Genomic DNA, 55,044 nt, shown 5'->3' on the forward strand with positions numbered 1-55,044 from the left:
ATGCTGAACCATCCCACACTCCCGCATCGGATGCGACGGAGAAGGAGAACGGTCATGAGCAATGACGAAACTCGGGAAGCGCTCAGAATAGCATCCCGCAACGACCTCGCCGTTTTCGGTGTGCGTGCGCTGCGTATTCTTCTGCCAGGAGATTACCAGCACTTTGAATACATTGACTTGTTGCTGCTTTGGATCGGCGCCCGAATGCTTCTCGGCCGAGCATGGCAAGGCGTGGTCAACATGCCACCTCGGCACCTCAAAACCCTTTGCGTCATATGCGCAATCGCCTGGTATCTCGGGCGGAACGCGACGAAGCGGGTGATGCTCGTCACCCACTCGTTGTCCCTTTCCAATACCATAGCGCTCAAGATCCTGAGCCTGGTTCGCAGTCCATTCTTCCAAACCATCTTTCCGGAGTTTCGCCTGAGGGATGACAAGCAGGCTGCAATGGATTTCGAAACGACTTTGGGCGGCGGCCTCATTGCCGGCAGCTTTGGCAGTCGGTTGACCGGCCACGGCGCGGATCTTCTCGTCATGGATGACCCCATCGCTGCACAAGAAGCCTTCTCGATCGTGTCAAGAGACGCAGTGGAATTGTTCTACGAGACGACGCTCAAGACGCGCCGCAACAATCCGCAAACGGGGGCACGCCTACTCATTACCCACCGGACTCACCCAGACGACCTATCGGGCAAATTGCTCAGGGAGGGATTTGATCCACTCGTCCTTGCTTTCGAAGCCCAGGAGGATGAACGTCATGAAGTCGGCAACTTCGTCTTTATCCGCAAAAAGGGCGAGGTGCTCCAGCCGACGATCTATACGCCTGAGATAGTGGCAAACCTCAAGCGCGAGACACCCGCCCACGTCTTTGCGACCCAGTATCAAAACCGCCCGGTCGCCATTGATGGGGGTTTGCTGAAGCCAGGCGACTTCCCCTTGGTGTCGAGTGTGCCCCAAGGTGGGCAAACCATCATCTCCTGGGACGTGGCCTCCTCGACCAACCCCAAGTCATCCTATTCGGTGGCCTTGGTGTTTGTTCGGCACCAGAACGTCAACTACCTCCGACATATCCTGCGCAAACGCGTGGATTATGCCGAGCTGGCGAGCACGGCCAAGACGCTGAACGACCTCTACAGGCCGACCCACCATTTGGTCGAATCCGCTTCCCTTGGCCCTGCCCTCATGGCCGAGCTGCAGGGTCTCGGAGCCAATGTGATTGCCATGAGCCCAACCGCCTCCAAGCTGGAGCGGCTCTTGGCCGTCATGAACCAGGTCAACAGCCAGCAGGTCCACCTGTGGCAGGCGATGCCGGGGCTCGAAGCCTTCCTCGACGAGGCGTTTTCGTTCCCGCATGGGTCGAACGACGACCAGATCGATGCCCTGACGCAATACCTCAAATGGATCGCCGAGACCACGCCAGCACCCGGTCACGAACTCGTTGCCCTTGGCATTGGCAGGCCTCCGCACCAGCGCGATCGCTATCACTCCATCAAGCGAATGGTTCGCAATTGACCGACAAACCACCCCTTTCAGCTTTAGGAGAAACCAATGGATATCGATACGATTACGCGCAAACCCCCAATGGTTGGCCATTGGAGCCTTGATCTCACCACCTTCAAACACTCGATCGACGGCGTTACCAGGGACATCTTCGGCTTCAGGCGCGAGGACCGAGACCTTCTTATCGACGACCTGAAGGATATGACCCGAAGGCCTGACCTTCCCAACGAGAGGACATGGGGACCGCTTTTTCCAGACTGGAAGCCGACCAAGGAGCCCTTCGTTGCTACGTTCCGGATCTGCCCTATGGGACGGTACTTCGAAGTGGTCTGGATCCGCTCCACCATCGTCTACCAACGCTCCCCCGAAATGCTCCTCGGAACCGTAGAGGTTCTCGATATCGATGACAGCCAGACCGTCGATCTGCGAGAATACCGGCTGGACAAAGCCGAACGGGAGGGAAGGCTGCGCTAAGCGAGCCTGGCCTGCCAAAAACAACGGCCGCTCGAGGCGCCTCGAGCGACCGCTGGTCAAACCAGCCCGTCGAGCTAATCGCTATGCCTTGGCCTTCCGCTTCGCCGCCGCCTTCTTCACCGGCGCCGGCGCCGTCTTCCTCCCAAGGCCCGACGATTTTGCCAGCGCAGAACGTGCTGCCGAGTAGTTGGGAGCAACCATCGGATAGTCCTTGGGCAAGCTCCATTTGTCACGATATTCCTCCGGCGACAGATCGTGAGACGTGCGCAGATGACGCTTCAGGGATTTGTATTTTTTGCCGTCCTCGAGGCTAATGATGTAGTCCGGAAACACGGAGCGCTTCGGATTAACCGCCGGCTTCTGCGGTTCCTCGTGCGCCGGCGCCGTGTTGTTCACCTGAGCCAAAGCCGAATTCACACTGGCGATAAGATCCGGCAATCCTGCAACCGGCAGGGCGTTGTTTTGCACATAAGCGGCAACGATGTCAGCAGTCAGCTCAATCAAGTTGTTTTGATTCTCATCAGTCAACGTCCGGCTCCTTCAAACTTTGGGAATTTTGATCTTCGCGATTGTCCAGCAGAAATCGATATCAGCAGGCAATAGAAGGCCCAGAAGCCGCCGTCAATGCGGACTGCAGGCTGACACGATGAAATAAGTACTCATATGGCGGCCTGATAGCTCCGCACCTCTATGAAACCGGCCTATTGGACCGCTTTCACGCGTAAATTCAGCGTCTTCCAAGAAAATGCAGCCTCTAATCTGTGTCCAGGATAGGGCAGATAAATCATTGACCCATCTGAAGCGGCGTTCTCTTTTGGATATCTGCTCGAAAATCGACTGGACTTCCCTCCGGAAGCAAGCATTGGTCTATCAGCAAGACGAGACCAGCTATGGCGAAGAGACACGGCAAGATATCTGACAAAAGCACGACCGACGCCATTCACCAACACTTGTTCGATATAGAACCGGAACTCAGAATGCTGGAAGGCGTGGTGGGGATACTCCAGTCACTTAGCACTACAGCCGATCAAGTCGAGCCCATAGCCCTTGCCCCGCTTGCCCATCTGAGCGCAGAGGCTCTGGAAAAGATTTTTTCAACGTGGCGACAGGCTGTGACCGCCTCCTCTAATGAGGCACTGGCGCAATGAACGACCGCGATCAACGACACTACCGCACAGCAAAAACGCCGATAAGCAGTACTGGTACCGGCTGCATCCGCGAGGGCGACCAAAGGGGTCAGCGTTTCTCACTCGCTGCCGGAAGAATTTTCGTCTTTGCGGAGCAAATCGGCTGGGTCTATCTCCAGCACCTTGGCGATCTTCTCGATCGCCTTCAGGCTTGCGTAGTACCGACCACGCTCGAGCAAGCTGATATAGGTCCGATGCAGCTTAGCCTCATGGGCAAGGTGCTCCTGGGAAATGTCCTTTGCCTCCCGTGCCGCTCGAAGATTGCGCGCAAAACGATGCCGTATGTCCATAGGACGTACCACAGCCGCTTGCGGCGTATACTCGCCACAGAGTATACTCTACATTTCTCACCTACGCCGCATCTCTGCGGCAAATTCCATCCCATTTTGAAACCACCTCGGGGGAAGCATGACTGACTGGTATTATGAAGAGAACGGTACGCAGCGCGGGCCGATCAAGGAGGCGGACCTGGCGACGATGTTTGCCAATCGCTTTCTGCCCCTGGAAGCGCGGGTATGGTCGGCTGCCCTCGGCTCGGAGTGGACGCCAGCCAGCCAGACGAAATTCAAGGACAGTATTTCTGTAGCCCCGCCGATTTTGCCGCCTCCGTTACCCGGCGCGCAGCCAAGCCCGGCGCCCACGGCGGCAGTGCCTCAACCTTCTGCTGCGCGCAAAAAAGCGGAGGCGCCGGGTATCAGCTCGTACTGTGCTGAGGTGATTGCCTTCTCACCGCTGGCCATGCTGCTTGTCGATGTCACCGCCAAGGCAGCCAAAGTGGATCCAAGTGCTGGCGACTTCAACAACGCCTCTCAGCTCTGGTGGACGCTGGCCGTCATCGTGGTGTGCGTCCTGGACGTCAGGCAGCTCAATCGCAAAGGGCTCAATCCAGGCAACCGATGGATTACGCCCTTCGTGCTGCTCTCGCCGGTCGGCTATTTTTGGCGAAGGGCCGCAATCGTCGGCGGCGGCTGGCGCTACCTGTGGCTCTGGCTCGGCTGCGTGGTGATTGGGTTCGCGGGAGAGCTCGCTTACGTCATTGACGGGTGAACACCCAATCAACCTCGCCTAAAAACGCATCCGGCATCACAAGGTTGATATGAACGATACGCAATCCGAATTGCTGACGCTTCTGCTGGTCGCAACGATCATCTTCCTCATTCCGACCATCATTGCCTTCCTGCGGCGCCACCCGAACCGATGGGTGATCTTCCTGCTCAACACCTTTCTCGGGGCCACGGGCATCGTTTGGTTCGGCTGCTTGATCTGGGCGTGCAAGGCCATCCACATCACTGCTGACCCAAGAGGAACCAACGGCGGCGAATCCGGCCTCAACCTGACCGCCAATGACGTCGCACGGGTGCGTTTTGAAAACGTCGCTCCGCCGTCACCGCAGGCCTCGCGATTGCCCAGCGAGGACATGCTCAATCGGCTGGAACGCCTGAAAAAGCTGCGCGACGACGGCGCCATTGACGCTGAGCAATTCGAACGTATGCGCGATGGGGTCGTCAAGGCGGGATAATGCCGAGCTCCAAAGGCTTATCAAAAACCGATCTCAACCCGCACCGTTTCCGATCACAACAGTTCGTCTGGTCAGTGCTCCTTGGAGGACTTCAATGCTAAGGGCTATCTGCGTCACCTTAGGGCCCGCCACCATCTTCGTGCTTGGCGCCACCACCGCACACCTCCAAGCAGCACCCAACATCAGCGTCATGTCTTTGCCCTATGTCGGCTGGCAAGTGGACATTCCCTTCGATAACAATGGAACCGGCAAGATCAAGATAAAGCCCGACACCAAGGAGGGCCGGCAGATTGCTGCCGCCGCGGCATTCTACAGCCTGGAATTCTGCAAGAAATGGTATTGGGAGCTGAGCGGTCCGGCGCGCGATTACATCGCCAGAGCAAAGCGGTCCGATCCACCCGAGTTCACTGCGCTGCAGCGCTCTATTCGCCGCGCTATGCACAAACTCGGTCTAAGACAGGATTTCGATACCTGCGTGATGCTCACTGACCCATACCAGGCTGGCGGAGATCTCGCCGTGCTTATGCCGTGGGGCAAAAACGGCTTTTATCCGGAGCATGATCAATAGCATCTTGGCCTGACAGCAGTCTGAAATGGGCCGCTGAACGAACCCGCTGCGCGGGATGGGCGCGTGGGGTGAGGTAGAGATCACGAGCCGAACGTCGCGCTCGCATTGAGGGTGGTTCGGCAGCGGCAGAGCATCACGGGCTTCTTCAACAAGGAGCCTGACCATGCCCTATCCTGTTCTCGAAGCTTCGATCAGCCCGTTGCGCCAGCGGCTGATCGACGACATGAACATGCGACGTTTCAGCCAGGAGACGCAGCGCAACTATCTCCGCGACATCGGACGCCTGGCGACGGTCCTCGGCCGGTCGCCGGATACAGCGACAACCGACGACCTGCGCCGGTTCCAGATTGAGCAGCAGGATGACGTTTCCAGTGCCGACGATGAACAGCATCGTGTCGGCGCTGCGCTTCTTCTTCACGCATACGGTCGATCGTCCCGATCTGGCGCGCAAGCTCGTTCGTCTGGCGCACCCGCGCAAGCTGCCGGTGGTGCTCAGCCGCGACGAGGTTGCCCGTCTCCTCAACGCCACCACCTGCCTCAAGCACCAGGCCGCGCTGTCGGTTGCCTATGGCGCGGGCTTGCGCGTCGCCGAGGTCTCGGCGCTGAAGGTCGCCGACATCGACAGCGATCGCATGCTGATGCGGGTGGAGCGCGGCAAGGGCGGGCGGTATCGCAACGCCATGCTGTCACAAGACCTGCTCTTGTTGTTGCGTCAGTGGTGGAAGGTCGGACGCCAGCAGGGCGTGATGCATCGCGACGGCTGGCTGTTCCCGGGGCAGCATGCGATGAAGCCCATCAGCACCCGCCAACTCTATCGCGTGGTCGTCGAGGCGGCACAGGCCGCCGACATCGCCAAGCGGGTCGGGCCGCACACGCTGCGTCACAGCTTCGCCACCCACCTGCTGGAGGACGGCACCGATATCCGGATCATCCAGGTCCTGCTCGGGCACGCCAAGCTAAATAGCACCGCCTTCTACACCAAGGTTGCAACCCGCGCGGTGCGCACCGTCACGAGCCCGCTCGACAAGCTTGGCCTCTTCAAGCCGGAAGAGATCTCACCCGACGGCTGAGCGTGCGCGCCTCGATTGAGGTCGCCGACATCTTCCGCACTGCCGGGCCCGCCTACCGGGCCGCCCATGCAGGGCATCTGACACTGCAGCAGCTCAAGGTCATGTCGGCGATCGAGCACTGCCGCACCGCGGCCCTTGGCGGGCACGTCGAGGCCTGCGAGGACTGCGGCCAGTGGCGCATCGCCTACAACTCCTGCCGCAACCGGCACTGCTCCAAGTGCCAGGGCGCGGCTGCACGTACATGGCTCGCCGAGCGGGAAGCCGACCTGCTGCCGGTCGGCTACTTCCATGTCGTGTTCACGCTGCCGGCCGAAGTCGCCGACGTCGCCTTCCACAACAAGGCGATGGTCTACGACCTGCTGTTCAAGGCGGCATCGGAGACGATGCTGACCATCGCCGCCGATCCCAAGCATCTTGGCGCCAGCATCGGCATCACCGCCGTGCTCCACACCTGGGGATCGGCGATGACGCACCATCCGCACGTGCACATGATCGTGCCGGGCGGCGGTATCGCGCTAGACGAAAGCCGATGGATCTCGTCGCGCCCGGCATTCCTGCTGCCGGTGCGCGTGCTCGGCAAGCTGTTCCGCCGCCTGTTCCTCCACCGGTTGGTCGCGCTGCACGACGCCGGCCGGCTCAGCTTCTTCGGATCGATGGCGCACCTCACTGACCGGCGGGCATTCCTGCACCACCTCGCTCCCGTCAGCAGGAAGCGCTGGGTGGTCTACGCCAAGGCACCCTTCGCCGGCCCGGAGGCGGTGCTCGCCTATCTGTCGCGCTACACGCACCGGGTCGCGATCTCGAACCGCCGCCTCATCCGCCTCGACGAAAGCGGCGTCACCTTCCGCTACAAGGACTATCGTCGCGACAGCGCCGACCGGCAGCAGCTCATGACGCTCGCGACCGACGAGTTCATCCGCCGCTTCCTGCTCCACGTCTTGCCAAAGGGATTCCACCGCATCCGGCATTGCGGCCTGCTTGCCGGCTCTGCTCGCAAGGCCAGCCTCGCACTTGCTCGTGAACTCCTGAATGTCGCCGCACCGTCCGATGACGACACCACGGACGAGCCGGACAACTTCCGCCCGCCATGCCCCTGCTGTGGTGGCCGCATGATCGTGGTCGAGGTGTTCGAACGATGGAGGCAGCCGCGCGGGCCGCCACACGGTTCCCCGTCGACCGGGAGCAGCACGCCATGACCCGGCATGGAATGGTTCAGCCTTCAGCTGCAGGCACTCAGCCTCCGGCAACGGCTCGACGCACGTCTATGGTGATTATCAACGCCGACAGAGCCGCGCCGAGCCGCCCACCGTCCCGACAATACCGCGGGGAGGCCCAACGAAGCGGTCTGTCCGCATTCACCCCAGAGCTTCCCGATGGCGGTCGCGCCATCGCCGACATCTGCCGAAATCCGAAATCCCCATAGCCATCGCCTGTGGCCCGCGGGTTACTTCCTCGGGGACTTTCGTACGCCTGCCGGCGCCCGAAACTCTTCACGAAAGCGGATCGGCAGCTTCGCAATGCAGATCTTCAAGAGCGGACATTTCACTTTGGCAGAGGCATCATGCCCACTGTTCGATGCCCGTCCCGCCTTCAAACCATCGCGTAGGCGATATCGAGCGGAACGCGGTGGTCATCGACCGACCGAACGCCGGCGGTGTTCTCGGCCAGAACGAGCGATGCCTTTCGTTCCTGTTCCGACAGGTAACCGCCCCAGAAGGCGACCACCCCGTTGGTCACGATCACGTCGGCCTCTCCGATTGAGGGCCATGCTTCGGACCGCAGGGCAACAACAATTTCCTGCCTGATACTGGCAACGTCATGGAAGGAGACCGGGCGAGGCAGGCTCTTCCTGACGGAAAACAGCGCACGCACCAGGTCCGCCCCGGCGACGATCCCCACGACGCGTTCGCCCTTGACGACAAAGACCAGCCGGGTGCGATAGATTTCAAGCAGCGCTGCTATTTCGTCGATCGGGGTGCTCAACGAAACAGTGACCACCTGCCTGGTCATGAGGTCAGTCACATGGAGGGAGTGCGACTTTAAATAGTCCGCTGCGAGCGCCGTATTGCTGCCAAAGAGCCGAACCCACCAAGGTCGGCGAGGAGCGGCTGTCCCGATTTCGGCCCTATGGATCAGGTCTTCCTCGCTTACGCTCCCGAGCAGCACGCCCCGGTCGATCACGGCAACCGCGCTCAACTCGCGCGTGACAAGGAGGTCGCACACTTCGTCCAATGCGCTGTCCGGCCCGACCGCGACGACCGGTGACGTCATGACATCCATTGCGATCAGCGCCCGTGCTCTGTCGGGCGGCCGAACGCCAGGCCACGAAAGCACCTGTGGCTATCGCTTTTGGACCCATCCATGGTCTGCGCGCCTCGTCGCGCATTTCGCAAGATTTCGTGCTTTCGCCGATTTGAACCATCGGCGCCGGCCGCCAAGCCGTTGCGAAAGCTTCGCCCTTTCGTTTGTGCAGCACAAACGAAATTTATTGCGGCTTTATGACAATTTTTTTGCATCGTAATTTCGATACGAGCGAGCGGCATCGGCCCTTCCCTTTTTCGGACGCGATATCCATTTTTGACGGGTCGTACTGGTTTTCGGCAGACGGCGATGTCACTCCCGAAAGCGTCTGAAGGGGATCTTATGATGATCACTGGTGCCCAGTGCCGCGCCGCTCGCGCGCTGGTCGAATGGACCCGCGAAAAGCTCGCCAGCAATTCTGGTGTGGATGCGCTGGTCATCGAAGAATTCGAGCGTCGGATCACCCTCCCCGACCGGGACATCTGCGACACACTGCAAACCACGCTTGAAAAGGCCGGCGCTGTTTTCATTGCCGAGAACGGCGGCGGTATCGGCGTTCGCCTCAAGCTCAACCGCTCGGAGGTCAGGCGGATCGGGGTTCTGGAGAATGAGGGCGGTATCGTCGGAACGGATGCCGTTCCATAGGCTCAGGCCTCTGAGGATCGATCAATTCGCTATCCCAGTCCCCTCGATGGACAATTTCAGGATCCAGCGTTGGCTGATCAGGTGCAAGCAAGGAGAGGGTCGTGAAGGTTATGTGGGGTGATCTCACCGAGGAGGAGCAGACAGCGCTTAAGCGCATGAATCGCGGACCTTGCCCGGCTCTATCGAAAGCAATGGCCGAACGCCTCGTCTTCCTCGGGCTGGCGGAAGAGAGACCGCACGGAACCGGCATAAACAGGAATGGAAGAGAACTGGTGATAAACACCTTGCTCGGCACTCGCCTCGAATAGCTCAAGAATGGCACCGTTGAGATGGTTGCCTTGACTTCCGAGATTGCTTCCCCAATTATGCCCTTATGAACGCCGCTGCTAAAATGCTTTGCGATTTTCTTTTCCGGGTTTGCCCCATCGCGGGGTTTTAACCCCCGGCTCGGCCGCCATGTGCCCCGAGCCGAGGGGCATGACTTCCATCGACATAGGGATGATCCGCAGGGCCTGCACCGCCCCGGTATCGCCGCTTCGAGCAAAAAAATCTCTCCGAATTGGCCAGTTACCGCCACCTTGATGGCGGCCGGGCCGCTAGAAATTATGAGAATGCAAATGCAACAAAACACGAAAACCCAGCGTAAGCCCAATATCCGCATTTCGCAGTCGGATCATGCACGTTTGTCGGCCCTCGCGAGCACTCTGGCCGCACGAAACCCAGATGCGTCCGATGAACTGCTTACCGAACTCGAGCGTGCGCGCGTCGTCGCCGATGGCTGGGTCTCAGCCGGCACTGTCCGGATGGGCTCGACTGTGACGTTCAAGCCCGACACTGGCGATCGGAAAACGGTCACACTGGTTTATCCTGGCGATGCGGACATCTCTGAGGGCAAGGTTTCAATCCTGACGCCGATCGGCACGGCCCTGATCGGCCTCTCGGCTGGACAGTCGATCATGTGGACCGCCCGAGACGGGCGCAGGCACGAACTGTTGGTGCTTGGTGTGAATCATCCCGCCCCGGAAGACGATGGCGCCGACCGCCTCGCACCTGCGTCTCCGGCGATCGCGGCGAGCCTATAGACATGGGCGTCTCCGTCCGTCTCCTCAATCACGCAGGCAGTCTGATCGCGGGAGTCTGACCCCTGGGCCGGCCTGGTCCGGCGCAGGGGTATCTTTCCACATCACCCGATCAATTGCTTATTGCCGGATCGCCTTTCATTGGCCCGGCTGGAGACATTTCATGCCCACTACCGATAGCTGCCAACTGACCACCAAGGACTACACGATTCTTGAGGTGATACGGGAGCGCCATCCAATCCGCGACGAAACCTTCTCGACTATTCTTCAACGGAAGATTTCGAGCGCAGTTGTAATGTTTCGGGAAGACATCCCGGCAAACGTCGTGACGCTCAGCAGCCGCGTGCCTTATCGGGTGAACGACGGCCCTGCCGAAGCCCGCATCGTCGCCCATGACCAGATGCGCGGTCTGGTCGGCATGCTTTTGCCTATAACCAATCCGCGCGGCCTGGCGTTGCTCGGTCTGGCCGAGGGTCAGTCCATGTCCATTCCGACAGCGGACGGCAGCCTTGAAACGCTGACCGTGCATGAAGTGGTTTATCAACCAGAAGCCGCAAGGCGCGAGAGGCTGAAGTTGGCGGGAGTTGCTGCGCCGGGCTCGCACCGGCTGAGCGGACCGGGTCTGCGCGTCGTCCATCGTTCCGATGAACCGCACGACGAAGCTCAGAACAAGGTTGCGGCGGCCTTCGACACCGGTTTCGACGACCCGGATCCGTCGGCCGCTTGAGAACTCGACTATCCCGAAGGCCGTGAAGGCGGGTAGACAAGCGTTCCGTCGACCCTCGCCCTCACGCCGCCGGTGAGTTTCGCCGACTCGACCTTGTCTTGGCCCATCAGATGAAAAACGGTTTCGCCGTGGCTGATCAGATAGTCAGCCACGATTCTCCTGTGACAGCGCCACCAGAGCGTTTCCGAGCACATGACGGCACACCGCCGCTGCCTGCCGAGGGAAACAAGCCTGTTCAAGCCGCTGGCAAACTCCGCGGACAAAGCGTAGTCGGCGTAGTTGTGGAAGCTCTGGTTGATCCAGAATGCGTTGAGCGTCGGCGCAACGTCGTGTGCCTTGCCGCGCAGGCCGCCAAGCTCGGGGATGCACTCATATCCGATGCCGAATGCTGCCAGACTTTCCGGAAGCACCTCGCTGTTGAATTGCGGGTTCGCCCGCGATCGTCTGACGGTCCTTATGTCGACCACCAGGGCGACTTCTCCAACTCGCAGCAGGGCAACAAATTCGGCAATCGACCTGCTCGAGTGACCGATGGTGTAAAATGGATAAGGCATGTTCGGTCAATGCGTGGCGGTCCATCCTTCCAGCCACGTGGCTTCGCTCCTGGGAGGAATGATCATTTCACAACTTGGTTCAGGCCGCGTAGCGCCTCCTGCACGTCGGCTCGCGCCTCGCTTGCTTCCGGATAGACTGCATAGGCCGGATAGGTGAATTCCGGCGCGCCTTCCACGACCTCCAGCTGCCCCGCCTCGATATGAGGAGCTGCGGCGCCCCGGCGGAAATAGCCCATGCCGCCAGCGCGCAGAATATAGCTGAGGCCCAACGGCCCCAGGCCAACCAGCAATCCAGGCTCTCCGAACGCGGTCGAACTTGCATCGTGCTGCGCCGCGAACAGCGGTCCCCAATCCACATAGACATAGTCTTTCGCACCGGCCGGATCTTCGCTCTTGGTCCTCACGAGAACAAGTTGCTCTTCGACTAGCAACTCCACCTTGAATCCTGGCAAGAGCTTCGGCGCATAGAGCACCGCGATATCCAGGACCCCGGTCCGGAGCTGTTCGAGAAGCTGGTCGGGCACGCCGACCTGAGCATGGATCGCGATCTGGGGCTTAGCCTTCTTCATCCACACCAGCCAGTCGAGCAGCAGCGGATTCCACAGGCTGAGTTCGCCGCCCAAGGCAACGACGCTTGTCCGCCCCGACGGGATGGCGAGCTGATGTCGGGCACGCTCCCAGATTTGAACGAAAGATTGGGCGTACCGCTCGAACTCGCGCCCGGACGGCGTCAATTGCGCGCCGTTGCGGTTTCGGATGAAGAGCTGACGTCCGAGCTCCTCCTCCAGCGTGCGTATACGTGCGCTCACAGTGGTCTGCGTGACGTGAAGGCGATCCGCAGCCTTCAGAAAACTGCCCGAATGGACGATTTCAAGGAACGTGCGGGCGCGATCGATGTCCATCGTACCTTCCGTGAATGCAATAATTTTGCACTCATACAACATTTAATTCCGTTTGCCTTCCTATTTCGTGCGGAGCACGCTGCAGCAAACGTGCGGGCGCACGAATGTGGAGCTGACGATGGCAGAAGAGAAAGACCCCGACCTTGAAATCCACGAATACGCATCTCCGCCCTGCTACGCGCACGAGCTTTCATCCGAATATGGCGGACAAGCTGAGCCGGGAGATTCCTGGAGCTGCGTCCTGCGCTGGCGCAAGGCGGAACGGCAGAGGCTGATCGAGGAGCGCCCCGCCATCGACGCTGAGGAGAGGAGCGCCAGGTCAAACCGCATCGCTTCGCGCCTTGACGTCGCCGTCGGCAAAGTCAGTGGCCGCATCGTCAGCGGCTATTGGCCGTTCCGCGGCGAACCCGACCTGCGCAACTGGGCGATCACGGTCATCGAGCGCGGCGGCAGGATCGCGCTTCCGGTCGTCATGAGGAAGGGCTGGCCACTGGAATTCCGCGTCTGGAGGCCGGGCGATCCGCTTGAGCGTGGCGTTTGGAACATCCTGGTTCCCTCACGCGGCCCCTCGGTCGTGCCGGACGTCGTGATAGCGCCGGTGGTCGGCTTCGACGGAGCGAATTATCGCCTGGGATATGGCGGCGGCTTCTTCGACAGAACGCTCGCGGCGATGCACAGGCGGCCGCTGGCCATCGGAGTGGGTTATGCCGGAAGCAGGCTCCGAACGATCCATCCGCAGCCGCACGACATTCCGATGGACGTGATCGTCACGGACGACTGAAACACGAAGCAGACAGCGCCTGGTTTCCGATCGCGACGGCGGCTGAACGTCGTCCATCGCGGCAACCATCCTGCATGCCTGAATGAAAGGCAGGTTGAGCACCATGTCGAATCCAGCGGCATCCTTCGACGACCATAAGCCCCGGTTCTTCGCCAGATGGCTGTACTCGACCAACCACAAGGATATCGGGACGCTCTATCTGCTGTTCTCGATCATGGCGGGGATACTCGGCACCGCGCTTTCGGTGCTGATCAGGATGGAACTCCAGGAGCCAGGTTTGCAGATATTCGGCGATCCGAGTGTGTACAACGTCGTCGTCAGCGCCCACGGCCTTGTCATGATCTTCTTCGTCCTGATGCCGGCCTTGATCGGCGGCTTCGGCAATTGGATGGTGCCGATCATGATCGGCGCGCCCGACATGGCGTTTCCGCGCATGAACAACATCTCCTTCTGGCTGCTCGTGGCCGCGTTTATCCTCTTCGTCAGCTCGATGTTCGTGCCGGGAGCGCCAGGCACTCTCGGCCACGGCGGCGGCTGGACGCTCTACCCGCCGCTTTCGACCTCCGGCCAACCGGGCCCGGCGGTCGACCTCGTCATCCTGTCGATCCACCTTGCGGGAGCGTCGTCGATCCTGGGCGCGATCAATTTCATCACGACCATCTTCAACATGCGCGCGCCGGGAATGACGATGCACAAGATGCCTCTGTTCGCCTGGTCGATGCTGGTCACCGCTTTCATGCTTTTGATGTCGCTGCCGGTGCTTGCCGGCGCGATCACGATGCTGCTCACGGATCGCAACTTCGGCACGACCTTCTTCGTCCCCGACGGCGGCGGCGACCCGATCCTCTTCCAGCACCTGTTCTGGTTCTTCGGCCATCCCGAGGTCTACATCATGATCCTGCCCGGTTTCGGCATCATAAGCCACGTCATCTCGACCTTCGCCAAGAAGCCGATCTTCGGCTACATCGGCATGGCCTATGCGATGGTGGCGATCGGCATGATCGGCTTCGTCGTCTGGGCGCATCATATGTATACGACCGGCATCTCCCTCGACGCCCAACGCTACTTCGCCTTCGCGTCGATGGTGATCGCCGTCCCGACAGGCGTGAAAGTGTTTTCGTGGCTGGCCACGATGTGGGGCGGGTCGATCGAGTTCAAGACGCCGATGCTGTGGGCGACCGGCTTCGTCCTGCTCTTCACCATAGGCGGCGTCACCGGGATCATGGTCGCCAGCCCCGGCATCGATCGCTCGTTGCACGACACTTATTTCGTGATCGCCCATTTCCACTATGTGCTGTCTTTGGGCGCGGTCTTCGCCATCTTCGCGGGCTTCTACTACTGGTTGCCGAAGATGACAGGCTACATGTACAGCGAAGCCTTGGGAAAACTGCATTTCTGGACGATGTTCATCGGCGTCAACCTTGTCTTCTTCCCGCAGCATTTCCTCGGCATGGCGGGCATGCCGCGACGCTACGCCGACTACCCCGACGCTTTCGCCGGGTGGAATTTCGTGGCGTCGATCGGATCCTACATCTCGACCGCGGGGCTGATCATCTTCTTCGTCGCGGTCGCGGAAGCTTTCAGCCGCAAGCGCGTGGCCAGCGCCAACCCGTGGGGCGAAGGGGCGACCACGCTTGAATGGCAGCTGCCCTCGCCGCCGCCCTTCCATCAATGGGAACAGCTACCCCGCATCCGTTGAGCAACCGGACCACTGGATGCTTCGACAAGCTGTCTGGTGAATGTCATGAACGAGACCACAGACCCGACCAGCCAGATTCTGCTCGTTGCGATCTTCGCGTTTTGGTGGGCAATGCTGGGCAGTTGGAGCCCGCTTCTGTCGCGTTGGATCGAGGAGAGGGCCAAGCGGGACGATGCGTCGACGCGGCCGAACGGCAGTATGGAACCTGCGCCCTCTGTGGACACGCCCCTGAATGCGCTTCGAGAGATCGACCCGGACTTCGACCTCCCAGCATTCCTATCCGGCGCCAAGAGCGCCTATGAAGCTATCTTGCGGGCCTATGCGGACGGCGACATCCCGACGTTGAAACGCCTCGTCGAGGCTGAAGTGCTTGATGCGTTTGAGCGGGAGATCGCCGAACGTCGGAACCGGGAGGAGACGTTGCAACTCACCTTCATTGGCACGCGTGAAGCGAAGGTCGTCGACGCGCTCGAGGAGGACGGCGTCGCTGAGATCGTTGTCCGGTACGATTCCGACGTGGTCAGCGTCACACGCTCCGCCGATGATGCGGTCGTCGCCGGCGATCCCCTGCAGATCGTCGAGGTGATCGACTATTGGACGTTCGCCTGTGAAACTCGGTCAACGAAGCGGAATTGGAAGCTGATCGCCACGGAAGGCGAATAGCGCTATCATCGGGCGGCTTCAATCGGATCTGCTCGGCCAGAGCCGCGGCCATATAAGACCGCCGCCTCGCCAGCATGGCCCCTATAGCTCGGCGCGAAGTACCTCCAAACGTCAGCAGGCATCCTGCCTTGACACGTGACCTCGGCACCGCCGGAGGCCTCCCCGGCAACGCTCCAAAATCTTATGAAGAACGATCAGGGAAGGGCTCCGACTGGCAGTGATCGTAAAGGCACCACCCTACTCGAACATGATCCGGGCGGTACCTCTTTTGGCGATCAACGCTCTCCGGACTTCCTGAATCCGCTGGGCCTGTTGTTTGGTATAGGGACCCATCGGCCGGGTCTTTTCATTGCCGCGACGCACCCGGCAGTACCAACGGCCGCCATCCGCGAAGATTTCAACCGAGGTCGGCATCTCGTCGGACTCTTCCTTGGCAATTTCCTCGGCAAACTCGACGATCTTTGAACAGTGCTGAGCGGGCGCTGTTGTGGGCAAACCGGCGACTGCGTTAAGTTCCTGCTGCAGTGTGGACATAGGTCGAACTCCTTTCGGTCACGATGAAACACCCGTTCATCCTGGTTGTGCTCCCAGTTACCCGCGAGCCATTTGCCGCTCCATCGCGACCTCGGCTTCGAGGCTTTCGATGTCCCGGAAAATCGAGGCGGCAGCCAGCGTGCGTCCTTTGCTCCTGAACCGCAGCAGGCAGTCCCTGGCGGCGACGTCGCCCTCGACGACGATCTCGTCCCATCTCTCGGCATGTCCGACATAGTTGATCGGAACGTCGTAATGCTGGCTCCAGAAGAACGGGACGGCGACGAACTTCTCGCGATGGCCGAGCATGTTGAGCACGGCGGTCTGCCCCTGCCTCTCGGCAACCACCCAGTGCTCGACCCGGATGTTCTCGCCGCTGTGGGGATCGGGCCATCGCGCTATGTCGCCGGCCGCGAAGATCCCCGGCTCGCTCGTCTCCAGAAAGGCGTCGACGGCGACGCCGCGGTCAACGGCCAGCCCTGCCGCTTCGGCGAGCCCGATGCGCGGCCGCACGCCAATGCCGACGACCACGAAATCGGCCGCCAAGGTACTGCCGCCGCTGAGGTGCGCCTTCCCGCCGTCGATGCTAGTTGCGGTTTCCTCCAGATGGAATACGACGCCATGCTCTTCATGCAGGGCGCGAATGAAGTCGCCCATCTGCGGGCCCAGGACACGTTCCATGGGCCGCTTCTCCGGTGCCACGACATGGACGTCGATGTCGCGCGCACGAAGAGCCGCGGCAACCTCGAGCCCGATGAAGCTGGCGCCAAGCACGACCACGCGGCGCGCGGCGGCGGCGCGCGCGATGATCGCCTTGCTGTCCGCGAACGAGCGCAACGTATGGACGTGCGGTCGGTCGGCCCCTGGGACGGTTAGGCGGACAGGTTCCGCGCCGGTCGCAAGCAGCAGCCTGTCGTAGGGAATCCTGCTTCCGTCTGCGAGGACAACCTCCCGGGAACGAAGGTCGATGCGGTCGGCTTTCGTGTTGAGCCGCAGGTCGATGTTGTTCTTCGCATAGAACTTCTCCCCGCGGAGCGGGATCCAGTCCTCCGGGGCTTTTCCGGCGAGGTAGTCCTTGGAGAGGTTCGGCCGGTCGACTGGCGGCGCGCGATCGTCGCTGACCATGACGATGCTGCCCTGGAACTGTTCCCGCCGCAACATTTCGGCCGCTGCGAACCCCGCCGCGCCGCCGCCTATGATTACGATTTTGTCAGGCACCTGGCCGGAGCTTCTGGAGCGCGGTTTCCGAGCCGCCCGTTTCAGTTTCTCGCCGACGAATATCCGGCCATCCCGCTGCTCGACGGCCCAGCAGGCTAATGGATTGAAGGCGGGAGCGCGCAGCGCTTCGCCAGTTCGCAGATCGAAGCACGCGTGATGCCACGGACACCGGACGGTGTCCGCCACCAGGAGACCTTCCGCCAGCGGCCCGCCGTAATGCGTGCATGTCGCAGAGGTAGCGAAGACTTCGGTCCCTCGGCGCACGAGTAACACCTGTTCTCCGCTGCTATGGCCGACAAGTTTTCCGCCATCGGGAAGATCGGACAACGCGATGCCTTGGACCAGATCCGGTCCGGCTAGCTTGGTAGCGCCTTCAGCCACGTTTTTCTCCATTGGCGATCCGATGTCGTAATCGCTCGTACACGGCCGAGAAGCGGCAAATCTTCCACCTGCGCAGCCTCGGATCGCATCGTGCCTGGCTGGATTTGCCCACGTCGCACCGCTCGCGCCAGGCGCCTCGCCTGGTCACTGTCGCGAGATTGAGCAACGCTCAGGCGTAAGTTTCCTGCCATTTCCGGTGGCACGCAAACGAATTTAATCGGCAATTGCGTGCAACTTTTATGTTGGCCCAGCGATCCCAACGCTGACAGCTATAGGATCGTTTGCCCCGTCTTGCCCCAGTCGGCGAGAAAGGATTCGAGCCCCCTGTCGGTCAGTGGGTGCTTGGCGAGGTTTCTGAGCACGTTTGGTGGCACGGTGGCGATATCGGCGCCTGCGATCGCTGCCTGTTTGACATGAAGAGGGGTGCGAATTGAGGACGCGAGGATTTCCGTCCTCAAGGATTTGTCGTTGTCGTAGATCGCGCGGATTTCCCGGATCACCTCCATGCCGTCTAGGCCGAGATCGTCGAGCCTGCCGACGAACGGCGAAATGAAGGTCGCGCCAGCCTTGGCCGCGAGCAGTGCCTGGTTGGCCGAAAAGCACAGTGTCACATTGACCTTGTGTCCGAGCTGGCCGAGCGCGCGGCACGCCCTGAAACCATCCCAGGTCGACGGCACCTTGACGGCCACATTGGCGGCAATCTGGGCGAAACTTTCTCCTTCGGCAATCATGCCGTCGAAGTGCGTCGCCGTGACTTCCGCTGAAACCGGGCCCTCGATCGTCTGGCAGATTTCCTTGATCACTTCTCTGATCGGCCGCCCGGTCTTTGCGATCAGCGACGGATTTGTGGTCACCCCATCGACAATGCCGGAGGCGGAAAGATCGCGAATTTCAGAAATGTCGGCGGTATCGACAAAGAATTTCATTGTTTTTCTCCTCAACGCGAACGTGCCCATCGATGCTTTGATGAGGTCTTCTTTAGTTTGGTTCCAGAAAGGTGATTTTGGTCTCGCTGTCGTGATTGCGCGCCCAATGTCTTTGATAGCAGTGGCAGCGCGATGCGGCGTTTCTATCGATGTCTCAGCAAAACCTCTCTAAGGACGATGGCATCGTTGTGGGCCTCGTCATGAGCCGAGTAAACGAGTGTGACAGGGCCCGCCCGCATCAGGTCGCGCAGCCGGTCGAGTTCATCGCGATGCTCACGGATTTCCGCCGCATATCTCCGACGGAATTCCTCCCAGCGGGCGGGATCGTGTCCGAACCATTTCCGAAGCTCGGCGCTTGGCGCGAGTTCTTTCATCCAGCAGTCGATGCCGGCGTCGGTCTTCTTGACCCCGCGCGGCCAAAGCCGGTCAACCAGCACCCGTGTGCCATCGTCGGCAGCTGGGCTCTCATATGCCCGCTTCAGTTTTATCCTCTCGTCGATGACTTTTCCGCTCATCCGTCCGTCTCCTTTTCGTTGACGGCATCCAGAAGCCCGGAGAACTTCTGTCGAAGGATCATCTCGTCGGCTTGATCGGATACGCTGACGAAGATGCTGCCCCGATACCGCTCGATCCAGTGATGGCCGGTTCCGTGGCTGCGCAGGTAGTCACCGATCTGATGAACCGTCGAATACTCCAGGCCCTGATGCAGGAGGAATTTCATAAGGTTGTGCTTTGCAAGCCGGGACAGATCGTCCCTGGCTCAGGGGGAGGCCTTCTGCCCTTGAGCGTTGAACTGTCTTAGATAGGCGATCACATCGGCGATCTCCTGATCCTTGCTGAGACCGGCGAATGTCATCTTCGTGCCTGGCACCAGTTTGCGCGGCGCGTGCAGATATGTGGTCAGCGTCGGTTCATCCCAGGTCAGGCCCGAATTCTTGTTCGCCGCGGAATAGTTGTAACCCGGGTAAGTGCCTGCCGCACGGCCAACGACGCCATTCAATACAGGCCCTACCCCGTTCTTAGCGTCGGGGCCGACCGCATGGCAGGCCATGCACCTCTTGAAGACCGAGGCGCCGGCGTCAGCATTGCCAGGAGATTTGTCCTGCGCCTGCGCAGAGCCGACTGCGGTGAGAACCGCGGTCGTCAATCCAAGAATGGTCGATTTCATCTTCGCGTGCTTTCAATGAGGGGCGGCTTGGTTGTCGCCAAGCCACCCTGTTATGTCGGTATTCGAAACTCACAGCCTGCCGGATCCGAAGCGTGGATCCGGACCCGGCAGACTTGCCTCAGGAGGGAACCAATGGGCCGGGGTTCTTCAGATATTGGTTCTTGATCGCGTCCGCCGCCCAATAGGCAAGAGCGCCCACCGGTCCGGTCGGATTCTTCCCGGCGTTCTGCGGAAATACACAGGCGCCGGTGACGAATACGTTCGGGACATCCCAGACCTGAAGATGTCTGTTCAGGACGCTGGTGGTGGGGTCGGCGCCGAAAACGGCCCCGCCGGTATTGTGGGTGCTCTGATAGGGAACTATGGAATAGGGCACCGGCGCAATGCTCCGATCGACCCTGATCGCACCCATCTCCTTGGCGATCTTCACGCAGATGTCGGCCTGGCCGTTCATCTGCTTTACTTCGTTGCCCTGGAAATCGAACGTCATCCTCATCAGCGGACGTCCGAAGATGTCCTTATAGGTTGGATCGAGGCTGAGATAGTTCTGCCTGTAGGCCATCACCGCGCCTTGATTGCCAACGTTGGCCGCATGGTCATAGTTGTCGACCACTGCTTTCTTCCAGTCCGAGCCCCAGCGCGGCGTGCCGTGGGGTGTCGGATGTGACTGGATAGGCCGGGCGCCAGAGTTGCTGCAACTGATACCGCCACCGCCGATGTAACCGGCCTTCACGAAATCGTAGTTGTCACCGTTGAAATCATCCATGCAGGTGCCGAGCGCGCCGGCGCCCATGAAGCGGTTCAGGATGGTCTTCTTGTCGAAGAAGGCGGTAGCCCCGCCGCCGCATTGGTAGGCATAGTTTCGGCCGACCACGCCTTTCCCCGTGGCGGGATCATAAGGAACGCCGATCCCCGACTGCAGCAGCAGGTTAACGTTGCCGAGCGCGTAGGCCGACAGGATGATGAGGTCGGCAGGTTGTTCGAATTCTCGCCCACGAGCGTCCAGATAGCTGACGCTGACGGCCTTCTTGCGGGTCGAATCGAGATTGACCTTCAGCACGATCGAATTTGTGCGCAGTTCGAAATTCGGATTCTTCAGCGCCAGCGGAATGACGGTGAAATGCGGGCTGGCTTTTGCATTCGCCTCGCAGCCGAAACGCTCGCAGTAGCCGCAGTAGTGGCATTGGCCGAACGCCACGCCATCGGGATTGACGTAATCGCGAGAGGCGTTGGACGAGGGGTTTGGGAAAGGATGGTAGCCGAGGTTGCGGGCCGCCTTCTCGAACATCACCATGCTCTGCGCGGCGATCATTGGCGGGTTGGGATAATCTTCCTTACGCGAGCCCTCGAAGATATTGCCGCCGTCGATTTTCTTGCCGTTGAGATTGCCGGCCTTGCCGGAGGTGCCGCAGGTCTTTTCGAACTTGTCGTAATAGGATTCGAGATCGTCATAGGTGATCGGCCAGTCCTGCAGGTGCATGTCCGAGGGAATGATCTTCTCGCCGTACTTGTCGACGGTCCGGGTGCGCGCCTGATGATCCCATTCGAGCCAGCGCCAGGTCACGCCGTTCCAGTGCACGCCGGCACCGCCGACACCCTGCCCCGGCAAGAAGGAGCCGAGTTGACGCATCGGCAGTGCCGTTTGCGATTCACTATTGCGGAATGTGATGGTTTCCCGCCGCACATTCTGCATGAGGTCGTGACGGGCGGCGTAGCGCAATTCGTCATGGATTTCCGGGTCGATGAAGTCCGGATTGGTGTCGCGCGGGCCTCCCCGCTCAAGGGCGACGATCTTCAGCTTGGTGGACGCAAGCTCCTTAGCGATGATGCCGCCTGTCCATCCAAGGCCGACAATCAGGACATCGACAGCGTTCAGTTTGGTGGCCATGTCAAAGTCTCCTTCTTCTTCCGCCGGTCAAATGAGGTCTTGGATGCCCTTCGGCTCAGCCTTGTAGGGTTTGTTCCGGAACGGCTCGATCTTGTCCGCGTACATGGCGTCCGCGCCGGGAAAGCCGATCATCTTCCAAGCAGCCGCGCCCTTGTTCCCGCCATACATCGGGTCCGCGAAATAACCCTCGATCGTGAGCTGCAGCAGGAGCCCGAAGAAGGTCGCCGTCGGCACTGTCGGAAGCTCGACCTTCTTGCTGTCGAGGTCGGCCATCACTTCGGCACGGTCTTTTGCCGACAAGCCGTCGAAGGTGCTCTTGCGCTCCTTCTGCACATAGGCGCTGACGTCCGCGATGCCGGCCCGCATCAACTCCGACGGAGACATCGGCAGTTGATAGCCTTGCTCCGGCGTACCTTCGCCGAACGGCCCTTCCAGATACAGCCGATCGCCCTTGCCGTACCCGCCGGCCATCTGCCGGTCGATGTAGGTCGCGATGCCGAGCTCCTTTGCGCCGGGACCGGTTGAATCGCTCGGAATGAGGGTGTCGACCGCCGCCTCGACAAAGGCGGATTCGTTCACGTTGAAGAACTCATAGCCGGCTCCTCCGACATGAGGTTCGGTGGTCGCGGCCACGTGATGATGTTTCGTATCGGAGGCCGCAGCCACGATTTCGTCCGCCGACGCCGATCCGCCTAACGGCAAAGTGCTCGCTGCCGCCCCGGCCGCGCCGAACAGCTTCAGAAAGTCACGCCGTCCTACGCCGCCTTGGTCGCTCTTCTCTTTCGTCGACATGATTTCTCCTGTGACGCTGCAGGCAAAACGGTGGGTGAGGTTGGAGAGGGCTCGCGCCCGCACCAACCCGGCGCTGCGCAGCATCCAGCGCTAAGCCTCGGTGGATTTCCTGAAGCCTAATGTTCGCGCTCGTTATGTGGCAAACGAAATTCATTGACATTTAAGCGCAATTTTTATGCTATCCGCGATATGGACATTGAACTCGCCCGTACCTTTATCGAGATCGTTTCGACTGGGAGTTTCATTCGGGCCGCCGAACGCCTGAACGTGGCCCAAACGACGGTGAGCGCGCGTATCCGCAACCTTGAGCAACAGCTCGGCCGCACTCTCTTCGTCCGGCACAAGGGCGGAGCTTCGCTCACCCCTGCTGGCGAACAGTTCCTGCGTCACGCCCCGATGTTCGTCCAGCTATGGCAGCGCACCCTTCATCAGGTTGCCGTGCCGCCGGGCCGCCGAGCTGTTCTGACGGTCGGCAGCGAAGTCAGCCTTGCGCAACCTCTTCTGCTCGATTGGGTCCGATGGATGCGCCGCTCGCTTCAGGATATTGCGCTTAGAGTACACGTCGACGTGCCGCAGGATTTGATCAACCAGGTCGCGTCGGGACTGGTCGACTTGGCAATCATGTACGCGCCCCCCCACAGACCGGGTTTGAAGATCGATCTGCTTCTGGACGAAAAACTCGTCCTCGTAACTACAAATTCCGAAGCGCGCGTCCTGGACGAATCCGATTATGTTTATATGGATTGGGGGCCGGATTTTGGACTCCACCACGGGATGAATTTCCCGAGTGCTGCGCCGGACCTTTCTTTCGATTTGGGACCGCTCGCACTGAGCTATGTTCTTGCGACGGGCGGGTCCGGATATTTCAGGATGAGCGCTGTGCAGCCTCACATAGTGGCCGGCCGGCTTCATCTTGTGCCTGAAATGCCGCAATTCTCGTATCCGGTTTACGCGGTGCAATCCGCAAGTGCGGACGAGAGCGTAGTAGGTCCTGCTCTGGCGGGATTGCATGCCGTTGCAGGCGACGACGTCAAACTCTAGTCATTTCTTGACGACGCTTTGACTTCCGGTTGGATTGACGGGAACAGCAGGTCGACTGTCGTCCCGATTCCCGGTTCGCTTGCAATGCGGACATGGCCGCCAATCATCCGCATCAATGCGCGCACCTGCGACAGCCCCATGCCGGTGCCTTCCTTGCCCTTCGTCGTGAAGAAGGGATCGAACGCGTTTCGCAAGACTTCGGCGGTCATGCCGCAACCTTGGTCCTTGACGCGAACGCAGACATAGGTTCCCGGCCCCGGCGGGTCGGGTGTCGCGGTCTCCTGCACCAAGCGCTCGGTGAGGACCCTGATCTCGCCGCCATTTGGCATGGCATCCCGCGCGTTAACGACGAGATTAAGCACTGCGGTGTCGAACAATGCGGGATCGATCAGGCAGTCGGGAATTTCGGCACCGAGTTCAAGCTTGACGTGCACATCGGGTCCACCGCTGTACCTCAGGAAATGCTCGAAGGACCGGAGGAATTCATTCACGTCGCCAGCATGAGCATCGAGTTCCTGGTGCTTTGCGTAGGCGAGGAGCTGCGAGGTCAAGTCGATCCCGCGATTGATTCCTTCCCGCGCCATCGTGATGCAGGCCCTCACACGGTTGGGCTCGTCGGCTCTTGCTTCGGCAAGCCTCAGGCCGGATTCGATGACCGTCAGCAGGTTTCTGAAATCATGGGCGATGCCGCCCGTCATTTCGCCTAAGGCGGCAAGCCGATACGCCGTATGCTCCCGTCGTTCGCTTGCCGTCCGGGTGTCGAGGACGACGTCCGACGATTGAGTGCGCCCGTCTCGCTCCCCGTGAGACTGTGACCGATTCTTCAATGGATACGCCTTGCCAGTCATGAAAGCCGCCCCCAACCGCTCACTGACGGCAGGCAGGAGACCGCGCCCCAGTCTGACCGTCGTATTCAGTCCTCCTTGTTCAGCCAAACCCTTTCATGGCAGATCTAATCGCGCCGGACGATCCCCCGTGTCATGATTTCTTCGACCTTCGGAAATGCCTTGAGGGCTTCTCCCGGCAGGTCGCCGTTCGCGCCCGCCAGCTCAGTCCAACCATGTGCCTCGGGCCCACCAACAATGATGCGGCCGACCATTCCGGCGTGCTCGTGCGGTATGCAATAGTAGTCATAGACCCCCCGCGCAGTGAAGGCAGCCGAAAAGCTCTCGTTGGGCAGGAGGTAGCCTGAATCCCACGGTTCTGCGACTTTTGGCATGCGGAGGGGCCTGTCGAGGTTCGCCGGATTGTAGGCAGTGGTCGTATGCGAATTCCCGGAATTGAGGTTGGTCCAGCGGACCGTCTGCCCTGGTTTGACCAGTATGCCTATCGGGTCGAACCAGACCTGCGAGCCGTCGTCGCGCCCCTGCATCCTGATTTCCACCACCTCGTCGGCCAATAGGGCCGGAGAACGGAGGGACAGGACGGCGACAAGCCCGCCGCCCCCGCCCAGTACTTGACGACGTGTGAACATCATTTGGCGACACGTGCTTCGTCGGTGGCCGCGACATGCCACAACACGACGTGGGCATGCGGGACTTCGACGCCCGGATGGCCGGCATTGTAGTAGACGTCGACATGGTCGACATTGCCGCCCGGTGCCGCGAGGTCGTCAAAACGCTTGTCAGGATTGAGATCCTTGATCGGCAGCATGTAGATGGTGCTGACAAGCTTGCCGTCATGGTCATAGGCGAGGAATGGACCTGCCGGCAATGTCGCCGGATCGACGAAAAGTTGGCCCATGCCCGGCAGGAAGTCGGGCAGCTTCACAAGCTTGCTGACCTGTTCGTAAGGAGCCGCTGGCGGGGCTTTGGTGACCTCATCCGCCGCCATGGCGCAAAGCGAACTGCCCGTTGTCAGGGCAACTGCGAGGATGAGTTTTTTCATCACGGTATCTCCTTGTTGAACTAAAAAACGCGGTGGCCGATGATCTGGAAGAGGGTTCAAAAGACCGATTTTCATTGGTGAGACGGCCTGTTCGCTTCCGACCAGCAAGCAGGAGACTGTTCTGGTCGTCAAACGAAATTAACTGGGATTTCAGTGCATTATTTCTGCTAGATACAGGCCTGCTCTTGGCTTGATTTCGAGAAATCCTTCACTACCTCTGAATTGTCATGATTATCGTCCGTCTCGATTTCCGGTCAGAGCCGAAACGCCGCAAAACGGGCCCCTAGCCCGGGCGCGAGAAGGCCTTGGCTTCGCGTCCGGGAGAGCAGGATCTCCACTTCATTCCGCTCGACTCTACCCTGCTTTAAACAGTGCGGCTGAACACCCATTGCGAGTGCGTTTGGACCGACACGGAGACTGACCATGATGATCTCCTCCATCTTGTCGGAAGAAGACATCTGGCTTGACCTTGTGACCAAGGGAAAGCAATCTGCCTTGTCAAAAATCGCGATCAGGATTGCGCGAAGAACTGGTCTCGACGAGCAGATGGTTCTGCGTGGTCTTTTCGGCCGCGAGCGCTTCGGCTCGACGGGCATCGGTCGTGGCGTCGCGATCCCCCACGCGCTACTGGGTATGATTTCTTCGCCTGTCGCGTCTTTGACACGCTTAGCCCAGCCTATCGATTTCGACGGTCCCGACGACAACCCAGTCGATCTCATTTACACTATACTTTGGCCGCGCTCAGCCTCTTCCGCCTTCCTCCCTGCCCTTTCCCAAATATGCCGGCTGCTTCGGGCATCTCAGGTTCGAGAGCGACTCCGCCTTGCACAATCCGCCGATGAGGCGTTGGCGGTTCTTGAAACTCAGCTGCTTCCGAGAATTTCTACCAATTTGCATACTTCCCTGGAGGGCATGGAGTTGTGTCGTCTAGGTGATGCAGCACTGCCTCGCGGGGCGCGTGCGGCAGTCGATGGCCTTTTTCAGAGCACCCATGACCGCTACACATCGCGATGACGCCCGAAAACTTCCTCATAGGATCGCCGTCCCCCGGCTGCATCGGCGACGGGCGAGCCAGCGGGCCATTAGGTACGCTAGAACCGGACGTGAAATGGCTGGGCGGCAACAATTGGGTGCAGTCTGGTCTTCGACTGGACGGGTTTGACGTCACAGCACGCCGCGATCGGGAAGAGCGCTATTTTCTGGAAAGGAGACGAGAATGGTGGAGCCGAAGAAAAACGACAAACCGGTTTCAAGGCAGTTCGAGTCTAACATCAACCGCGACAGCAGCCTGCTGCCGATGCTGATCGGCGGGCTTGTCCTGATCATCATCGGGGCTATCGTCGTTATGATGTTCGTTTAGTTTCGCAGGGATACCGGCGCTAATAGCGACCCTGGCGCGGCCGGCATTGGGCCTGCTGATCAATTTGACATTGGGTCTGGCCTCGTTACGTGGATGTGTGGTGACGCGTTGTTATGGCGCAGCCCATGCACTAATCACGACTTCAGCGCGCGTTGCGCTTCCGTCGCATAGAATTTCCACTTGCAATCCGCCAGGCGCTGCCGGCCTATGGCAACGAGCTGGTACTCACGCTGAAAGGTACCAGCTTTGCATCCACGATGACCATGCTAGAAGATAACGGGTTACACCAAGCGTCTGATGAGCCAGACCTTCGCGGTGTTCGAGATATTCGCCATCGCCGGCGCATTCTACCTTGCAACCAATCTCCTGCTGATCACTCTGGTTCGCCTGCTGGAACGCCGCCTCAACCGGCACCAGTCGCGGTGAGAATGTCTGGTTTTGGGAAACCGCACAGGCTCTATCTCGATCCAGACTAGTAGTCTGAAACGGGGCCGATAGTTGACCAGCAGCTTGCGGTGTCCTGGTAGGGCTTAGTTGACGTTAGATTGCTGGCGCTCCTGTGACCGTCCTAACAACAATCCCACTCCGAATCGACAATGTCCCGGCAACGTCGAGCGATCATTTGAATGCCTCGTTCAAGACATTAGCGAGCCTTGCCGCCGCAAGCGCTGCTTGGCTCCGAGCTATATTACGCGCATCCGTTTCGTACCTCCTAGTCAGCACTGCGACCGTGCCTTCGCTCAGCACTGGCTCGGCATAAGCGAACTTTCTGCCGAGAACAAAGCTCTCTTGCGTCCACATATCAGGATCAAGAACCTTAGCTTTCGTGCCGTCTACCTGAACCTTCGCGAGACCGGCCTTGTCATTGGCATCATAAATTGCCCCTGGTACCGAAACGTATCCCCCGAACATTCGGTCCCAATAGCCGTGTAGGTCGACAGTCTCGCCTGTGGCCGGCATGACGTTGACTTCATTGCCACCCCGATCACCGTCCGGATTGATCGCTGAAATTCGCTCGGTTGCATGCAAGGGCTGATGAATGTCGCCAATCAGGTGGAGCAACCAAACCATATCATACGAACGCACGTCGTCGGACGCTGCAGAGGTCGCTGGCAGCGCAGCTATGAAAAGTTTGATTTGCGAGACAGCGTTGATCGCACCAGCATCAGAGTATGGTGTACTGCAGCGCAATCTCGCGGCCTATTTGTCGAGACTTTGCTGCAGCAGAAGGAACTGCAGGTCTTGTAAGACTTTGGCCTTCGACCCGGGATCGACAGGCGGGGGCGGCGGTGTTGGCGGCTTCACCGTTTGACCGGGCAAAAGCTTTGTCGCTCGCTTCGGGGCAGGAGGCGCTTTAGGCGCTGCTTTCGCCGCCTTTGGCGCAAATGCGATGCTGATCTTGTTTACGTCTTTCCAAGAACCTTTGAGACCAAACCCCAGATTTGCAGCAGCCGAGTCGAAGGGAATTTTTGCGATCTTGACACTCCCATCTGCCTTTTGAAGCAAAGTAAATTGGAGCACATAAGAAGCCCCTTCGGGCTTAGTATGGGTTTCGGCATAGGCATCTTGGAGCTGCGCGAGCCACACGCCGATTCCTAGATCCCCCACCAACCGAGAATTGCGTTTACGACGTCCTTCAACGGCTTCCGTGTCACAGGTGATTTCGTCCTCGCTGCCAAGTCCCATGGTGAACTTGTAGCCAACGAGACGATCAGCGGTACCGGTGACGTCGGTAGCCACCGCCAAGCCCAACGTCTGCGGCACGTAAGGCACATCGTTTCCGGCACCAAAGTTTCCATTTGATTCGGCGACAACGTTCAGCGACAGGTCGACGGCTGCACTCCAGCCGGGATTTTCGGTCAAGAACGATGCCGGTCCCCGACCCCGCTCTTTGTCACCGTCGCGGCCACTCTTGAGATCGCATCGAATGTTGTCGACGATGTCCGAAATTCGAAGCAGTCCAACCTCGGTTGGTAACTTCGGAACACTGGCGCAAGCTGACAACAGGATACAATTCACAACTGCAGCTGTTGTAAGCCGTTTCATCGCTTTCCCCCGAGCCTTCCTAATTTAGGCACACCTCACGGTTTGACGCAAAGTGAGTTCTGGCTTTTGATACCTGTTTTCAACAGTTTTATCGCCGACTACTACAACACTGATGAATTGAGGCAATGCGGCCAAGTGACTAGCTTAGCAAAGCTCTCCATGGCCGCGCTGGAATGCAACGAGATGTCATGTGAAGAGACGAAAAACACCCGCCTCACAACGGGCTTCGCCCTGGCGCGTTTGCCCAGTCCGCTTAGTTGATTCTCGACTAGGAAATCCTTCGCCGGCTTCGCTTATGTGTGGTTCAGCTTATAGGTACGAACGAAGTCACAATGGCAATTGAGTGTAGCAGAATATGTAGTTAGACTGTACGCGCTTAACGTGTACGCAGAAAGTCTATGGGGCAATGGCTATTCTTTCTTCCGCAACTGTCGACGAGATTCTCTTGTCGGGGCGAGCCGGCAACAGAAAGCTAAATGAGACCTCTGTGCAACTCGATGTCTGGAAGGCCTTTGCGGCCAACCCCAATGCCCCTATCGATCTGCTCCTAACACCAATGGACAGCATCGAAGCGTCGACAATCGCCAAAAAACTTCTTTTGGAACTTGCAGATCGTCCGACGGATGATTACGCCCGCGAGGAGGATGGGAGATGGCGTCCTGCACGACGTATTGCACCGCTCGAGGGCGTCGTCGCAGTCCGGCTAACATTCTTCGATTTTTTGGCCGCTGTACTGCCCAGTACGGGTCTCGACATACACCAGGCAATACGCACGCTAAAGGATTTCTTCGGATTGCCTTTGGCCCGTTCAGAGTTGGACATAGTGCCTGGGGCCGGGTCTCGTTCATCCCCCATCCGGACGGTAACGTTTTCTCAGTTGGAGGACCACAAGACCAAAATGCTTGGAAGACTCGCCCCGGATCTTCGGACGGCGTTGCTCGCCTTGCTCATTTTGGCGCCTCAACCGACCACGGATCAAAACGCCCTTTCAGAGCCATATCTGGACCTAGATAGACTGCTTGAGGATTTGCCGCGCCGTTTGGACCACGCAATATACCGCGTGTCCCGCAACAGGGATGTTCATCCAATGGCCGCTGCGTCGGTGAATACCATCAAGGCCGATGCGGCTCGCCGTGTGTTCGATATCAGCTGCCGGGGCGTAACCTGGGCTGTAATAGATTCTGGCATTGACGGTGCGCATCCTGCCTTCATCGATCACGCCGCTGGCGATCTCTCAATTCGCGTCAAGAAAGCCTATGATTTCGGAGAGCTCCGCTCGCTCGTGGCGTATGACGCGATGATCCTACCGCAACATCGCGACTACCTCGCCGGGATGATGGTGAACAAGCTCGATCTGCAGCCGGCGACGGCCCGTGCGTCGGTGGACCGGCTGTTGGAGGCCGCGGACAACGGGCGCCCGTATGACTGGGAGATCCTGTCTCAGTTGCTTCTCACGAGACCTGACCGTTTGCCGACACCTCGCCAGGGCGACCGTCCTATAGGTCACGGCACTCATGTGGCGGGCGTTCTCGCAGCCGACTGGCGCGAGGGCGATGACATATTTTTTCAAGGCGTCTGCCCGGACCTAATGCTGTACGACCTGCGGGTGATTGCGGACACAATCGAGGATACCGAGTTCGCAGTTATCGGTGCGCTGGAATTCGTGCGCTGGCTGAATACTCGCAACCGGCACATGGCAATCCACGGGGTAAACCTTTCGATTGGCTTGGTCCACGATAAGGCCGACTACGCCTGCGGGCGAACACCGGTGTGCCAGGCATGCGAAGTCACTGTGGACAGTGGTGTCGTTGTCGTGGCGGCCGCTGGCAACTGGGGTGCTCAGAAGTTCGTTCTAGATGGAGGCGCCGTCTACGATGGCTATGCCGACGTTTCCATAGCAGACCCGGGCAACGCCGATTCGGTTATCACTGTGGGCTCGACGCACCGGGACCGTCCGCACGAATATGGGGTCAGCTTCTTTTCATCGCGCGGACCCACCGGCGACGGCAGATCTAAGCCAGATGTGGTGGCTCCCGGTGAACGGATCGACGGGCCACTTCCCGATCTTGGTTATGGTCGACTGGACGGCACAAGCATGTCGGCGCCGCACGTCTCGGGGGTGGCTGCCCTTCTGATGGCCCGCAGCGCCGAGTTCATCGGGAAGCCGCGCGACGTAAAGGCCGTGATTCTCGGAACAGCCACCGACTTGAAACGCGAACGACACTTCCAAGGTGCTGGGCTAGTGGACGCCCTGCGAGCATTGCAGGCTCGATAGGAGGACCTAACAATGGCATTTCGCATCGAGGCACTGCCGGCCAAATACGGCGACTGCCTGTTTTTGACGTTTGGCAATGGCACCGGGCGCCCCACTCGCATTCTTGTCGATGGTGGACCACCTGGGGTGTTCAGTGCTTCGCTCAAGACTAGACTTCGCAACGAGCAGAAGGCTTTCCCCGACGAAGTTCCGTTGAAGCTCGACGTCGTCATGGTGAGTCACATCGATCAGGACCATATCAAACGGGATTATCCAGCTTCTCGATGCTATGCGAGACGCAGATGAACAGAATTTACCAAGGCCCTACAAGCCAATATGGCTGCTACACAATGGCTTCGATGCGATCCTTGGCGAGGGAGAAGGAACTGCAGCGCGGGCCGTGGGCGGTCCAGCCTCGCTCGCGAGCTTCGGTAGCCCCGGACCGTTGGCGCTGGCAACGGAGCCCAATCCGGTGGCTGCAGCGGTGCTCCAGAGCTACAACGAAGCGCTGAAGCTGGGGTCGCTCGCCTCGATCCTGCAAGTGACACGAAACCCGCCCGACCAATCCTTGCTAACAGGTGATCGCGCACAGATGTCGGTCGGCGATGCGACCCTCCGCATACTTGCCCCGCTTGATGAGCAGATTGAGGAATTTCGCAAGGAATGGCACGATAAGCTCGGTCCCGCCGGTGCCGGCCCGGCAGCGCTGGCTCAGTACCTCGATGATTCCATTCCTAACCTCGCCAGCATCGTCGCTCTTCTCGAATATGATGGCACGTCCGTCCTCCTGACTGGCGATGCAAGAGGCGATTTGATTGTAAAGGCTTGCAACAAAGCCGGTCTCATCAGGAACGGCAAGATGAAGGTCGATGTTCTCAAAGTGCCCCACCACGGATCTGATCGCGACCTCGAGACGAGCTTCTTCGAGATAATCGAGGCCAAGCACTACATCATCTCAGCCAACGGAAATTTCGGTAACCCTGACCGTGCCTCACTTGAGATGCTAGAACAGGGCACTGGCAACCGTAACATAAATGTGTACCTAACGGTGGCAGCCCAAGACTGCGATGCTCAACACGAGGCGTGGCGCAGCAACAAGGCCGTAAAATACGACCCCGCAGTCCATTCAATCACGCCAATCATCAATCGATGGCAAAGTCGTAACAGAATCACGGTTTCTAATGGAGCACCGATAGAAATCGACTTTTAGTCAAATCCCTCCGGCGCTTTGCAGCTAGCAAAGTCGAGCGGCCTTGGGCGCAAGGCTGCTCGTCCGAAGAGAGCCGCAGGGAAGGGCAAGAAGGAAGAGCGTGTAGCCCCCGCAACCAAGCAGCCTAACTGCCAGCCGGGCTAGAGCCCAATTACGGCGTCTATGTAGGTTGGCAGATCAGTTGCCTTCCTGGTTACCCTCGGCCGCCAGCTTCTGCTTGCTCTTGCGCACCCTAATCTCAATACGGCGTCTTGCCGGTGCATCGCCAGATTGGGCTCCATCCGTGAGGCGATCGTCAGGTAGGATCAACTGACCACCTGACATAGGTAAGATGTTCAAGTGGTCGAACTTCGACATCCTTTTCAGAACTGATGCGACAGAAATCGCTCGCGCCAGGCCGAGCCCTGCGTTGTCGCCCGGCTCCATTTTGCTGACACCCTCGTCGCCGGAGAGTACCCTCTTCAGCACGAAGTCCATATTCGACTGTCGCGAAAGCCGTTGTTCGTCGGTGTGACCGATAACCTCGACCACATCGACATCGTATTTAGCGACGATATCAGCAATCTGTTTGGCAATTGCGCCTTCGAGCTTAGCCCTAAAATCCGGTTTGAGTTCGGCGCTACTGACTTCGAAGGAGTAACCGTTGGCCTCGCTGAGGTTGATGATGGGCGGAAGATCCTTAGGCTGCCGGGAAGTTTCGGCGATTTCCTTTTCGGCTTCGGCCAACTTCCGCTCCGCTTCGGTAGCGCGCGTCTCCGCCGACACAAGCTTTCGCACAGCGTCAGCAGTTAGCTTGTTGTCGCGGACTACGGCTGTAGCTTCTGCCAGGTTGACCGCCTCCTCGGCCGTGAGTCCCTTTTGTTGGAGCTGCTCGGCCACTTTCTTGGCAAGGACCAGTTTTCGCCATTCCTCATCCGGCACTTTGTGACCAGTGGTTTTCTCCATAAGTTCGGCAACCTGCGCCAGTAGGCTCTTGTTATCCTGCCTGAGTTGTCGGACCTCAACTTCGCTTCGTGCAAGCTTCTCCAAGGCAATTTGGAGCTCCGCCTGCTTCTTCGCGACAATCGCGCCCGCTACCAGAAGCAGGCAGAAGACGAGCAGGAGCATCGTTTCTGCCATGGTGAGCCCCAAAATCAGGCCGCGGGCATAACCCTTTCGCTCATAGCCGACCGAGGCGCGGCCACGCTCGTTCAGCGCCACCATCTCGACCTCGGCTTCTCCATGATCGGCTCAGAGGCTTGCATCGGAGGCTGTGCGGTATCCGCCCCGTTGTGATCGAGCTTCCCGGCCGCTCGCGTCTGCGTTTCCTGCAAAACCGTCTCGGAGATGGGAACGAAGATGGATGATTCGAGAGCAGGCTCACTGGCCGACACCGGAGCAACTGAAGGGATTTCGTGCGGAGTCGGGACACGGCTGCGGTCAAGGTAGCGCGACAGCAGCTCGGTCGAAGTGGCGTTCTGCTCTGCCTGCTTCTCGAGCGTTTCCAGGAGGATCTTCTGATGTGCCGCCATCCTTAGGACAGCCTCCGAAAGCTTGTCCGTCCTTTCCCCCTGCTCCTTGGAGAGAGCTTCGGCTCGCTCGGTGAACTTTCCAACAGATGCTGCTAGCACCTTGAGAACAGTGACGACGTCGGTCTTGAGGACTTCGTCGGGAATGACCACTTTCGCGAGCTTCTCCGCTACTGTGTCAGCTTGCGCCTCGAACTTTGAGACAGTGCCAGCCATTGAGCCATTCGCCTTGTCGAGGGACGACGCAACCGATTCAACCTTCTCGGCAACGCCTGAAAACCTGCCTTCGATGCGGCCGAACGTCTCCTCTAATGTTTTAGCGATTTTCTCTGACGTCTCCTGGACCGGCTTTATTGCTTTGGCAGCCATCCCATCGAAAGCCTGTCTGACCTGCTCACCGTTCTTTTCCGCCTGCTTGGCTATTTCGTCGAAGCCTTCTTCTAGCATCTGATTGCAGACCCTACGAAAGTCGGCGAACTCGCGCGCGACACTCTCCATCTCGGTGCGCACGCGACGCGTCATATCAGCGAGTTCATGGCGAGCAGCCCGTTCGACATCTGCCGGGTCGCGCCGGACCTGATTATAAAAGATGCGTAGTGCGATACCTGTGATGGTCGACGTCACCGCAACGCCAAAGTTCCTGACGACTTCTTCTGTCGATGCATTTGTACCGAACTGATAAAGCGAGGCTCCCAAGCTCGAGAGCGTAAAGAGGAACCCCATATAGTAAAGGTTGTCGCCGGTTTGCTCGTCATGAAGGCGCAACTTCCCAACGTACCAGGAGAACGCGAAGTAGCCGATCATGATCGCAATCGGCACGGTCGACGAGATGAGGGGGCTGATCCCGGCCATTTTCGTAACGGCAATGAACACGCAACCGCACACCGTTAGCGTGATATAAAAAGCCTGCGGGAACAGCCATGTGTCGAAGAAGGAATGTCTGCGAACGGCCATGATTACATGCCTTCCAGTTTTATAAATTCGCTGAGATTGCCCCCGTTTTCCGAGAACCACCGCGTCCAGAAATCGACATGGTCGACAGATGGAAACTTCCTTTCAGGCCTGTTGAGATAGAGGATGGTCACCTCGGCTCCGAGAAGATCGGTCCGGTAGCGAGAATTCGCCGGGCTCTTCTTGAATACGTCGTAGTCGGCGCCCGACTTGTATTGCGAATAGACAGGCGTGTTTTCCAGCATATCTGAGACAATGACCAGCCTTTTAGGAACGTTGTCGAACATCCCGTTGTCAAATAGGCCGAGCTTCACCTTCTGGATGCCAGCCATGATAGGCGACTGATCCGCCTGGCTATCCGCCGAAAGCTCCGCCGGAATCTGTTTGAGCGGCTTATCGAACGCCTCTTCCCAAATTCTTTGGTGTTTTCCAGGATTGCTGGTCCACACGTCCACCGTAGAGCCGTCCCCCGGATTGCATCTGGCGAACAGCTCATTCAAATTGCCAACTGTTGGTGTGAGGGTGCCAACCCAAAGATAGCCGCCTTGCTTGATCGAGCCAGCGATCTGCCTGAACTTGTTGGCAAGATCCTCCATCGTGGCCTGCGGAACGGGATCAGAGGTGTCGAACAGAACAGCAGTGACACTGTTCGGTCGGCCCTTCACCGGGCAGCCGGTCTTTGCGTCTGTTTCAACAACGTCCCTCGCCTTGACATTGAGCCAGATGAAGCCGGAAAGCATTGCAAGCGAGGCGAGCCCAAGCAGGATTGCTCCGACAACCGCACCTGTGCCTTTTCCCCGCGAACTCCCAGCCCTGTGGCGGCTCCTAGGCCTGGCCATCGAGTGTCTCCGGATACAGCTTGTCGAGGTCGCGATACTTTTCGATACCGGTCTCGCATTCCTTGCCGATCTGCAGCATCTGCTCGTTCAGCGCCTGTTGTGCGGTCGCAATTGAAGAAGCAAGATCGCTATCCCTGATCTCACCATGGTTCTGGATAACGGGCTTGATCTTCTGAAGCTTGTAAGGCTGCGAGAAATGTTTTGGAGCGGGAGACTTTCGCGCGCGGATGTTTGCTTCGCGGTATTTGGAGAGGAGCTGATTGCAACTCCTCTCTAACTGGTCCTGGTGTTCATTGAACAAAGCAAAAAGTCGCGCACGGCTGGAGAGGATTGCAGCGTGTTCCCTCCTGCGGCTGCCAAGCCCTTTGAGGATGTCGTCGGCCTTAGCGTTATGGTCGTCCCGCAATTCGATGAGGCGGTCTATGAGGTCGGCTTTGGTATCCGTGTAATCTTGCCGCCGCTCCCGACGCCTCTTCTCGACGCCGGCGTAGCCCGGATACGGATCGAGAACAAACCATCCGTCGATGAAGGCGATGATCGAAAAGAGCAGGCCGACAAGGAAGAGCATCCATGACCTCACCTCCTCCAGACCTAGCGGGTGGTGGAGCATTCTCTGGACGGCAACGTTGCCCGCGCCATCGGCGAGCGTTCCGCTGACCTCGCGATAGTGGGCAAGCAGAAGGTTTATGCCGAGCGCGATACAGACATAAAGCAAGATGGAAGCAGCTCCGACGAGCTTCACAGCCATGGACCGGTGAGTAACCAGGCGCACGCAGAAGATCGCAAAAATCAAAGCGGACCCAATGTTCACGAAGGAGAACGCCAATGCCTCTGTGGCGCCCCCCAAGAAGCCTTGATCGTTGCCCTTCGCCAGAAAGGACCCGTTGAGAAAGGTCTCCATCAGAAAGAGGAAGACGAGGAGTGCTACCCTGAAGAGATGCGCTGTTCCTTGCTGCGTTCGGGCCACACGCTCTAGCCGGTGGTTCTTCCGGAAGTTAGCGAGTTCGTTCGTGGCCTCGTAAAGGTCGGTCCGCCTAGCATGAAGTGTATCCAAACCGACCGCTATCTCTCCCTTGAAGTCGGACAGGCTTGACGTGTTCGCCTGCTGAAGGAGACCGAACTGCTCCTCAAGGCCAAGGTTCGCGATGCGACCGGAGTAGAGGTGAAGTTGATCCTCCAGGATCTGATGGGCCGCCTTCTTCTCGTCCTGAACTCTTTCGATGATCGAGTGCTCGACCTCATCGATGACCTTGGATGAGGCTGATGGCTGGTCCTGTTCACCACGTGTAGTACCTTCACCGACAAGGTCCATATCCCGGGCAATTTTGTCGACGTCGAGACTCGGGAAAGTGTCTACTCCGACCCTATAGTCGTGGTGCGCTTCCATTATCCTGTTGCGCAGCTTTTCGAGCGCTTCAAATCTCGCAGCCAACGTCCTTACCTCTATGATCAATTTTCCAGAAGATCACGCCGTGCGGCGTGCCGCGCGCTTCAGCACGCAGCAGTCTTGCAATCGGCGCCTGTCATGTCCGGCTACCCCCACCTGGCAGCATACAAAAGCCATTCCCTATGTGCTCGATAGTACATCGGGGGGCTGCATGCAAACTCAAAGCAGCGGCTCGCTACCGCCCATTGATACTCCGCGACTTGCGCCGTCGACGATAGTTTTTCCGGCTTCCCGTACTTGGAGTAGGCACGCCGGCCTTTTTACAGGATACGAAACCGCCATTGGCACACAGTATTCGCGCGATTGATCCACGCTTGCTCAATACAATTTCTGGTCGATGGCAATCGCCAAACCTAGACCCGCGCGAGATTTGCTGGCATTCTCCTGATGGGGAACAGGGCTTGGACAAATCTCGACACAACAACCGCTCGGATCAGTGGCGGAAGCGCAGCGCCACGTGGCGACCACGTGGTCGACTTAAAACGCGCGTGCCGCTGCGCCTGGTCTTTGTGACCGTGGCGGCCACTGCCGCCCTGGCCACGCAAGCCGCAATGCAGCATAGCGACCGAATTCCGGACATCAGAGTCTCGAACTGGTTAGGATCGAAGCCTGAGCCGATCGCAGGCGTCGCATCCGTAATCGATGGCGATACGATCGAGATCCACGGCCAGCGGATCCGCTTCAACGGCGTCGACGCTCCAGAGAGCAAGCAATACTGCAGTGATGCCAAGGGATTCGACTATCCGTGCGGGCGCCGGTCAGCCGAGGCTCTGGTTGCCTTCCTGGCAGCCTCAAGGCCGGTACTATGCTCATTCGTGACCTGGGACCGATATCACCGCTTTGTCGGAGATTGCCAGCGCGCGGACGGCGTCAGTGTGGCCGCGTGGATGGTCGAGCACGGTCAGGCTTTGGATTGGCCCCGCTACAGCCGCGGCGAATATTCGGCACAGCAGGCAAAGGCGAAGGCGGCGAAATTGGGCGTGTGGGCTGGAGCCTTCCAGGAGCCTTGGGAATGGCGCGCAGAGCATGTGGATAGCGCTCCTTCGTCCAAGCCCTTGGGAATCATCAACCGCCGACAGGTCGCACAACGTGGTTATTCATGCGAACCGCGGCGGTACTGCTCTCAAATCAGCTCGTGCGAAGAGGCTCGCTGGTATCTCGAGAACTGCTTGTGGGGCGGCAAACTAGACCGGGACAAGGATGGCATCCCTTGCGAGGGCCTATGCTAACAAGACCAGCCCACCGGCTGCAAATCTTTGCGGCTGGTTTCCGGTCGCCTCTTAGGTTGCAGGCAGCCCGCGATGCAGAGAAAGAAGGTATGGGCCTCGAGCGATGGTGAGCCCCGCCCAACTATAAGCCAATTAGCATCACTTTCGATGTGCATTTCAGCCAAAACGTTGCCCGGCTGCGGGACCTGCAAGAGGATTTGACTGGCTACAGGCTGGCACTTGGCCAGCCAGAGCCGAGCTTGTTCGAGGACATGGTTAAGCATTTCGAGTTGCATCCAGGCGAAGCACGAGAGTTGGCAATCAATCTTTCAGCGCCGGATACTGGAGACTGACCCCTGTTTCGTTCATTTTGTCGCGGCTCAGTCGGCCGCTCTGACGGCGACGCCCACTATCCGCTATACGCGGCCAACCTTCTGACGTGGGTCGAGGTGAACGACTTCTCCAGCTTCGCCCCGTGGCCTTCCGCCCTGGAAGCTGTAGACAAACTGAAGTTGGCGGGTGTCTGCCCCCTTTTTCGCCGTGACCATCTTTTTAGGGCGTAGTTGGTCAAGGGGCGCTGCCATCGGTAGTCTGGGCTTGATCCCGGAGAATAACTCTGAGACGGGCGCTAGCTGAATGCGCGGGAACGACCCATGGGCAGTCTGAACAAAGCCTGCTGAAGCCGCCTCCACGCGCATCGGGCCGGTTGGATCGCCTAGCGATACAAGCACACCCATCTCCGCTTTCTCGCGCTCGATCACTGCCCGAAGGTCCCGCACTGCCTGGACCCCAATCGTCTCGCCTCCCTTCACGGATGTAATGATCCGGCCCACTCCTCTTGGGCCGTTGAGGAAGAAGATCTCCCCGTCGATCCCCTTGTCGGCGCCCTTCTTCCGTTCGCGGTATTGCTGCACGCCGAATAGCCAATTTGCCCACCACTGGAACTGATACTTGTCGCGCCGGGCAAGATCGTGAGCTGCGTCTACATCGCGAGGACGGCCCTCTACCGCGACTTTAAGAGCAGGAAACTCTTCTGCGATCCTCTCCTCAATGACCGTGATGGCGTGATGGGTTATGTCGATCCCAACCCAATTCCGAGCCAGCTTCTCGGCCGCGTGGACGGTGGTCCCGCACCCACAGAAAGGATCAAGCACGACATCGCCTTCGTTCGACGCGGCCAGGATAAGTCGTTCTAAGAGCGGAAGCGGCTTCTGTGTCGGATAGCCGAGTCTCTCACGGGCCTGCGAATTAATCGGGTGGATGTCAGTCCACACGTCGCCAATCGCGACACCAGAACTGGCGTCGAGATACCGCTTCTCGCGCGGCACACTGCCCTGCCGGTTTTGGACGACGCGCCCTTCGGCGACCATGCGTTCCATTCGGTCACGCGAGTAGCGCCAGAACCGAGAGACGCCCATGACTTCGTAGTACGGATTGCCTTTGGCAGCGCCTCCTGGACCGGTCATGTCCCACAATCCGTACCGACGCCCGTCCGCGTCGACGTATGGATACTTGGCATAAACGTAGTCGTCGGCCAGGGGAGCGAACACTGGTTGGAATGTCGAACCAGGCGTCTTGCGGAAGAAAAGGATGGTGTCGTGCACGCGGGGGAAGCGCTTGGCTCCCTGTGAATGATCGCTCTTAGAACTGGTGCGCTTCCAGATGAGCTCGTTCGTGAAGCTCTGAAATCCAAAGATCGCGTCAAGCAAGGTTTTCAAGTAGTGGCTCGCAGTTGGATCGCAGTGCAAATACATTGAACCAGTAGGCTTCAGCGCCCGGTGCAATTCGATCAGCCTAACTGACATCATGGCCAAGTAGGCCATCAAGTCATTCTCACCCATCGAGGATCGAAGAGCGCCCAAAATGCGAGCAGCCCCACCACCGGCGTTAATGACATCGGCATACGCAGATTCCGCCGACTCCCCCCACCGCCACGAGTCTTGAAAGGCTTCGAGCTGAGCGTTTGGGCCTATTCCCGCCGGCGATCTAAAGAGGATGTTGTATTGGGCTTTCGAATTAAAGGGAGGGTCTAGGTAGACGAGGTCCACGCTTTCATCCGCGACATGGTCGCGCAGAATTCCGAGATTATCGCCGAAATAAAGCTTGCCCATCGCCTGCCCACCAGCGGGAGGTGTTTAGCTAAATATTCACAAGATAACGTTAACGGCGGAAAATTTATATGGAGATCGCGGAAGGGACCACAACGATATTGTGGCGCGTCTGACCTCAGTCTCCTCAATAATGTACAGAATGCGTTGGGGGTCGCTATGTGCTGATCGGTGGAACGACGGCGATAAGCATGTATAGAGGTTGTAGGCAACGTTCATAACGAGTCGTGGCGGCCAACTGAAGCGAGGGGGAATCAGAGTGAAAGAAATACTGCAAGAAGTTGTAACGCTCCAGGCAAGGTACAGCGCGAGTAAGACGCCCGATATGGAAAGACGCGGTATTCTGATCCGTAGGACGCTCCCGGCGGAGTTGTCGTCCCGTGGTGCGGCGCTCACGGCGGCACTCGGGAAGTACGGTACGGATGCCAGATCGGAGGGCAAAGACAATCAAGGCCAGATGTCTCGCATACCGTGGGTGCGTTGGTTTTCTGAATCTCGGTCCCCTTCAGCTACCAGTGGCTGGTACGTCGTCTATCTTTTCCATCCTGACGGATCAGGTGTGTCTCTTTGTCTTAGTCACGGTTCGACTCAGATCGTTGGAACTGGTTTCGTAAATCGTAGCGACGCCGAAGTTGCTGAGCTTATGAGTTGGGCGGCCAGCGTCCTTGGTGCGGAGTTCGAGTCGGATCCTGGCGTGCGCCTCGGTATAGATCTTGGCACGTTTGATCTTGCCCGCGGCTATGAGAGAACGACAGTCGCCTCCAAGTTTTATCCGAACGAACGCATTCCGACCGAGGATGTTCTGTTCAGTGACTTGGTGCGCTTTATGGGGCCATTGGCCAAGCTATACGAGGCGCAAGAGTCTGGAGTGGTCCCCGGCAGCATCAGCAGTGAAATGCTGGGACTTTACGATGACGTTGAGAAGTTAGCCTCGCCGGTCAAGGAGCGTCCTAAGGGTCAAGGGCGCATGACTGCTCCAATGCGAAAGCTTGTCGAACTGCACGCGATGCAAATTGCAGAGCGATGGCTGAGAGACCAGGGATTCACATACAAGAACGTGTCGGCCACTGACAGTTGCGATTTCCGCGGACAACGCGGTGGCGAAGATTGGATCATAGAAGTGAAAGGGACCACAGGAGGATTGACCAGCGTCCTCCTAACCCGAAACGAAGTCGCACTTCACAGAATCAGTTATCCGCGCAATGCTCTGTTGGTGGTTCATGGGATAAGACTGTTAGAGGGAGAGATCAACCCGAAAGGGGAGAGCTTATAGTGTACTCGCCTTGGCTGGTCGAGGATGACCGCCTAAGCGCACTCGCTTTCGAGTACCGACTCCCTTGAGTTGCCGTTGAGTTTGCGCGATTGCTGAAACACCCACAGCCTACTCCGGATGGTGACCATGCCATTTGGGCGTCGGTGAGTCTGCTCAATCGTAATGCCTACAAAGGCACGGAAAATAAGGCCTGTAGACTGAAATGTCAGCAAATACGCCTGGAGTGGACGGCAATGTCATTATAACCGCCGGCTCCAGACTGTTCTACGGAGACGTAGCCTGACCGCCATAGCACTTCTCCGTCTATGGCGGATGCATCCAATTCCTATGTCGGGTCGGGCTCGTCGCCCAATTCAAGCAGTAGGTCGTGCACGCTCTGTATCTCGGGTGCGAGATCATCCATTGAGATCAGGCTCTCTTTGGGAAGTCGTACAATCCTTGGGCATCGAACCCTTGGCAGCTTCTCGCGGCGACTCTCGGACGTTTCAAAATCGCAACTGAGATCGGCCAATTCGACCCGTGCCTCTTCGAAATCATCCGTCGAATATGCGTGATGAATGATGGAAAGCAGGATCGTGATCGTGTGATCATCCAACCTGTCCCTTCTCGGAAACGGAAACTGGAAAATTGGCGTCTCATCCTTCACCATATAAAACTCTAGACCGATTGCCGCCGTTCTCTTTAGGCCAAGAGGCAGATTTCGCGGCGGATGATCGTAGGCAAGATACCGGAGCGGACGAACCAGGTCGAAAAGCGTTAGAGCCGCATCAACATTGATCCCCTCGTCCACGCCATTGCAGGCAATCCGTATGTGCTTTTCCAACGACTTACGATCTACAGGCGGGGAAAGGTCGAGACCGCGGTTCACTCCATAGATTGAAGGTATCGCGTTGCGGAAGTGGCGATAGCTGGGAAACTTTCCTCCGCTAACGGCGCGATAGAGATACTTTCGAAGCCATTCTTTGCGGTGAGGCGGGGAAACTGTGACAGCTTGCGCAAGATCGATAAACTGAATGCGATTGAGAAGGCCCACGGCCTTGCGCTTCATTTTCCCCAATTAACACCTCTAGGCGGCCTTTAGACCTTCAAAATAAGTGGAAATCAGATCGTTTTTGATTCGCATCCCGACGTTAACATGGGATTTGGCGCTCTCTATAGTCCGCGACCAAGGCGTACCCGGTTGATGAGTGATATCCACAAGGGCAAAGCTGGGAATTTCCAAATACTTGTAAAGGTGCCGTTCTATGGTCGCTACAGCTGCGTTATCCACTAACTTTGGAAATGGCGACGTGAGACGCTTTACCGGATCCAGCTTCTGAGCCAGTTCAGTGATTGGCTGGTCTCCGAACCCCTTGAAGGCATCATATACAGACCGCTGTACTGGACCAAAATCCCACGCCTCGAATTCGGATTTGATAAGAGGTTGGCCATGTTCCAGGAGATGATGACCATGCAAAAAATAGAGGATTTTTTGCATGTCGATCTGCGTGACCTCCAACTGTTCCGCCCATGCGCGGTGAAGTATTTCGTTGGCGATCAGCCGCGCGTCAAACATGTGTGCCGCCTATTTTCCAGCCTCAACAGGGTACAAACCGGGGTTTAAGGTGACCTTAACAGTAAGGCAACGTCCGGGAAGCCTCGAAGTTCATTGCCCCGCCTGCCGCGCGAGCTCCGAACTCCTGCGAGCGCCTATGAGGACGAAACCGGCTATGCCGCATAGCCGCCCTCGCGATCGACTAGTCCTCGGCGTCGGTCGCTGCGTTTTGCTGACATTCGGGCAGCCTCGATCACCACTACGATGGACATGGGATCAAAGATTTGGTGGTGATAAGCCCTGAGGGATCAATATCATCGACGGATTACGGTGAGTTCAGGGTTGCTTGGGCGCCTATTTATGCTCATGGATGAAATGTCTTGGGATATTGGTGCGATGGGGGGAATTAGATGGATAGTGCTCAAGCCAAAATCTTCGCTGACAGCTTGCTGGGAAGCACTGTAGGAGGATGGACAATAGACGCCACCTTCGGCAACGGAAAATCCGCGGTTGTCCTTTCTGCAGAGAGGGACGGGGTCAAAGGGGCGTTAAAAGTCTTTCATCCTGAACTCATCGAGAGATACGGGCGAGATGTCCAACTCGCAAGGATTGATCGTGAAAAGAGCCTCATTGGTCAAAGCCATCCGCACCTCGTCACTATACTGGACGGTGGCGCCTGCTCAGCCACTGGGCACCTTTTTGTGGTGATGGAGCGACTCCCTTACAAAAATCTCCATGACGCGCGTTCAGCGATCCCACCGGAAAAATACGGAACGCTGATTTCACAAGTTGCCTCCGCCGCGCGCTTTCTCGAAGATCTCGGGCTCGCGCACAGAGACATCAAACCCGAGAACATTGCCGTCACTGACGATTCAGAAAGGGCCATCCTCCTAGACCTCGGAGTGCTCCTGCCAGTGGGCCTGTCGAACTTAACTGACGCCTTCCAACGACCTTTCATTGGGACTCTTCGATACAGCTCGCCTGAATTCCTTGATCGCAAAGAGCAAGACACCACAGAGGGATGGCGGGCCGTCACGTTCTATCAAATGGGAGCGGTCCTTCACGATCTCATAATGCAGAAGCCGCTCTTCGAGGACGCCTCCGAACCGTTCTCGATCCTGGTGGATGCAGTTCATCACACAAATCCGCCGATCAGTGGTGGCGATTCAAATCTGATGCACTTGGCACGTCGGGCGCTCGTCAAGGACCCGATCACCCGACTAGATCTCGTCAAGTGGAGCGATTTTGAGAACGCGGCCGCGCCACCTGCCGCCTCATTGGAAGATCGCAGGAAAAGGATACTCGAACGTCAAATGCTGTCTCGAGTCACCAATGCCGCACCGGACCTGGCCCAAGTCGAAGTTCGACGGTTGTTTCTACAACGGATGGATCAGTTCAGCAGGCGGCTTGATACAAGACTGGCTTCCGTTTTGGCGGAGCTAGATTGCTTTCCCCTCAGGAGCTGCTCAATCGAGCCCGGCCCTGACGACACTCGCAACCTGCTACTCCAATTCAGCAGGGACGATAGCATGGGAATGCCATTCGCCCTCACGCTTCTCCTAACTGTGAGCGAGATTGACTATAATGAGGGTTCACCCCAGTACATGATCGCGTGCTCCGCGGCGCTCTCCGCAAAAAGCCTCGACATCTCTGATCTCCCATCGGCAGAAGCTATCTTCAAGGGGTCGGAGGAAGACCTTTATGGCAGCTCGCTGCTGCAGACGATGCTAACGGATGTGCTGGTCGCCTACTATGACATGGTGGAGACATGTCCGATCGATGACGGCGCCCTGCGCACCCTTACTTTTGCAGGAGTAAAACCATGAAGAGCGCATGGTGGAAGGATGAAGGGGACCTTGTCGCCGAACAGGTCGCCATCTTGGATATTCCTCCTGAGAAAAGCATCTTGATCAAGGGTCCGCCGGGTTCGGGCAAAACGAACTTGCTGCTCCTGCGAGCGAACTATCTAGCTCTGGGAGACCATCCGAACTTGCAGGTGGTAGTTTTCGGCTCGCTTTTGAAGAGTTTTATTCGGATAGGCGGAGTCCAGTACAAGTTCCCTGCCGACAGGGTCACCACCCATGCCCGGCTTTTCGATGGCATTCTCCGAGAAAACGGCGTTGGTATCGATACGAAAAGCATGGACTTGGAAGCGGCGCGAGAGGCAAGGGCGAAAGGTGTGGAAGCGCTTATTAAATCCGGAAAGATCGGAAAGCTTTTTGACGCCTTGCTGCTGGACGAGGCCCAGGATTACACCGTTCGGGAAATCAAGATTTTCGCACACGTAGCCACCATTCTGGTAGCCGCCGCTGATGAATTCCAGAAGGTGTTCAACGGAGAAGATTGCTTGCCAGCGCTAGAATCTGCCATCGAAATCAAGCACCCGCTAGCTTATCATTTTCGAAATGGCAGGGACATTTGCCGTATTGCCGATGAAATATTGAAAGGTTACCCAGACCACGTCCCACTCTTGAAAAATTCACAATACGATGAGAAGGCGTACCCTGTGAAAATTTCGATCAAGGATGGGCTTTCCATTGAGCAGCAGGCAGAGGCCATCGCGGCTCAGGTCCAAGATCAGCTCGTCGCCTATCCCGAAGAGACTATCGGCATCATCTGCCCACGCAATGAAGAGGTAGCTGCCATCGCCAAAGCTCTCAGCCATCTCGGGCTCGACGACTCGATAACGATCTGCAAGGAAGCCGAGTTTAATCCCGAGGCACCGGTCTGGTTGTCAACCATGTCTGCCGCCAAGGGGCTGGAGTTTCGATGCGTCCATATCGCCGGACTCGATCACCTGAGCAAGATGGGTGGCGTTCAAAAGCGCTTGGCGTATACCGCTGTGACACGAGCGAAAACGGCACTAAGTTTTTACTACGAGAATAGCATCCCGGCATATCTTGCCGGTGCACTGAATGTGGTTTCGCCATCCACAAAGGCGATTACGAGAAGCCGAATCTTCGGTAAGGAGTGAAGACATGTGGATGGCGTCACTCGGGAAACGTGAATTTCTAGAAACAATTGCGGGGGGCCCATCCGCAGAGACGATAATAGCGGCCAGCGAATTCTCAAGCAAACGTACCCTGCATGGGCTGCAGGGGAGAATCGCGACCTTTTGGCGAGATCAGCCGGAAGACCATCACTCATTCCCAATCCTTGCCGTGGTTGAAAAATCGCAAATTCGGGATTTGTTGGCAGCGCTCAATGCTAGTCCCAAGGCGCTTTCGCCCTTCACGGCTTTCTGTCGCATCATGGACTATGGCCAGGCAGAAGCTTACCTGAACCGAATGGGCTCTCCTCGGTCTGACGCTTTGGTCGATGCGGTCGGACTGTTGTCATTGGTGGAAGTCCAACTGCTTTCGGAAGGACAAATCAAGGCGCGCCAGGTTAGCCCGGCCGCTGCCAGGCGAACTTTGAGTTTCGTGTGGGGGCGAGGAGTTGCGTCCGGTCTGTCGCTGATGGAGCTGGAAGAACTGACGAGCCGGTGGCTCGAGGCGTATAGCCTTTGCAACTCGCTGAATGCCAGTGAAAGCAATACGCCATCCGTTCACTACGCTTTGCCGGTGCTGACGACTGTCTGCGGGCTGATTGAGAACGAACTGCCATTTAGACCCATCGAGCGATTGATTGCTGCCATCATCAATTCCGACGGACAGGCCAAGGACTCTGCGTGGCGTGAGGCTTCCGACGACTTCGCCTTGAACATTTCCCTCCAGAGCATTGAGAGCGCCTCGCGTGAGGAGCGAGGTGCCTACCTGCAGCGCATGTTTAGGGGGGAGCACCGCCCGGGGAGTTCGGAACAGGGAGCCGCTCAGGGGTTCCTGGCAACGCAAGTTGCCCCCGGTTCACTGGAGCATCTGGACATTGTTCTAAGCCAGGGCGGTCCAGAGGCAGCCTTCTGGTACGTGTTGTTTGCCGCGTTACAAAAACCGCACGCTATACTGAACGCTTTCGGAGGGCTCGGTCGGCGCATTGCGCGCGACGTGCGCGATTGCGAGACACTTGATCAGTCGCCACGAGCTGACATGGGTCTCGACGAGCTTCGCTTGCTTGCACGGGCGAACGCAGACGGCCTGGTGTCCAAGGTTGGGCACTCCAACGAGATCGAGATCGAGCTTCTCCCTGGGATTAGCGCGACATTCCGGTTCGGCCGATCGGCAGCAGTTAAGGCTGGCTCGATCGAACAGCGCGCGTTTCGCATGTGGAACGATCAACTTGCATCTGACTTGCGTCGAATTTATTCCTTGGTCGAAAAGACGTTGACTGAAGTCGAAGACGCAGCGGAGCCGGGCATCGACCCAAAAACGAAAAGGACCCGTAGGGCTCGATACTAAGGGGTCATCGCGATGATACTTCGAAATTGTGGCGGCGCTAACGGAAGGGCAGCATTAGGATTTTGCGGGAGCGCCTGATTGACTAGAATGAGGCGCAAAGCTGTTTCGGTTGATCGCTCAGATGACCGACAGGCTTGGCGTCCGACAAGAGTGTTGTCGCTTTCAAGAACGCCTGGCAAACGGCCAAGGAAACATAACGGAGTCCTTCAAACTGAAAGCTCGCTCTGCCGCGAGGCCTGGCGGATTACAGCGAATCACTTCCGGACCGCGCTAGCTGTGGCTGCCGTTAAGGAAATTTCGCCGATATTGACGTGACGCATCAGCTAGACGGGCGGCTGCCCTGTGCTTGACGATTGGCGGACTCGAAAGATCGCAGAAAATCATCCGCGGTGCCGACACATTCAGCAAGATCGAACCGCTCGCGCAGGATATCATCCATCGGGTCTTGAGCAATCGATACGTAGAGCCCGGGTCCGCTACCGCGCTCGACCAGCACCCGCCTCGCATTCTCGTCCCGGAGTGAGTGACCGACGACGATCACTGGTCGATCTCCGATTGTTTCGGCGATCCCATTCCAATAGGCACCGTCGAGACGAGCCCGGGCGGCGTCCTCTTCGGTAATCACCAAGGTCGAGGGACTGACGACGGACCCGTCAACCTGAAAGATCGTGACTTGGTCACCTCCTCCGCGAATCTCCCCGTTTGACGATCGCACAGTGTAGGGCACGCCCCGGGCCAGGCATGCTCGTTCGAAGAGATCATCATAATTGGTAGTCACGATGTGACGGAAGCTTGAGACCGCTGCAAGGTGACCAGCTGTCGGCACCACCCCTTGAGCCATGTTGAATGCCTCGACGACCGTCCTCTCCAGCTCCGCGCGGCCGAGTCGGCGCTCGAGGGCAGTCGCCACGTCCGCGAAACGGTGCCTCGCGAGGATCCGCTCTCCATCGACGCCGAGCGACAAGCGCCCACCGAAAAGTTCGATCATGACATTTGCTGTCGGCAGGCCAGCGGAGACTGACACACCCGCGCCAGCGAAGAGAACCGGATCGCAGCCAATAAACCCGGGAGGTATCGGTATCTTGCCAAAGGTGAGTGCGGTGGTTCGAACTGAGCTCCGGATACCAGTGACCCGCCTCTGGGCCATGTCCCTGAGAATTGAACGATGGAAGAGGTCGAGCAAGGCGTCTCCCACTTTGCGCTCAAGTTCGTCAATCCATTCGAACTCCTGCCTAAAGCGCCCAGCCTCCCAATCTCCGACCTCGCGGCGAAAAGCGTCGCGCGCTATCGCGTCGTCAGTATTATTGGGGGATCCGTACCGAAGCTGCTTGAAAAATGGCAGGATCGGGAGCCCTCTCGAGTTCGCGTAGAGGGCCTCCATATGCGTGACCGACCGCTTTTCGCCGCCCCCCGGACCAGTCGCTGGGATCCATCCATAGCTGTCTCCGCTCAGCAGGATGAATAGATGAGACGAGTCAATCCCCGCGCGGATAGTGTCCCAGCTGGAGCTACCATCAGGATGCATATCTTCCGCGTTTACGGGTTCGAGGTTGAGCGAGCGGAGCCTTGCAGCCACTGCCCGCCGAGCATCGCCGAGATCGTTCATTGTACTGCTAATGAAAACCCGCAGCCTGCTGGACATCGGTACTCCCTCACGACGAACGCCCTATCCCGCCGGTGATGAAAAATTCGTCAAGTCGTTAGTACGTCCCTTCCAAGCGAGATCGCAAGGAACGCGTGCTCCAATAACGAATCCAGCGAACGACCCGCCGTTAAGCTGACTGTCTCGGGACTACTGATGGATTGGATCTGCGTCTGTTCTTACCTTACTTGATGGCCGTTACCACAACCTCGGTCCTTACCGGCCTGCTCGGCCAATAGACAGTACCGGACCCGCCCATCACGATGTGCGTCATCGCCCGTTTTTGATGACATCTGCAGACACAACTTCAGCGGTCAATCGGATCGGCAGCCGTGTGCGCTCGATCGTGTTCGTCTGAGATCGCGTAAAATTTCTTAGTTTTGAAAGCAGATCGAAGCCCCAACTGCTTAATTGCGCTTTTTCAAACAGCTAGCCGTCCAAACACATTCCACTGGACTTCGTTGCGCACGCAAGCATTGCTATAGCCAACGACGCGGCGGTTATCGCCTCGCCAAGACCAAGGTCTCTCCAGCCCGCTAGGCGGGCTCAAGTCAGTACAGGCGCCGGATTGGCCGGCAACTGCAAACTGAAGGAGAAAGACAATGGCAACCCTGGGCACCGATCAAGGCAATGGATCGCTTCAGATCCCACCGGAGCCGCATGAGCACATCTGGGATGCGCCGCCTTCCGTGGCCAAGCCGGCGAAGAAGCCGAAGTTCTCCAAGAAGAAAGCTCGTGATGCAAAGGGCGCTGTCGAGCCGGCACCGGCAGAGCCAACGAAGGCTGCGGCGCGCAACGAGAGCAAGCAGAGCAAGTCGGATCTGGTGCTGAAGAAGCTGCGCTTGGTCAAAGGAGCCACCATCGAGATGTTGATGGAGACCACCGATTGGCAGGCGCACTCGGTGCGGGGCTTCTTGTCTGCGGTCGTCAAGAAGAAGCTTGGCCTCAACTTGGTGTGTGATGTAGGCAAGGACGGCGTTCGCCGCTATCGCATCGATGACGGCGCGAAGAGCGCCTGAGCGTCATGCGCGCCAAGCTCGACATCGAAGCAGAGGTCGCCGCCTTCAGCGACCTCTCCCGCGAAGAACTCGCAGCCCAATGGGAGAAGATCTACAGATGCTCACCACCAAAGGGTGTCAGGCGTGAGCTTCTGACCAGAGCAGCCGCCTGGCATCTTCAGGCAAAGCGTCTCGGCGGATTTTCCACCGAGACGCGCCGCTTGCTCAAGTCCGCCATAGAAAGGGTCGAGAAGAAGATCGCCGACCGCGACAGCCAAGCTAACGTCGTCGTCGACGACATCAAGGTGACGATCGCTCCAAAGCGCAAACACGTTTTGCCCGGTGCCAGGTTGGTTCGTGACTGGAACGGCAAGACCCACATCGTCGATGTGATCGAAGATGGCTTCGTCTTCGAGGCCAAGGTCTATCCGTCGCTGTCGTCGATCGCGCGCAAGATCACCGGCGCGCATTGGTCCGGTCCGAGGTTCTTTGGCCTATGAGCAGCAACTCAACACCTCGGCTGCGCTGCGCGGTCTATACTCGCAAATCGAGCGAGGAAGGCCTCGACCAGGAATTCAACTCACTCGACGCTCAGCGCGAGGCCTGCGTGGCGTTTATCGCCTCACAGATTGGACTGGGCTGGAAGCTTGTCCCTGATCGCTATGACGATGGCGGCATCTCTGGTGGAACTATGGAGCGCCCTGCCCTGCAGCGGCTGCTTCAGGACATCCGCGACAGGAACGTGGACGTCGTGGTCGTCTACAAGATCGACCGTCTCACCCGCTCGCTGATGGACTTCTCGAAGATCGTGGAGATCTTCGATGCTAGCTCGGTGTCATTCGTCTCCGTCACCCAGCAGTTTAACACCACCACATCGATGGGCAGGCTGACACTGAACGTACTTTTGTCCTTCGCACAGTTCGAGCGCGAGGTCACAGCCGAGCGCATCCGCGACAAGATCGCCGCATCCAAGAAGAAGGGCATGTGGATGGGTGGTGCTGTGCCGCTCGGCTACCGCGCGGAGCACCGCAAGCTTGTCATCGACGACGCCGAGGCGAAGATCGTCCGACATCTCTTCGATCGCTATCTCGTACTGAAGTCAGTGCGTGACCTCGCTGACGAGGCCGCGCGGGACGGCCTCGTGACTCGAACCCGCGAACGTCAAGATGGGACCATTGCTGTCACGATGCCATTCGGCCGCGGCAATCTTTATCACCTGCTCTCGAACCCCATCTACATCGGCAAGATCAAGCACAAGGATCAGGTCCATGACGGCGAGCACGAGCCGATCATTCCAGGTACAGTGTTCGAAGAGGCACAGGCGCTTTTGGCCTCTCAGGCACCACGCCGGAGGAGCACATCGAACGTCACCCAGCAGCATCTTCTCACCGGGCTGCTCTTCGACGAACTCGGTGAGAAGCTCCGATCGGTGCACGCCAACAAGCGCGGCGTCCGCTATCGCTATTATGTCTCAAAACAGTTCGTTGATCAGCGACGAGGCAACTCCGATGGATGGCGTCTTCCCACCGATGCAGTTGAATCAGTCGTTGAGCTTCAGCTGAATCGTATTCTCAACGATCGCAGCCAAATCGCTGATTTGATTCAGAGATGGGGAAGCCCAGCCGAAATCCCAAACGCGGAGCGTCGAGCGACTGAGATCAAGGCTGCCTGGAACTTCAAGACTGCTGACGCCATGCGATCGCTGCTGCAGAAAATTGTCCGCCGCATCGCCCTTGGTCAGAAGGTGTTGACCATCGACATTGATTGCCGGGCGCTTGCCGAACATCTGCTTGATAGAGCCTTGTCATCCGATGGCGGTGCCGAGAGCCTGTCGATCATATGCCCATTCGACATCAAGCGACGCGGTGTCGAGATGCGCATCGTCCTAGGCGATGCCTCGTCCAACAGCGCTGAGCCGGACGCAGCGTTGATCGACGTGGTCCATCGCTCTCAACTGTACCTCCATCAAATAACCAATGGATCTGGCCGGGCCCTGACAGAGATTGCTAACTTGAACGCGACCACCGTCTCCGAGGTGAGCAGGCTTCTGCCGCTAGCGTTCCTATCGCCGAAGATCATCTCCAGGATCATCGCCGGCAAGCAGCCGATCGAACTTACGGCCCATCGGCTGTCGCGCCTCTCGGGTCTTCCCCTCGCGTGGGCCGATCAGGCTACCCTCCTCGGCCTCTGATTTAACCATCAGCCGAGCATCGCTCTTCCAAACAGTTGGCTACGGAAATGGGCCCGCAGAGACGGGGCCCCGAATTCGGGTCGTTCTGGGCCGGGAAGGTGGCGTCTCCGCCAATCGATGCCGCGAAGGCGTCGCTAACCCGCGGAAATGTCGGCACTATTCTGAGACGGACAAAAACGCGCAGAAACTAGCAGACTGTATGGTGGGCCCGGAGGGACTCGAACCCCCAACCAAGCGGTTATGAGCCGCCGGCTCTAACCATTGAGCTACAGGCCCCACGCGGGCTGGCTTAGTGTTTTTCGCCGCCCGGCACAAGGCTTTCGAAAGCGCTGGCGGCAAATGCCAAAATCAGCTCATATTCGCTTCGTACAGCGGCGTGCGCGCCCATCAGGCGCGTGAACTGGTCCGGACTGCCCGCAACCCCCGGAATCGATGCTTTTTCGAGCCGGGCAGACGTGGCGGGATACCGGATCGCAGATTTCGAGGAGTTTTCATGACCAGATATCTTTTGCCTGTCGCGCTCGCTGCCGCGATCGCGTTTCCGGCGCTGGCAAGCGCCGCCGACACGCAGCCGCCTCCGCGCATTGTCGTCTCGGGCGAAGGCGAAGCGACTGTCGCGCCGGACATGGCGATCCTGACGCTCAGCGTCATGCGTGAGGCAAAGACCGCGCGCGCCGCGCTCGATGCCAACAATGATGCCATGGCGGCCGTGATCGCGGCGATGAAATCGGCCGGCATTGCCGATCGCGACCTGCAGACAGCCGGCATCCAGATCAATCCGCGCTACAATTACACCAACAAGGCGGACGGCAGCCAGGAAGCCGAGCTCGTTGCCTACCAGGTGACGAACACACTGTCGGTGCGCGTGCGCGACGTCGACAAGACCGGCGACATCCTCGACAAGGCGGTGTCGCTCGGGGTCAACCAGGGCGGCGGCATCGCCTTCACCAACGATGATCCGAAGGCCACCATCACCGAGGCGCGCAAGAAGGCGGTTGCCGACGCGCTCGCCAAGGCCAAGACGCTCGCCGCGGCCGCCGGCGTCAACCTTGGCAAGGTGATCGAGATCACCGACCAGAACGTCGCGCCGGCGCCGATGCCGCTAAACGCCAAGGCTTTCGATGCCGCCCGCGCCGCCGTGCCGGTGCAGGCCGGCGAGAATTCCTACACCGTCCAGGTGACCGTCACGTTCGAGCTGAAATAGCCCGCCCGCTTCTGCTAATCGGACAAAACTAAACCCCGGAGGACGATCCTCCGGGGTTTATCTGAGCCGCGCTTCAGCACTGGCCGAAGGGGCTCCACTACTCACAGGTGACCCTCAGCGAGTCCCTTCTACCGGCCTCGCAGAAGGTCAGTTGGTCCTGCAGAGGATCATGCCAAGCCGGTCCTCGCAGGCTCCAGAAAAGCCTCAGCGATAGATGATCGGGCAGCCACGCTCGTTGGCGAAGACCACCACCACGCGGTCGCCATACTGACGGCCGGCCACCTTCACCGTTCGCCGGCTGATGTCGACGATGCGAACGCGGTGCAGGCCCATACGCTCGGCCTTGTCGAGCGCGCGGTCCGGCGAACAGCCGCGGCGGCGCCAGTCGCGATCGCGGCGGTAATAGCCATCATCGCCGGTGTAGACGCCGAAGCGCGGATCGTGATTGTTGCCGAAGCCGAGATAGAGGCTGTCCGCATGCGCCGCCGGGATGGCGCCGAGCGTGCCAAGCCCGACAAGGGCCGAAAGGGCTGCCGTCTTGATCTGGTTGAACATTGTCTCTCTCCTTGTTGTGGGCCTCTCGCCCTTGAACGGATGATTGGCGAACCAATGATTACAAAATGCCTTTTTGTGTCTGAACTTTGTGCGAACCGGCCGTTCATGTCCGGTTCATGTGGAAGAAAGGCAAAACCCCTCACCCGAATGCACTTCCAAATCTGACGCGGGGAACGCGTCACCGCGGCCCCAGTTCCCTCGAGGTTCAGATGCGACCCCGTCAGGGTTCGTCATCGTCATCAAGATGCGAACCCGTCAGGGTTCGTCATCAAGCACATAATCAAAATAGTCGTCCGGCTCGGCCAGATCCGTTTCCTTGGCCTTCACCCGGCCGCGGATCGAAATCCCGGCCTCATGCACGGTCTCGGCGCTTCCCGAAACCAGCTTGTGCCACCAATAGAGGTCGTGTCCCTCGGCGATGAGCCGGTAGGCGCAGGTCTTGGGCAGCCAGGTGATGGTGCGCACATTCTGCGGTGTCAGCCCGACGCAATCAGGCACGCGCGCCAACCGGTTGGCATAATCCGAGCACAGGCATTTTTCGGCGTCGAACAGCCGGCAGCCGACGCTCGTCCAATAGATTTCGCCGGTATCCTCGTCCTCGAGCTTGGACAGGCAGCATTTGCCGCAGCCGTCACAAAGTGATTCCCATTCGGCCGGCGTCATGGCCTCGAGAGTCTTGGTTTTCCAAAATGGCGCATTCATGCGGCTGGATTTGGCCCTCAGGGACCTGTCGGTCAAGCACTGCTGTCACAGTGACCCAGTATCAACATTAGAAAAACACGAAATTGCCTTCAAAAGGCCGGCCGGGCATCCTTGGCTGACAACAATGCCCGGCGGAACCAATTGATGCTGTTGAAAGTTTGGGCAGGGATGGGACCCCA

At 58.5% G+C, this 55,044-nt stretch carries 56 protein-coding genes, 1 tRNA gene and 2 pseudogenes; 30 read left to right on the forward strand and 29 right to left on the reverse strand.

All coding sequences use genetic code 11. The annotated features are described in order from the left end of the window. Positions 1 to 54: 54 nt before the first annotated feature. Positions 55 to 1,512 (forward strand): hypothetical protein, encoded by a 1,458-nt coding sequence (locus tag EOA32_RS01410; protein WP_128370614.1) that lies wholly within the window; start codon positions 55 to 57, stop codon positions 1,510 to 1,512. Between the two features lie 36 nt (positions 1,513 to 1,548). Beyond that, positions 1,549 to 1,974 carry a hypothetical protein gene (locus EOA32_RS01415; RefSeq protein WP_128370615.1) on the forward strand — a complete coding sequence of 142 codons (426 nt, stop codon included), beginning with the start codon at positions 1,549 to 1,551 and terminating at the stop codon, positions 1,972 to 1,974. Positions 1,975 to 2,055: 81 nt separating this feature from the next. On the opposite strand, the gene EOA32_RS01420 is transcribed toward EOA32_RS01415, so the two are convergent. After that, entirely contained in the window at positions 2,056 to 2,502 is a 447-nt protein-coding gene (locus tag EOA32_RS01420) for a MucR family transcriptional regulator (RefSeq protein ID WP_128370616.1), read from the reverse strand. A gap of 362 nt (positions 2,503 to 2,864) precedes the next feature. Here EOA32_RS01420 and EOA32_RS01425 point away from each other — a divergent pair, with 362 nt between their 5' ends. Further along, complete coding sequence (locus EOA32_RS01425; protein WP_128370617.1) at positions 2,865 to 3,122, forward strand: hypothetical protein; 258 nt, start codon at positions 2,865 to 2,867, stop codon at positions 3,120 to 3,122. A 98-nt stretch (positions 3,123 to 3,220) separates the two neighbouring features. On the opposite strand, the gene EOA32_RS01430 is transcribed toward EOA32_RS01425, so the two are convergent. Further along, positions 3,221 to 3,451, reverse strand: a complete 231-nt coding sequence (locus EOA32_RS01430; RefSeq protein WP_128370618.1) for a helix-turn-helix transcriptional regulator — start codon at positions 3,449 to 3,451, stop codon at positions 3,221 to 3,223. A gap of 118 nt (positions 3,452 to 3,569) precedes the next feature. On the opposite strand from EOA32_RS01430, the gene EOA32_RS01435 reads away from it, so the two are divergent. From EOA32_RS01435 to EOA32_RS01455, 5 genes and pseudogenes are all read left to right on the forward strand, one after another. Next, complete coding sequence (locus tag EOA32_RS01435; protein ID WP_128370619.1) at positions 3,570 to 4,208, forward strand: DUF4339 domain-containing protein; 639 nt, start codon at positions 3,570 to 3,572, stop codon at positions 4,206 to 4,208. A gap of 49 nt (positions 4,209 to 4,257) precedes the next feature. Next, positions 4,258 to 4,680 carry a superinfection immunity protein gene (locus EOA32_RS01440; protein WP_128370620.1) on the forward strand — a complete coding sequence of 141 codons (423 nt, stop codon included), beginning with the start codon at positions 4,258 to 4,260 and terminating at the stop codon, positions 4,678 to 4,680. Positions 4,681 to 4,774: 94 nt separating this feature from the next. Next, on the forward strand, positions 4,775 to 5,248 hold the full coding sequence (locus tag EOA32_RS01445) for a hypothetical protein (RefSeq protein WP_128370621.1): 474 nt from the start codon (positions 4,775 to 4,777) through the stop codon (positions 5,246 to 5,248). Between the two features lie 163 nt (positions 5,249 to 5,411). Continuing rightward, a pseudogene (locus EOA32_RS01450) lies at positions 5,412 to 6,318 on the forward strand (tyrosine-type recombinase/integrase). Positions 6,319 to 6,320: 2 nt separating this feature from the next. Next, a complete protein-coding gene (locus EOA32_RS01455) occupies positions 6,321 to 7,514 on the forward strand; it encodes an IS91 family transposase (RefSeq protein WP_128370622.1) in 1,194 nt (397 codons plus the stop codon). A 394-nt stretch (positions 7,515 to 7,908) separates the two neighbouring features. On the opposite strand, the gene EOA32_RS01465 is transcribed toward EOA32_RS01455, so the two are convergent. Further along, the gene (locus EOA32_RS01465; protein WP_128370624.1) at positions 7,909 to 8,598 is read right to left on the reverse strand and encodes a CBS domain-containing protein; all 690 of its coding nucleotides are present in this window, start codon (positions 8,596 to 8,598) and stop codon (positions 7,909 to 7,911) included. 366 nt (positions 8,599 to 8,964) lie between these two features. On the opposite strand from EOA32_RS01465, the gene EOA32_RS01470 reads away from it, so the two are divergent. The 3 genes from EOA32_RS01470 (at position 8,965) to EOA32_RS01480 (ending at position 11,070) form a co-directional block, all read left to right on the forward strand. Further along, on the forward strand, positions 8,965 to 9,264 hold the full coding sequence (locus tag EOA32_RS01470; protein WP_189406807.1) for an XRE family transcriptional regulator: 300 nt from the start codon (positions 8,965 to 8,967) through the stop codon (positions 9,262 to 9,264). A gap of 617 nt (positions 9,265 to 9,881) precedes the next feature. After that, positions 9,882 to 10,346, forward strand: a complete 465-nt coding sequence (gene rnk / locus EOA32_RS01475; protein WP_128370626.1) for a nucleoside diphosphate kinase regulator — start codon at positions 9,882 to 9,884, stop codon at positions 10,344 to 10,346. 160 nt (positions 10,347 to 10,506) lie between these two features. After that, positions 10,507 to 11,070 carry a nucleoside-diphosphate kinase gene (locus EOA32_RS01480; RefSeq protein WP_128370627.1) on the forward strand — a complete coding sequence of 188 codons (564 nt, stop codon included), beginning with the start codon at positions 10,507 to 10,509 and terminating at the stop codon, positions 11,068 to 11,070. Between the two features lie 8 nt (positions 11,071 to 11,078). Here the strand turns inward: EOA32_RS01480 and EOA32_RS01485 are convergent, their stop codons facing one another. Both EOA32_RS01485 and EOA32_RS01490 read right to left on the reverse strand, forming a co-directional pair. After that, positions 11,079 to 11,624 carry a DUF488 domain-containing protein gene (locus EOA32_RS01485; RefSeq protein WP_128370628.1) on the reverse strand — a complete coding sequence of 182 codons (546 nt, stop codon included), beginning with the start codon at positions 11,622 to 11,624 and terminating at the stop codon, positions 11,079 to 11,081. A 62-nt stretch (positions 11,625 to 11,686) separates the two neighbouring features. Continuing rightward, positions 11,687 to 12,526, reverse strand: coding sequence for a LysR family transcriptional regulator (locus EOA32_RS01490; protein ID WP_128370629.1), 840 nt, complete (start codon positions 12,524 to 12,526; stop codon positions 11,687 to 11,689). Between the two features lie 118 nt (positions 12,527 to 12,644). Between EOA32_RS01490 and EOA32_RS01495 the strand changes: the two genes are divergently transcribed. The 3 genes from EOA32_RS01495 to EOA32_RS01505 all read left to right on the forward strand — a co-directional run bounded on the left by EOA32_RS01495 (position 12,645) and on the right by EOA32_RS01505 (position 15,669). Continuing rightward, entirely contained in the window at positions 12,645 to 13,307 is a 663-nt protein-coding gene (locus tag EOA32_RS01495; RefSeq protein ID WP_128370630.1) for a 5-formyltetrahydrofolate cyclo-ligase, read from the forward strand. A 103-nt stretch (positions 13,308 to 13,410) separates the two neighbouring features. Beyond that, positions 13,411 to 15,006 carry a cytochrome c oxidase subunit I gene (gene ctaD / locus EOA32_RS01500; RefSeq protein ID WP_128370631.1) on the forward strand — a complete coding sequence of 532 codons (1,596 nt, stop codon included), beginning with the start codon at positions 13,411 to 13,413 and terminating at the stop codon, positions 15,004 to 15,006. A gap of 45 nt (positions 15,007 to 15,051) precedes the next feature. Then, positions 15,052 to 15,669, forward strand: a complete 618-nt coding sequence (locus tag EOA32_RS01505; RefSeq protein ID WP_128370632.1) for a Tim44/TimA family putative adaptor protein — start codon at positions 15,052 to 15,054, stop codon at positions 15,667 to 15,669. A 237-nt stretch (positions 15,670 to 15,906) separates the two neighbouring features. Here the strand turns inward: EOA32_RS01505 and EOA32_RS01510 are convergent, their stop codons facing one another. From EOA32_RS01510 to EOA32_RS01545, 8 genes are all read right to left on the reverse strand, one after another. Further along, positions 15,907 to 16,203 (reverse strand): hypothetical protein, encoded by a 297-nt coding sequence (locus EOA32_RS01510; RefSeq protein ID WP_128370633.1) that lies wholly within the window; start codon positions 16,201 to 16,203, stop codon positions 15,907 to 15,909. Positions 16,204 to 16,260: 57 nt separating this feature from the next. After that, positions 16,261 to 17,799: an FAD-dependent oxidoreductase gene (locus EOA32_RS01515; protein ID WP_245499111.1), complete on the reverse strand. Its 1,539-nt coding sequence runs from the start codon at positions 17,797 to 17,799 to the stop codon at positions 16,261 to 16,263. Positions 17,800 to 18,068: 269 nt separating this feature from the next. Further along, positions 18,069 to 18,725, reverse strand: coding sequence for a fructose-6-phosphate aldolase (gene fsa, locus EOA32_RS01520; RefSeq protein WP_128370635.1), 657 nt, complete (start codon positions 18,723 to 18,725; stop codon positions 18,069 to 18,071). A gap of 143 nt (positions 18,726 to 18,868) precedes the next feature. Next, positions 18,869 to 19,240, reverse strand: coding sequence for a DUF488 domain-containing protein (locus tag EOA32_RS01525; RefSeq protein ID WP_128370636.1), 372 nt, complete (start codon positions 19,238 to 19,240; stop codon positions 18,869 to 18,871). Beyond that, the gene (locus tag EOA32_RS01530; protein WP_128370637.1) at positions 19,237 to 19,446 is read right to left on the reverse strand and encodes a hypothetical protein; all 210 of its coding nucleotides are present in this window, start codon (positions 19,444 to 19,446) and stop codon (positions 19,237 to 19,239) included. The genes EOA32_RS01525 and EOA32_RS01530 overlap by 4 nt, the downstream gene beginning before the upstream one ends. A 39-nt stretch (positions 19,447 to 19,485) precedes the next feature. Next, positions 19,486 to 19,893, reverse strand: coding sequence for a cytochrome c family protein (locus tag EOA32_RS01535; protein ID WP_128370638.1), 408 nt, complete (start codon positions 19,891 to 19,893; stop codon positions 19,486 to 19,488). 118 nt (positions 19,894 to 20,011) lie between these two features. Continuing rightward, positions 20,012 to 21,781: a GMC family oxidoreductase gene (locus EOA32_RS01540; protein WP_128370639.1), complete on the reverse strand. Its 1,770-nt coding sequence runs from the start codon at positions 21,779 to 21,781 to the stop codon at positions 20,012 to 20,014. 27 nt (positions 21,782 to 21,808) lie between these two features. After that, on the reverse strand, positions 21,809 to 22,573 hold the full coding sequence (locus EOA32_RS01545; protein WP_189406809.1) for a gluconate 2-dehydrogenase subunit 3 family protein: 765 nt from the start codon (positions 22,571 to 22,573) through the stop codon (positions 21,809 to 21,811). Between the two features lie 153 nt (positions 22,574 to 22,726). Here EOA32_RS01545 and EOA32_RS01550 point away from each other — a divergent pair, with 153 nt between their 5' ends. Next, on the forward strand, positions 22,727 to 23,614 hold the full coding sequence (locus EOA32_RS01550; protein WP_245499112.1) for a LysR family transcriptional regulator: 888 nt from the start codon (positions 22,727 to 22,729) through the stop codon (positions 23,612 to 23,614). Here EOA32_RS01550 and EOA32_RS01555 read toward each other — a convergent pair. The 3 genes from EOA32_RS01555 to EOA32_RS01565 all read right to left on the reverse strand — a co-directional run bounded on the left by EOA32_RS01555 (position 23,611) and on the right by EOA32_RS01565 (position 25,501). Continuing rightward, positions 23,611 to 24,462, reverse strand: a complete 852-nt coding sequence (locus EOA32_RS01555) for an ATP-binding protein (protein WP_128370641.1) — start codon at positions 24,460 to 24,462, stop codon at positions 23,611 to 23,613. The two genes, EOA32_RS01550 and EOA32_RS01555, sit on opposite strands and share 4 nt — an antisense overlap. A gap of 104 nt (positions 24,463 to 24,566) precedes the next feature. After that, positions 24,567 to 25,091 (reverse strand): plastocyanin/azurin family copper-binding protein, encoded by a 525-nt coding sequence (locus EOA32_RS01560; RefSeq protein WP_128370642.1) that lies wholly within the window; start codon positions 25,089 to 25,091, stop codon positions 24,567 to 24,569. Next, positions 25,088 to 25,501: a DUF5602 domain-containing protein gene (locus EOA32_RS01565; RefSeq protein WP_128370643.1), complete on the reverse strand. Its 414-nt coding sequence runs from the start codon at positions 25,499 to 25,501 to the stop codon at positions 25,088 to 25,090. The genes EOA32_RS01560 and EOA32_RS01565 overlap by 4 nt, the downstream gene beginning before the upstream one ends. A gap of 423 nt (positions 25,502 to 25,924) precedes the next feature. Between EOA32_RS01565 and EOA32_RS01570 the strand changes: the two genes are divergently transcribed. The 3 genes and pseudogenes from EOA32_RS01570 to EOA32_RS40730 form a co-directional block, all read left to right on the forward strand. Continuing rightward, a complete protein-coding gene (locus EOA32_RS01570; protein WP_245499113.1) occupies positions 25,925 to 26,515 on the forward strand; it encodes a PTS sugar transporter subunit IIA in 591 nt (196 codons plus the stop codon). Between the two features lie 202 nt (positions 26,516 to 26,717). Continuing rightward, entirely contained in the window at positions 26,718 to 26,861 is a 144-nt protein-coding gene (locus EOA32_RS38325) for a hypothetical protein (protein WP_189406814.1), read from the forward strand. 152 nt (positions 26,862 to 27,013) lie between these two features. Beyond that, positions 27,014 to 27,287 (forward strand): annotated as a pseudogene (locus EOA32_RS40730) (ABC transporter permease subunit); the annotation flags it as partial. Between the two features lie 192 nt (positions 27,288 to 27,479). Here the strand turns inward: EOA32_RS40730 and EOA32_RS01580 are convergent. Together EOA32_RS01580 and EOA32_RS01585 are read right to left on the reverse strand one after the other, a co-directional pair. Continuing rightward, positions 27,480 to 28,052, reverse strand: a complete 573-nt coding sequence (locus EOA32_RS01580) for a S1/P1 nuclease (protein WP_128370644.1) — start codon at positions 28,050 to 28,052, stop codon at positions 27,480 to 27,482. A gap of 9 nt (positions 28,053 to 28,061) precedes the next feature. Beyond that, positions 28,062 to 28,907: a hypothetical protein gene (locus tag EOA32_RS01585; protein ID WP_128370645.1), complete on the reverse strand. Its 846-nt coding sequence runs from the start codon at positions 28,905 to 28,907 to the stop codon at positions 28,062 to 28,064. 406 nt (positions 28,908 to 29,313) lie between these two features. On the opposite strand from EOA32_RS01585, the gene EOA32_RS01590 reads away from it, so the two are divergent. The 3 genes from EOA32_RS01590 to EOA32_RS01600 all read left to right on the forward strand — a co-directional run bounded on the left by EOA32_RS01590 (position 29,314) and on the right by EOA32_RS01600 (position 32,371). After that, positions 29,314 to 31,182: a S8 family peptidase gene (locus EOA32_RS01590; protein WP_128370646.1), complete on the forward strand. Its 1,869-nt coding sequence runs from the start codon at positions 29,314 to 29,316 to the stop codon at positions 31,180 to 31,182. A 12-nt stretch (positions 31,183 to 31,194) separates the two neighbouring features. Further along, positions 31,195 to 31,467 carry a hypothetical protein gene (locus tag EOA32_RS01595; RefSeq protein ID WP_128370647.1) on the forward strand — a complete coding sequence of 91 codons (273 nt, stop codon included), beginning with the start codon at positions 31,195 to 31,197 and terminating at the stop codon, positions 31,465 to 31,467. 166 nt (positions 31,468 to 31,633) lie between these two features. Next, positions 31,634 to 32,371 (forward strand): hypothetical protein, encoded by a 738-nt coding sequence (locus tag EOA32_RS01600; protein WP_128370648.1) that lies wholly within the window; start codon positions 31,634 to 31,636, stop codon positions 32,369 to 32,371. A gap of 177 nt (positions 32,372 to 32,548) precedes the next feature. Here the strand turns inward: EOA32_RS01600 and EOA32_RS01605 are convergent, their stop codons facing one another. From EOA32_RS01605 to EOA32_RS01620, 4 genes are read right to left on the reverse strand one after another with little or no spacing between them, the layout of a single operon-like run. Further along, complete coding sequence (locus EOA32_RS01605; protein WP_128370649.1) at positions 32,549 to 33,574, reverse strand: OmpA family protein; 1,026 nt, start codon at positions 33,572 to 33,574, stop codon at positions 32,549 to 32,551. Then, positions 33,562 to 34,833 carry a hypothetical protein gene (locus EOA32_RS01610; RefSeq protein ID WP_128370650.1) on the reverse strand — a complete coding sequence of 424 codons (1,272 nt, stop codon included), beginning with the start codon at positions 34,831 to 34,833 and terminating at the stop codon, positions 33,562 to 33,564. Before EOA32_RS01610 ends, EOA32_RS01605 begins: the two co-directional genes overlap by 13 nt. Before the next feature lie 2 nt (positions 34,834 to 34,835). After that, entirely contained in the window at positions 34,836 to 35,669 is an 834-nt protein-coding gene (locus tag EOA32_RS01615; protein ID WP_128370651.1) for a hypothetical protein, read from the reverse strand. Further along, entirely contained in the window at positions 35,656 to 37,101 is a 1,446-nt protein-coding gene (locus tag EOA32_RS01620; protein ID WP_245499114.1) for a hypothetical protein, read from the reverse strand. Before EOA32_RS01620 ends, EOA32_RS01615 begins: the two co-directional genes overlap by 14 nt. 503 nt (positions 37,102 to 37,604) lie before the next feature. On the opposite strand from EOA32_RS01620, the gene EOA32_RS01625 reads away from it, so the two are divergent. Next, positions 37,605 to 38,345 (forward strand): thermonuclease family protein, encoded by a 741-nt coding sequence (locus tag EOA32_RS01625; RefSeq protein WP_128370667.1) that lies wholly within the window; start codon positions 37,605 to 37,607, stop codon positions 38,343 to 38,345. Between the two features lie 395 nt (positions 38,346 to 38,740). Here the strand turns inward: EOA32_RS01625 and EOA32_RS01630 are convergent, their stop codons facing one another. After that, entirely contained in the window at positions 38,741 to 40,435 is a 1,695-nt protein-coding gene (locus EOA32_RS01630) for a DNA methyltransferase (RefSeq protein WP_128370652.1), read from the reverse strand. A 256-nt stretch (positions 40,436 to 40,691) separates the two neighbouring features. On the opposite strand from EOA32_RS01630, the gene EOA32_RS01635 reads away from it, so the two are divergent. After that, positions 40,692 to 41,705 carry a DUF3578 domain-containing protein gene (locus EOA32_RS01635; protein ID WP_189406812.1) on the forward strand — a complete coding sequence of 338 codons (1,014 nt, stop codon included), beginning with the start codon at positions 40,692 to 40,694 and terminating at the stop codon, positions 41,703 to 41,705. A 325-nt stretch (positions 41,706 to 42,030) separates the two neighbouring features. Here EOA32_RS01635 and EOA32_RS01640 read toward each other — a convergent pair whose 3' ends face one another. After that, positions 42,031 to 42,753 (reverse strand): hypothetical protein, encoded by a 723-nt coding sequence (locus EOA32_RS01640; protein ID WP_128370653.1) that lies wholly within the window; start codon positions 42,751 to 42,753, stop codon positions 42,031 to 42,033. An 18-nt stretch (positions 42,754 to 42,771) separates the two neighbouring features. Next, positions 42,772 to 43,260, reverse strand: a complete 489-nt coding sequence (locus EOA32_RS01645; protein WP_128370654.1) for a type II toxin-antitoxin system antitoxin SocA domain-containing protein — start codon at positions 43,258 to 43,260, stop codon at positions 42,772 to 42,774. A gap of 389 nt (positions 43,261 to 43,649) precedes the next feature. Between EOA32_RS01645 and EOA32_RS01650 the strand changes: the two genes are divergently transcribed. Genes EOA32_RS01650 through EOA32_RS01660 form a run of 3 tightly spaced genes read left to right on the forward strand, consistent with a single transcriptional unit; the run spans position 43,650 to position 47,573 of the window. Further along, the gene (locus EOA32_RS01650) at positions 43,650 to 45,065 is read left to right on the forward strand and encodes a protein kinase (protein WP_128370655.1); all 1,416 of its coding nucleotides are present in this window, start codon (positions 43,650 to 43,652) and stop codon (positions 45,063 to 45,065) included. Next, a complete protein-coding gene (locus tag EOA32_RS01655) occupies positions 45,062 to 46,213 on the forward strand; it encodes an ATP-binding domain-containing protein (RefSeq protein WP_128370656.1) in 1,152 nt (383 codons plus the stop codon). The genes EOA32_RS01650 and EOA32_RS01655 overlap by 4 nt, the downstream gene beginning before the upstream one ends. A gap of 4 nt (positions 46,214 to 46,217) precedes the next feature. Continuing rightward, entirely contained in the window at positions 46,218 to 47,573 is a 1,356-nt protein-coding gene (locus tag EOA32_RS01660) for a hypothetical protein (protein ID WP_128370657.1), read from the forward strand. Positions 47,574 to 47,892: 319 nt separating this feature from the next. Here EOA32_RS01660 and EOA32_RS01665 read toward each other — a convergent pair whose 3' ends face one another. Next, positions 47,893 to 49,215 (reverse strand): DUF4062 domain-containing protein, encoded by a 1,323-nt coding sequence (locus EOA32_RS01665; RefSeq protein ID WP_128370658.1) that lies wholly within the window; start codon positions 49,213 to 49,215, stop codon positions 47,893 to 47,895. A 689-nt stretch (positions 49,216 to 49,904) separates the two neighbouring features. Here EOA32_RS01665 and EOA32_RS01670 point away from each other — a divergent pair. Genes EOA32_RS01670 through EOA32_RS01680 form a run of 3 tightly spaced genes read left to right on the forward strand, consistent with a single transcriptional unit; the run spans position 49,905 to position 52,404 of the window. Next, positions 49,905 to 50,234: a DUF3489 domain-containing protein gene (locus EOA32_RS01670; protein WP_245499115.1), complete on the forward strand. Its 330-nt coding sequence runs from the start codon at positions 49,905 to 49,907 to the stop codon at positions 50,232 to 50,234. 5 nt (positions 50,235 to 50,239) lie between these two features. Continuing rightward, positions 50,240 to 50,713, forward strand: coding sequence for a DUF2924 domain-containing protein (locus EOA32_RS01675; RefSeq protein WP_128370660.1), 474 nt, complete (start codon positions 50,240 to 50,242; stop codon positions 50,711 to 50,713). After that, the gene (locus EOA32_RS01680; RefSeq protein WP_128370661.1) at positions 50,710 to 52,404 is read left to right on the forward strand and encodes a recombinase family protein; all 1,695 of its coding nucleotides are present in this window, start codon (positions 50,710 to 50,712) and stop codon (positions 52,402 to 52,404) included. Before EOA32_RS01675 ends, EOA32_RS01680 begins: the two co-directional genes overlap by 4 nt. A gap of 200 nt (positions 52,405 to 52,604) precedes the next feature. On the opposite strand, the gene EOA32_RS01685 is transcribed toward EOA32_RS01680, so the two are convergent. Further along, a tRNA-Ile gene (locus EOA32_RS01685) sits at positions 52,605 to 52,680 on the reverse strand. 217 nt (positions 52,681 to 52,897) lie between these two features. On the opposite strand from EOA32_RS01685, the gene EOA32_RS01690 reads away from it, so the two are divergent. After that, complete coding sequence (locus EOA32_RS01690; RefSeq protein WP_095779688.1) at positions 52,898 to 53,608, forward strand: SIMPL domain-containing protein; 711 nt, start codon at positions 52,898 to 52,900, stop codon at positions 53,606 to 53,608. 204 nt (positions 53,609 to 53,812) lie between these two features. On the opposite strand, the gene EOA32_RS01695 is transcribed toward EOA32_RS01690, so the two are convergent. Both EOA32_RS01695 and EOA32_RS01700 read right to left on the reverse strand, forming a co-directional pair. Beyond that, on the reverse strand, positions 53,813 to 54,163 hold the full coding sequence (locus EOA32_RS01695; RefSeq protein ID WP_095779689.1) for a hypothetical protein: 351 nt from the start codon (positions 54,161 to 54,163) through the stop codon (positions 53,813 to 53,815). A 255-nt stretch (positions 54,164 to 54,418) separates the two neighbouring features. Then, complete coding sequence (locus EOA32_RS01700; protein ID WP_066994651.1) at positions 54,419 to 54,865, reverse strand: YcgN family cysteine cluster protein; 447 nt, start codon at positions 54,863 to 54,865, stop codon at positions 54,419 to 54,421. Positions 54,866 to 55,044: the final 179 nt, after the last annotated feature.

Origin of the sequence: Mesorhizobium sp. M1A.F.Ca.ET.072.01.1.1 (assembly GCF_004023325.1) — a bacterium.
Classification (GTDB): Bacteria; Pseudomonadota; Alphaproteobacteria; order Rhizobiales; family Rhizobiaceae; genus Mesorhizobium.

What these genes read in the sequence shown, in the direction of transcription:
- EOA32_RS01410 (WP_128370614.1), top strand. Translation starts at nt 55, where the DNA reads ATGAGCAATGACGAAACTCGGGAAGCGCTCAGAATAGCATCCCGCAAC.
- EOA32_RS01415 (WP_128370615.1), top strand. Translation starts at nt 1,549, where the DNA reads ATGGATATCGATACGATTACGCGCAAACCCCCAATGGTTGGCCATTGG.
- EOA32_RS01425 (WP_128370617.1), top strand. Translation starts at nt 2,865, where the DNA reads ATGGCGAAGAGACACGGCAAGATATCTGACAAAAGCACGACCGACGCC.
- EOA32_RS01430 (WP_128370618.1), bottom strand. Translation starts at nt 3,451, where the DNA reads ATGGACATACGGCATCGTTTTGCGCGCAATCTTCGAGCGGCACGGGAG.
- EOA32_RS01435 (WP_128370619.1), top strand. Translation starts at nt 3,570, where the DNA reads ATGACTGACTGGTATTATGAAGAGAACGGTACGCAGCGCGGGCCGATC.
- EOA32_RS01440 (WP_128370620.1), top strand. Translation starts at nt 4,258, where the DNA reads ATGAACGATACGCAATCCGAATTGCTGACGCTTCTGCTGGTCGCAACG.
- EOA32_RS01445 (WP_128370621.1), top strand. Translation starts at nt 4,775, where the DNA reads ATGCTAAGGGCTATCTGCGTCACCTTAGGGCCCGCCACCATCTTCGTG.
- EOA32_RS01465 (WP_128370624.1), bottom strand. Translation starts at nt 8,598, where the DNA reads ATGGATGTCATGACGTCACCGGTCGTCGCGGTCGGGCCGGACAGCGCA.
- EOA32_RS01470 (WP_189406807.1), top strand. Translation starts at nt 8,965, where the DNA reads ATGATCACTGGTGCCCAGTGCCGCGCCGCTCGCGCGCTGGTCGAATGG.
- rnk (WP_128370626.1), top strand. Translation starts at nt 9,882, where the DNA reads ATGCAACAAAACACGAAAACCCAGCGTAAGCCCAATATCCGCATTTCG.
- EOA32_RS01480 (WP_128370627.1), top strand. Translation starts at nt 10,507, where the DNA reads ATGCCCACTACCGATAGCTGCCAACTGACCACCAAGGACTACACGATT.
- EOA32_RS01485 (WP_128370628.1), bottom strand. Translation starts at nt 11,624, where the DNA reads ATGCCTTATCCATTTTACACCATCGGTCACTCGAGCAGGTCGATTGCC.
- EOA32_RS01490 (WP_128370629.1), bottom strand. Translation starts at nt 12,526, where the DNA reads ATGGACATCGATCGCGCCCGCACGTTCCTTGAAATCGTCCATTCGGGC.
- EOA32_RS01495 (WP_128370630.1), top strand. Translation starts at nt 12,645, where the DNA reads ATGGCAGAAGAGAAAGACCCCGACCTTGAAATCCACGAATACGCATCT.
- ctaD (WP_128370631.1), top strand. Translation starts at nt 13,411, where the DNA reads ATGTCGAATCCAGCGGCATCCTTCGACGACCATAAGCCCCGGTTCTTC.
- EOA32_RS01505 (WP_128370632.1), top strand. Translation starts at nt 15,052, where the DNA reads ATGAACGAGACCACAGACCCGACCAGCCAGATTCTGCTCGTTGCGATC.
- EOA32_RS01510 (WP_128370633.1), bottom strand. Translation starts at nt 16,203, where the DNA reads ATGTCCACACTGCAGCAGGAACTTAACGCAGTCGCCGGTTTGCCCACA.
- fsa (WP_128370635.1), bottom strand. Translation starts at nt 18,725, where the DNA reads ATGAAATTCTTTGTCGATACCGCCGACATTTCTGAAATTCGCGATCTT.
- EOA32_RS01525 (WP_128370636.1), bottom strand. Translation starts at nt 19,240, where the DNA reads ATGAGCGGAAAAGTCATCGACGAGAGGATAAAACTGAAGCGGGCATAT.
- EOA32_RS01530 (WP_128370637.1), bottom strand. Translation starts at nt 19,446, where the DNA reads ATGAAATTCCTCCTGCATCAGGGCCTGGAGTATTCGACGGTTCATCAG.
- EOA32_RS01535 (WP_128370638.1), bottom strand. Translation starts at nt 19,893, where the DNA reads ATGAAATCGACCATTCTTGGATTGACGACCGCGGTTCTCACCGCAGTC.
- EOA32_RS01540 (WP_128370639.1), bottom strand. Translation starts at nt 21,781, where the DNA reads ATGGCCACCAAACTGAACGCTGTCGATGTCCTGATTGTCGGCCTTGGA.
- EOA32_RS01545 (WP_189406809.1), bottom strand. Translation starts at nt 22,573, where the DNA reads ATGTCGACGAAAGAGAAGAGCGACCAAGGCGGCGTAGGACGGCGTGAC.
- EOA32_RS01555 (WP_128370641.1), bottom strand. Translation starts at nt 24,462, where the DNA reads ATGACTGGCAAGGCGTATCCATTGAAGAATCGGTCACAGTCTCACGGG.
- EOA32_RS01560 (WP_128370642.1), bottom strand. Translation starts at nt 25,091, where the DNA reads ATGATGTTCACACGTCGTCAAGTACTGGGCGGGGGCGGCGGGCTTGTC.
- EOA32_RS01565 (WP_128370643.1), bottom strand. Translation starts at nt 25,501, where the DNA reads ATGAAAAAACTCATCCTCGCAGTTGCCCTGACAACGGGCAGTTCGCTT.
- EOA32_RS01570 (WP_245499113.1), top strand. Translation starts at nt 25,925, where the DNA reads ATGATGATCTCCTCCATCTTGTCGGAAGAAGACATCTGGCTTGACCTT.
- EOA32_RS38325 (WP_189406814.1), top strand. Translation starts at nt 26,718, where the DNA reads ATGGTGGAGCCGAAGAAAAACGACAAACCGGTTTCAAGGCAGTTCGAG.
- EOA32_RS01585 (WP_128370645.1), bottom strand. Translation starts at nt 28,907, where the DNA reads ATGAAACGGCTTACAACAGCTGCAGTTGTGAATTGTATCCTGTTGTCA.
- EOA32_RS01590 (WP_128370646.1), top strand. Translation starts at nt 29,314, where the DNA reads ATGGCTATTCTTTCTTCCGCAACTGTCGACGAGATTCTCTTGTCGGGG.
- EOA32_RS01595 (WP_128370647.1), top strand. Translation starts at nt 31,195, where the DNA reads ATGGCATTTCGCATCGAGGCACTGCCGGCCAAATACGGCGACTGCCTG.
- EOA32_RS01605 (WP_128370649.1), bottom strand. Translation starts at nt 33,574, where the DNA reads ATGGTGGCGCTGAACGAGCGTGGCCGCGCCTCGGTCGGCTATGAGCGA.
- EOA32_RS01610 (WP_128370650.1), bottom strand. Translation starts at nt 34,833, where the DNA reads ATGGCCGTTCGCAGACATTCCTTCTTCGACACATGGCTGTTCCCGCAG.
- EOA32_RS01615 (WP_128370651.1), bottom strand. Translation starts at nt 35,669, where the DNA reads ATGGCCAGGCCTAGGAGCCGCCACAGGGCTGGGAGTTCGCGGGGAAAA.
- EOA32_RS01630 (WP_128370652.1), bottom strand. Translation starts at nt 40,435, where the DNA reads ATGGGCAAGCTTTATTTCGGCGATAATCTCGGAATTCTGCGCGACCAT.
- EOA32_RS01640 (WP_128370653.1), bottom strand. Translation starts at nt 42,753, where the DNA reads ATGAAGCGCAAGGCCGTGGGCCTTCTCAATCGCATTCAGTTTATCGAT.
- EOA32_RS01645 (WP_128370654.1), bottom strand. Translation starts at nt 43,260, where the DNA reads ATGTTTGACGCGCGGCTGATCGCCAACGAAATACTTCACCGCGCATGG.
- EOA32_RS01650 (WP_128370655.1), top strand. Translation starts at nt 43,650, where the DNA reads ATGGATAGTGCTCAAGCCAAAATCTTCGCTGACAGCTTGCTGGGAAGC.
- EOA32_RS01655 (WP_128370656.1), top strand. Translation starts at nt 45,062, where the DNA reads ATGAAGAGCGCATGGTGGAAGGATGAAGGGGACCTTGTCGCCGAACAG.
- EOA32_RS01660 (WP_128370657.1), top strand. Translation starts at nt 46,218, where the DNA reads ATGTGGATGGCGTCACTCGGGAAACGTGAATTTCTAGAAACAATTGCG.
- EOA32_RS01665 (WP_128370658.1), bottom strand. Translation starts at nt 49,215, where the DNA reads ATGTCCAGCAGGCTGCGGGTTTTCATTAGCAGTACAATGAACGATCTC.
- EOA32_RS01675 (WP_128370660.1), top strand. Translation starts at nt 50,240, where the DNA reads ATGCGCGCCAAGCTCGACATCGAAGCAGAGGTCGCCGCCTTCAGCGAC.
- EOA32_RS01680 (WP_128370661.1), top strand. Translation starts at nt 50,710, where the DNA reads ATGAGCAGCAACTCAACACCTCGGCTGCGCTGCGCGGTCTATACTCGC.
- EOA32_RS01690 (WP_095779688.1), top strand. Translation starts at nt 52,898, where the DNA reads ATGACCAGATATCTTTTGCCTGTCGCGCTCGCTGCCGCGATCGCGTTT.
- EOA32_RS01695 (WP_095779689.1), bottom strand. Translation starts at nt 54,163, where the DNA reads ATGTTCAACCAGATCAAGACGGCAGCCCTTTCGGCCCTTGTCGGGCTT.
- EOA32_RS01700 (WP_066994651.1), bottom strand. Translation starts at nt 54,865, where the DNA reads ATGAATGCGCCATTTTGGAAAACCAAGACTCTCGAGGCCATGACGCCG.